Genomic DNA, 57,479 nt, shown 5'->3' on the forward strand with positions numbered 1-57,479 from the left:
GAGGCTTGTTGGTCTTTGGCGCTGGAGAGGTAATCTTGCATAGAAAAGGCGACGGTTTATAAAACCTAAATTCTAGCTGTTTTTGTTACTAAAAACAGCTAGTAATTCATAGGGGGATGGGTATTAAGACGCGTAATTTACCGAGTAACGAGTAGGCTTGTGGTTCATTGCTAATACGATGTTCAATACTGCGGTGCCCAATACCGAAACGGCAATTACCCAAGGCGATACGAAGAAGCAAGACGCAAACAGAATACAGGCATCAATGCCCATCTGAGTTTTACCTACAGAGATGCCATAGCGGTCTTGGATGAACAAGCATAATACGTTGAAGCCACCCAAGCTTGAGCGGTGACGGAATAGGATTAACATACCTAAGCCCATTAACAAGCCACCGGCAACAGCACAGTAGATCTCGTTATGAACTTCTAGTGAGATAACGAGGTATAAATGATCGGCAAACACAGAAACTAACGCACCAGCAATTGCACTGCTAATGGCAAAGCTACGGCCAAATCGTTTCCACGCTAATAAATAGAATGGACAGTTGGCCACAAAGTACAAAATACCGAAGGTTACAGGTAAGAATTGACTCAAAAGCAGAGCCAAGCCAGTAGTACCACCGGTAAGCAGGTTCGCTGACTGTAAAAAGAAGACGCCTAACGCCACTAAAAACGTGCCAGTGAGAATAGCTACCCAATCTTCTTTACGTGAGTGTTTTTCCATCGTTTTAATAATTACCTAACCAATAAAGGCGTGCATAGTAGAGAAAAACCTTAGCTTTCGGTAGCTTGAGGGGCAAAATTAAGGTAAACCTATGTAATCTGCGTTTTACAGGGTGTAAAGCGTAAAATTGACAGTAAGCGTCATCTTTGGTTGGATAAGCTTAATAACCATGATGAATCTTATATGTGATTATGAAAAAACTGCATGATAAAATTGCAATTAGCTCTTTATGACCTAGATCAAATTATGTAGAATGCGTCACATCAAAACGGTGACGGAAACGTTTGCTTTCGGTCGTTGTGTGGTTTTTTTGAAACTTTCAGTACAATCTGAGTCAGGAGATACAGATGCTTAAGCGTGACATGAACATTGCTGATTACGATGCGGACCTATTCGCAGCTATCCAAGAAGAAACTCTTCGTCAGGAAGAGCACATCGAACTTATCGCTTCAGAAAACTACACAAGCCCACGTGTAATGGAAGCTCAAGGTTCTCAACTTACAAACAAATACGCTGAAGGCTACCCTGGTAAGCGTTACTACGGTGGTTGTGAGTTCGTAGATAAAGTTGAAACTCTAGCAATCGAACGTGCATGTGAACTGTTTGGCGCTCAATACGCGAACGTACAACCTCACTCAGGTTCTCAAGCAAACAACGCTGTATACATGGCACTACTGAATGCTGGCGATACTGTTCTAGGTATGAGCCTAGCGCACGGTGGTCACCTAACTCACGGCTCTCCAGTAAACTTCTCTGGTAAGCTTTACAACATCATCCCTTACGGTATCGATGAAGCAGGTCAAATCGATTACGAAGAGATGGAAGCGCTAGCTATCGAGCACAAACCTAAGATGATCATCGGTGGTTTCTCAGCTTACTCTCAAGTTTGTGATTGGAAGCGCATGCGTGAAATCGCTGACAAAGTAGGTGCTTACTTCTTCGTAGATATGGCTCACGTTGCCGGTCTAATCGCTGCAGGCGTTTACCCGAACCCAGTTCCACACGCTCACGTTGTAACAACTACAACGCACAAAACGCTTGCTGGTCCTCGTGGTGGTCTTATTCTTTCTAACGAAGGTGAAGATCTTTACAAAAAGCTAAACTCAGCAGTATTCCCTGGCGGCCAAGGCGGTCCTCTAATGCACGTTATCGCTGGTAAAGCAGTAGCGTTCAAAGAAGCTCTAGAGCCAGAGTTCAAAGAATACCAAGCTCGCGTTGTTGCTAACGCAAAAGCAATGGTGGCTGAATTCCTAGCACGCGGTTACAACATCGTTTCAGGTTCTACAGAGAATCACCTGTTCCTAGTTGACCTAATCGACAAAGACATCACAGGTAAAGAAGCAGATGCAGCACTAGGTTCAGCTAACATCACAGTGAACAAGAACTCAGTACCAAACGATCCACGTAGCCCGTTCGTTACTTCAGGTATCCGTATCGGTTCTCCTTCTATCACTCGTCGTGGTTTCTCAGAAGCAGACGCGAAAGAACTAGCAGGTTGGATGTGTGACATCCTAGATAACATGGGTGATGAGTCTGTTATCGAAGCAACTAAAGCAAAAGTACTAGAAATCTGTAAGCGTCTACCGGTTTACGCATAATTTTTCTGGCTCAAATAGCTTAATTTCTGTGTCAAAGGTGCTCATTTACATTCGTAAACTCCGCGCCTTTTCCTTGAACTAAAGCTATTTGATTGAAAAATACGATTTGAAAGGCTCCTGTATAGGGGCCTTTTTTGTATTCGTAAGTAATAAAGTCATTGTCGAGCATGCTCACTTACATTCGTAAGCTCCGCGTGCTCTCCTAGAATTTCAAACGACTATTTTGAAAAATACGATTTGAAAGGCTCCTCGATAGGAGCCTTTTTTACGTTTGAAGATTAGCTGTCTGAGTAATAAGGAGCGGGTACTAAAAAGGGCTGATGTTTGCACATCAACCCTTTGCTGTTTGTTGGTATCGGTTTTACTTTTTGATGCTCAGTAAAGTACCTGATTTGCATCTAAACGAGTAGTAGCTGCGGCTCTCGTTGAATTTGCCTAAGCCTTCGCCATCGCAGTAGTCGATGTTGATATCACGCATTACTTCTAGTGTATCTTCGCTGTTCAAAGCGAATTTAGAACCATCAGAACAGACGATACGAATTCGCTCATCATGGCTTACTGAGTAGATATCGACTTCGGTATTACACAGCTCAAAAGAGGCTTCACGAAAGTTGTCTTGCTGTGTATTTGAAGCGCAACCTGCAGTCAGTGTTGCAGCGAAAACTGCCAAAAGTCCGAGTCTTTTCATTGTTAATCCTTCGCTATCATCAAATTGGGTGATGAGTTTTATATGCTATTTGAGGTAGCCTATACAACAATACGCTTCGGTTCAAGGAGCGTTCGTTGACTCTAAGATATAAAAGTATAGATGTAGACAGATAATTTATAACTGGTTAACTACATGTTTATCCAATACGTATCACCAATAAAAAAGACCAACACTGAGGTTGGCCTTTCAAAATCAAGTTTGTTTTAAATGACTATCGAAACTGTTTGGCTTCTGGAAGGAACTCAAAACCAGCAGACGCAAGTTTAGCGATCAATGCTGCTTTGTCGATTTCGTAGAAGTTGACCACTCGATCCAAGTCACCACCGAAGTCGTCACGTAACTTCATGTTGACGATGCTCATCAACATCACAGAGTCCATCTTTTCAAAATTAGCGAGGTTCATATTAGTCCTCGAAATCTGAGATCAATAGGTTAGCTGCGGCAAATGCAGCGCGATCTCTTGCTTCTTTAGGAAGGGATTCATCCGCAGCAAGGTCATTCAATGTTTTTACAGCGCAAGTGATCGCTTTAGGGATATAGCCTTGGTCGCCACTGCCAATTTGAGAATACAGTTCACGCACCAAATCACAACAATCGTATACTTTCATTTTTATACCTAACCAAATGATAACTGATCTCAATATACACATAGAGATAAGCAAAAACAAAGTGGATCTGATTAAGTTCAGAGTTAGTTTGTTCTTGCTCAATATCTCATTCTGTTAATGCTCAACGTATCACTTTGCTAGTCTGCTACTTAGCGTGTATTTGCGGCTTAGCATGATATTTATTGATTAGCCTAATATTGACCGCTTAACCAGATATCTGCTGTTGAAGTTGATAAGTAACTTCATCTGCAAGGTTGAGTTGCTTAGCTAACTCTTTGAGGTAGGCCTTCTCCATAAAGTTCTGCTCGTCAGCCACAATCAAAGAGGCTAAGTAGATCTCACTTGCTTGTTGAGGTGAAGTTGCGAGCTGAGCAATCTCACTTGGGTCGAGTGGTTTGTGCAGCTCTTCAGAGACCAATTTAGTCAGTTGATAGTCCGCGCCCATATTTTCGACCGCTTGCTCGATCTTTGCCATCTCCTCCTCATCGACATGACCATCGGCTTTGGACGCAGCAATCATAGATCTTAGAATCAGCACACTATGGTTTGAGTCGCTCTCATCAAATTGAGCTTGTTCGGCATTCGGTGTTTGGCCTTGTTTAGACTGGTAATCGTTATAGACCTTGTAAGCGAGTGCACCCAGTGCCGCTGCGCCACCAATACCAGCGGCTTTCTTACCCATTTTCTTGGTTTTCTTCGAGCCCATTAATGCACCTAAGAGTCCGCCGCCAACTGCGCCTGCACCGAAGGCTCCGAGCGTGCTTTTGTTGATACTCTTGCCATTGCTGCCTTGAGTTAGGCCACTTAAACTTGAAGACCCTTGTGAAAGTTTCTGAGTGCCTTGTTTAACGAGATCTGATTTAAGTGCTTGGTTCAGTAAGCTTTTGATATCCATCGATACCTCCAATGGTGAGCATGTCCAAAAAGTTGATGACACCAATATACGGATTTAAAGATGAACAGGGGATTAACTTACGTTATTTACTCTACTGATAAATAGAAGGGAGTTTGAAGAGAAATGACAGGCACAAAAAAGGCCACCTAACGGCAGCCTTTCAATGTTTATCTAGCGAGTAACCAATTATTTAGTCAATACAGACTTATTCAGTTACTTAATTACTAAGCTAGTTGAGCTTTAAGGTGCTCGATAACCGTGTCTATTGCGATAACTTCTTTATCACCAGTACGACGGTTTTTGTATTCGAAGTTACCTTCGTCCATGCTGCGATCGCCGATAACGATAGTGTGAGGAATACCCACAAGCTCGATATCTTTAAACATAACACCTGGGCGCTCTTTACGGTCATCGAATAGTACTTCGATACCCATAGCGGTTAATTCAGCGTATAGCTTCTCAGCGGCTTCTTTAACGCGCTCAGATTTGTGCATGTTCATTGGTACGATAGCAACTTGGAACGGTGCTAGTGCGTCTGGCCAAGTGATACCGAATTTATCGTGGTTTTGCTCGATAGCCGATGCAACAACACGTGAAACACCGATACCGTAACAACCCATTTCTAGGATTACGCTCTTACCATCAGGACCAAGCACGTTACAGTTCATTGCTTTAGAGTAAGTATTACCTAGTTGGAAGATGTGACCAACTTCGATACCACGCTTAAGTTGGATAGTACCTTGACCACATGGGCTTAGGTCGCCTTCAATAACGTTACGTAGGTCTTCAACTTGAGCAAGCTCAACGTCACGACCCCAGTTGATGCCGAAGTAGTGCTTACCATCTACGTTTGCGCCAGCGCCGAAGTCACTCATTACTGCTACAGAGCGGTCAACGATGAATGGTAGCTCTAGGCCAACAGGACCTAGTGAACCAGGGCCTGCACCAACAAGTGCACGGATTTCTTCTTCAGAAGCCATCTCTAGCGGAGAAGCTACTTGTGGAAGATTTTCAGCTTTCACTTCGTTCAGTTCGTGATCACCACGGATGATCAGTGCGATGATGTCTGCATCTACTTCATCAGAAGCTTTAACGAATAGAGTCTTAACGGTCTTCTCGATTGCTAGATCGTGCTGCTCTACAAGCTCTGCGATTGTTTTTGCGTTTGGCGTATCAACCAGTTCCATCTCTTGAGTAGGCGCTGCAACTTCTTCAGTAGGAGCTAGTGCTTCTGCTTTCTCGATGTTCGCTGCGTAATCAGATTCAGAAGAGAATGCGATTAGGTCTTCGCCGCTTTCAGCAAGAACGTGGAACTCTTGAGAGCCGCTGCCGCCGATTGCGCCAGAGTCTGCTAATACTGGACGGTATTCAAGGCCCATGCGGTCGAATGCTTTACAGTAAGCATCGTGCATCGCTTGGTAAGACTTTTCTAAGCCTTCTTTGTCGATATCAAAGCTGTACGCATCCATCATAGAGAATTCACGTGCACGCATTACGCCAAAACGAGGGCGGCGTTCATCACGGAATTTAGTCTGGATTTGGTACAGGTTTAGAGGTAGCTGTTTGTAAGAGCTGATCTCGTTACGTACTAGGCTCGTCACTACTTCTTCAGCTGTTGGGCTAAGAACAAACGGACGAGAGTGACGGTCTGTGAAACGAAGTAGCTCTGGGCCCATCTTTTCAGAACGGCCAGTCTCTTCCCAAAGCTCAAACGGTTGAACTACGGGCATCAAGATTTCAACGGCACCTGCATTATCGATCTCTTGGCGAACGATATTTTCGACTTTACGCAGTACACGTAGACCAGTAGGTAGCCAAGTATATAAACCTGAAGCTAGCTTACGGATCATACCTGCACGTAGCATCAGCTGGTGGCTGATAACTTCTGCGTCGTTTGGAGTCTCTTTCAGAGTAGAAAGAAGGTAGTTACTGGTACGCATTCTATGGTATCCGTTTCATCATTGATAAAAGAAAATTTGCTGCAGTGAGTGACGACAGCAAATCTGATATAGCCGCATATAATATCAGCCTATTTGGGATCTCAAAAGCGTTCAATGTCAGTTACATTGATGAAAAGCGTTTCAACCACGAATTTCACGTTAAGATCGAACAAATTTACCGCATATTCCTTGTTGTCAGGCTTACCTTTCTTATAGGCAGGGCGAGGATCTTGGCCTAGCACTTCTTTGATCACTTGAATGATATGGCGCGCTTGAGGATGGCTTGCGAGCTTACTTTGCGCTTGCTGCGAGAAGTTCACATCTAACACTTCAGGTTCATCGGCGGCAAAACCTCCTAGTGCATCGGGAATCGAATCCGAGTAGGGGATATAAGGTTTGATGTCGATGATAGGTGTGCCGTCAACGAGATCAACACTGCCTAAGTCCAACCAAGTTTGTCCCTTTTCTTGAGATACACCTTTGAGTTCAACCGCAGACATGCCAATTCCATTGGGTCTGAATGTGGCACGAGACGCGAATACACCAATACGTTCATTGCCGCCAAGGCGAGGTGGCCTCACGGTTGGTTTCCAGCCTGCTTCAAGGTTCTTATCGAACAAAAACAACAACCACACATGGCTAAATTGCTCAATATCTCGAACAGACTCAAGGCAGTTTGCTGCGTCAACCAACCTGACTCTTGAGGTGGATGTTGGCACCAATCTAGGCTGTCTGGGTACCGCGAACTTCTCTTTATAGGGAGACTCTATAAAGCCAATAGGTTCAATGGAGTACATGAGTGGACGTTCTCTAATTACGATCTATGGCGGAAAAATATCATAAAATCGCTTGTTTTTCTTTTGATAATAATTATCATTTGATATGTTATAACGTATCAATTTAAATATTTAGGGAAATACAATGAAACCGAATATCCACCCTGACTACCGCACAGTGGTGTTCCACGACACCAGTGTTGATGAGTACTTCTTGATTGGCTCAACGTTGAAAACAGAACGTACTATCGAATGGGAAGATGGCAATACTTACCCTTATTTCACGATTGAAGTGTCTGCAAAGTCGCACCCTTTCTATACGGGTAAACAGCGAGTGCTACATAAAGAGGGACGTGTTGCTAACTTTACTCGTCGCTTTGGTCAATTAGGTAAGGGAGCGAAATAGAGTGAAAGTTGTAAAATCACTTAAAAGTGCGAAAAGCCGTCATCCAGATTGCCAAATAGTAAAGCGCAGAGGCCGTCACTATGTCATCTGTAAATCCAACCCGAGATTCAAAGCGGTTCAAAAATAGTCAGTCAAATTGATGTGACACGAGTGTAAAAACGAGGGGAAAGTCAAACTTCATTCATTTGTCTGTTTTTCTTTTCCTTCGAGAGGAACCTTGCAGAATATTGCGTGTTAAATTAGCGTATGCTGTATTTTATTTTTAAATGAATCAATGAGTTATATCGCCAGTTATTTTTGTAGTGAATGTGTTTTTGTAAATTATAAATCTAGTTTTTGTATTTAATGTAGATTTATTTGCTAACTAATTGTTCTTATAGAGTTAAAAGTAGTCATTTGTTACACATTTTGTAACATTTTGAATTTCTAATTGATAATTTTGTCGCGTACTCTGCGCTGGCAATTTGAACATTTTTGTCACAATTGCACAGGAATCACTACAAGGAGGGAACTGATGAGTTCATCAGCTTCAATAAAAAACAACTCGCCAAAGAAACCAATTTTTACCCGCTTTCTCGATGGCGTTGAATATTTGGGGAACCTTTTACCCCACCCAATCACTCTTTTCGCAATCTTCTGTGTCGCAATCCTAGTCTCTTCAGGAATTGCTGGTTACTTCGAAGTATCTGTAATGGATCCTCGCCCAGAAGGTGCTAGCGGTCGTGCTGCTGATGGCATGATCCACGTTGTAAGCTTACTTAATGCTGAAGGCTTACAACTCATCGTAACTAATCTAGTTTCGAACTTTGTTGGCTTTGCGCCACTTGGTACTGTGCTTGTTGCAATGCTAGGTGTTGCGATAGCTGAACACTCAGGTCTATTATCTGCGGCAATGCGCGGCATGGTAATGGGCGCATCTCAGCGCATGGTTACTGTAACCGTGGTATTTGCCGGTATTATCTCTAACACGGCTTCAGAGCTGGGTTACGTAGTACTTATCCCTCTTGCAGCAATGCTTTTCCACTCATTGGGTCGTCACCCATTAGCAGGTCTAGCGGCAGCATTTGCTGGTGTATCTGGTGGTTATTCTGCAAACCTACTTATCGGTACGGTTGACCCACTGCTTTCTGGTATTACAGAAACAGCAGCACAAATGCTTGATCCTTCTTACTCTGTTGGTCCTGAATCAAACTGGTACTTCATGTTTGTTTCGACCTTCTTTATCTCGATTGCCGGTGCATTGGTAACAGAGAAGATTGTTGAACCTAAGTTAGGTAAATACAACGATGAAGACGCATCTGAAGATCTTTCAAATGACTCAATGGGTAAGCTTACTGCTATTGAGAAGAAAGGCCTTAAGCTAGCGGGTGTTGCTGTATTAATCGTGAGTGCTCTTTTAGCTTGGACTGTAGTTCCTGCTGACGGTGTTCTACGTTCAGAGGCAGGTACGATTTCAGGTTCTCCATTCCTGAAAAGTATCGTCGCGTTTATCTTTGTATTCTTTGCTATTCCTGGTTTTGTTTACGGCAAAGTTACTGGTTCAATGAAGAATGACCGTGATGTGATTAATGCAATGGCAACGTCTATGTCTTCAATGGGCATGTACATTGTTCTTGTATTCTTTGCTGCGCAGTTTGTTGCTTTCTTTAAGTGGACGAACTTTGGTCAAGTAGTCGCTGTAGGCGGCGCAACATTCCTTCAGGATATCGGACTAACGGGTCCAATGTTGTTCTTCGCATTCATCCTAATGTGTGGTTTCATTAACCTGATGATCGGTTCAGCTTCTGCACAGTGGGCAGTAACGGCGCCAATCTTCGTTCCAATGTTGATGCTAGTAGGTTACGCACCGGAAACGATTCAAGCGGCTTACCGTATCGGTGATTCAACAACGAACATCATTACACCAATGATGAGCTACTTCGGTCTTATCCTTGCCGTAGCAACTCGCTACATGAAGAACCTAGGTATCGGTACACTGATCGCGACCATGTTGCCTTACTCAATGGTATTCATGTTCGGTTGGAGCATCTTGTTCTACCTATGGGTATTCGTATTTGGTCTACCAGTAGGTCCAGGCGCTGCAACGTACTACACGCCTTAGTGAACTGTGATAGGCGAACATTTCGATTCGCTTATCAACTGAATAAAAGACGAGATACCAAAGAGCCTGCATTGATGTAGGCTCTTTTTGTTTGAGTCAGTAAACTTACAATCCCGCAAACCGATAGGTAACCCCAAATTCAAATGACCAGCCTAAATCTCGTTGTATCAACGCGCTGTCGCTGTCGTGATGAATCAAGTCTGCGCGTGCGATACCAATCCAAGTTGGCGTAAACTCATAAAGCCCGATTAACCCTGCTTGATAAACAAACGTCGAACCCGCATCAAACTGATTTAACCCTGAGGCAGAAGATTCGGTGTTAGAAATCCCATACAGGTGATTGGACAGTTTCTTGTCACGATAATCGACTTCTAGGTAGGGCGTAATGGTGAATTGCTGTGTCCAGGTTTCTAACGTTCTGCCTAAGTGAAGCTGAACTTCGTAGCCGTTATGTTCTGAAGTCACATCGTGTAAGTAGGTGAGGCGTGCGCCTACCGTTCCTAAGGTTATCCCCAGCTCTCCATTGCCATCTCTGTCTTGAATGCCGTTAGGTAGGTCAACGAAGGTGTCTGACACTTCAGCAAAGCGCCAATTTCCAGATAACCCTACGTAAGGCAGCAGTTGCCAATTGGCTAAGCTACCATCGATAAAGCCTTTCGGGCCTGAATAGAATAGGTTGGGTGTCGCGCCAAATTGAGGGTCACTCTTAGTGGAGAAAACACTTTCACCATAGGTGATGCTGCCTCCGATGATTCCGAATTCTTTATCGGCAACGTCTTCATTGGCAAAGACTTCATCAGCAAAGTCCTCACCGGCAAAAGAAAGTTGGGTGCTGCCAAAAACAATGGATAGCGAGAGGGCGATTCGACGAATCATAAGCAATACTCCGTTATTGTAATAAATATCAAGAACGGAGTATGTCGATTAAAATTTCATCGGGGCTATAGCGGCTAAATGACGACTTCTAAAGTTGTCGTCATTAGAAAGGCTGTGGTTAGCGTTTTGCTAACAGGCGATCGAGGTGGTTTGCGAACTCACGACGGTCGGTTTGAGAAAGGGTGCTTGGTCCGCCAGTTTGGATGCCACTTGAACGCATAGTATCCATAAAGTCTCGAATATTGAGACGCGCTTTGATGGTTTCTTTGGTGTAAAGCTCGCCGCGAGAACTTAAAGCAAGCGCACCTTTGGTGATCACTTCATCCGCCAGAGGAATGTCAGAGGTAATCACCAGATCGCCGGGTTCAGTGCGTTTTACGATTTCATCATCAGCAATATCAAATCCGCTTGGTACTTGAATTGAGTGAATGTTATTACGCTTGGGAACGGGAACCAAATGGTTCGCGACAAAGGTACATTCGACCCCTGTGCGTTCAGCTGCGCGTACGATTGTTTCACGGATAACCTTGGGACAAGCGTCCGCATCAACCCATATCTTCATAGTGTTCTATTTCTCTGTTAGCTTATTTATCGGTCAACTTATTGCTCAGTTGCCTTACTGACCAGTTAGCTTATTGGCCAGTTAACTTATTGTTCAGTTAACTTATTACTCTGTTAATTTGGCTTCAAGCGTGGCAACGCGAGCGGTAAGTTCAAGGATTTGCTTTTCAAGTTGGCTAACACGATCAAGTGTCGGCTCTTCTTGTGTCGCGACTTCCACTTTAGGGACGCGATTGGCGCTTTTCCAGCTTTTGATAGTCGTGATTAAAGCGGGCATCGGAACGGATGTGCTCATACGAGCTTTAACTAAAGCAACTGTCGGCTCTTTCCCTTGTGCTTGCAGTCCTTCAAGCACTGATTTCAACTCTTCAGACACATCTTTTGTCAGCATGTTGACCTCCATTTTTAGTCTTTGGTCATTTTACTCGCTCCGGTGAATGATAGCGAATCATAAAACCGCCCATAGCTTGTGAGAGATCTCTTACAAAGGCTGTGAGATAACACGAATACATCACTAGAGAGATTTAAGTGCATATGGTTAAGCTTTTGAATTTTAATTGTTTTATATAATTAACAACTTTATTGAATTGAAAGTGTGATGCAAATCTATTGTCCAAAATCCTAAATCGCGTAAATTAAACCTTGTCGGAAGGATTCTGACACGGAACAGGAAAGCACCAAGGATTTGGTTATCTTCAGGATGAAGATTTGGTTACTTAGGATTGAGTAGTCAAGCATGGAGCGTAAGGACATTGTAGGGATACAGCCAGTTAACAGGAAGTTAGCTGCAACGGAATGACAATGGACACCTTTAGGATTTTAGCATCAGGACGATGTAAAGGACACCGCTCACGGAACAAGTGATGTGCGCTAACTAGGATTGTTAGCTTTCAGGATGATTGGACACCGCTAGGACGGCGAAGTAAAGGAAAGAGCTGAAGGATAACAGCCACTATTATGGATGATGCATGGAGCATTTATTAGTAGCCGGACTGCTGCGAGTAAGACCCTAGCCCTGACACTTCGGTGTCGGGGCTTTTCTTTTCCTGAGGCTTTTCTCTATCTAGGAGGCTCTTTTTAATTCAGGAGCTTTTACCTAAGCGCGCGACATCTGCTTTTCTGCTAATGGTCAACACAAGGAGTGTTTTATGACGATAGCAACCTCAAGAACGCTGTTGGTACCTTATACCGAACAGCTACAACACGACTTTATCAAGTTGAATTGCTGCCCCATTAATCGTGCTGAAATGAACGGGCCGCATTCGATTGCCTCTGCAAAACACCTATTTCAAGAAATATTGAACGACAACGTTGGGTTTTGTCGTGCCATTATCCATAACCAAACCCGTGAATACCTTGGACATTTGTTTGTTTCGTCTGAGGAAGGGAAGCATGAACTGGGATTTATTCTAGACAAGGAGTTTTGGAATCAAGGTCTTGCTAGCGAAGTGCTAAAACCTTTCTTCAGTTTGGTGTGTTTTGAAGAGCACCTAACGAATGTTGTTGCGACCGTTAATGTCGGTCATAACCCATCGATTAAGTTACTCGAAAAGTTAGGCTTTGCATTTAAAGAGACCAAACAAGATCAGTTTGGCCCTTATCATGAATATCGTTATACCGAGTTTTGCGACGTTACATTCTATGAGGCTGTAGCTCAAACCGCATAGAGCGGAAGCCGACCATAGTCAGTTTTCCTTGGTACAGATCATCACCCAATGCTGAAAACTCAAATTGGTACACAGTGTGCCAGCGCCAAATGGTGGTTAGCTCATGGCGCATCTTAAATTTATGACCACTGAAGGCAACGCTTAGTAGTTGCAAGTCGAGCTCTTTACATTTTCTCGCAATGGCAGTTTTCGCAAGCTCTGATTGCCTGCGCTGCTGCCAAAAGAAAAAGCAAAAGAAGCACAGCATCAAAATAGCCAATAAGTTATCTATCATTTAATCCATACTTCCTTTTTATCTCTATTCCAATTGTCATTACAGCGTATTTCAACGAGCTATAGAGCAAACCAGTTCTTGGGTTAGTCGTCAGTCCGTTATTGAGACTTAGCCGCTTGTTGTAACTCAATCAATGCGTTGGCGAGCTCAGGTGATGGGTTCGAATTCAACAAGGGTAAAAATACCATTCTTAGTGTCGGAATCATCACTAAATCTGCAAATAACTGATTGAACAGGTTTTGATTGCCCGTTTGTGCGAGACGTAGCAAGAATTGCTCAGCTATCGCGGGGTCTTGTAGCGCATGCCAGCTGCGACCCGCTAAACCAATCAACACTTCTTGGTGGCTCAAGCGTGGGCTAGCCAGAACTTGGTTAATGATGTTATTCGCGATCCCTTGTTCTGCACCGGAAAGGGCACGAACCAAGGCTGAAAGTAAGAACAAATCAGGCTCTTTACTAGCGATCTCATTCTCTGCAAGCTCTTGTAAGCGTTGCGCGAGTTTGTCATTGATTTGTGTGTGCTCAAGCGCGCCTAACGTCGCGTATAGCGGTTCTGATGGCAGCTTATTGATGGCTTTGCGAATAGAGACACCGTTTTGTTGGCTGCCTAAACGCGCGCACATATCGGTGATGCCTTGTAGTCCAACCGTTTTCCAGTTATCCCAACCAAGCTCACCTGTGAAGTAATGCTGAGCGTGCTCGTAATATTGGCTCGTCGCAAGGTCTAAACCTGCTCTTACTTGGCTATGAAATACAGCCATTTTGTCTTCAGAAGGCTTGAAGGTATAAGGGTTGTTTGACAGCTTTTGCTGTTGCTCTTCGCTGATGTCACCGTTTAAACGCGTGCCCATCGCTTCGATAACAAACTTAAGAAAATTACCCACATCGCCTTGATGCAGTAGGCCTCTTTCGTCTAGCTTGAATTTTAGAAACCAAATCCATGGCTGTTTGTGTTCGTTCCAGTAGCTAATGGCTAAGTGAGCTTGTTTCTGAAGTGGAAACGGGTATGGCTGTTTCCCCTGCTCAACATCAGAGAATAGGGTGTTGTCGATCTTCTGGATACGGCGACCTAGGTCGTAGATATCGTATTGGCAACCGCTATTCTTTAGCAACTGAGTGAGCGTGTGAATCGTTTCCATAGTAATAAAGCTCCTAACTTTCTTTCCTAAATAGATGGTACTCTATGCCCCAATTTCAAGGTCACTAGATAAATAACTTGGTGAAAAATGACAGCAGCCACAAAGTTACCTCTTTTACTTCAACAATTAGAACAACAAATGCGCCAATGTTCCCTATGGAGCGATGTTTCACCTTCGGATGAAGCTCTGGCGAGCGTTGAGCCTTTTGCGATTGACTCACTACAGCCAGAAGAGTGGTTGCAGTGGATCTTTATCGTAAAGATCAACGCAATGATGGATGCCCAAATGAGCCTACCGAGAGGCTTTGCGATTCATCCTTATTTTGGTGAAGTATGGAAAAATGAGGCAGAAAAAGCTGAACTGCTAGTGACGATTCAGAGTATTGATGAGGTATGTGCGTAATGTTAGAGATCATTTATCAAGATGAGTACTTTGTCGCGGTGAATAAGCCAGCCGGCATGCTAGTACACCGCTCATGGCTCGATAAACACGAGACTCAATTTGTTATGCAGACACTGCGAGATCAAATTGGTCAGCATGTATTTCCATTGCATCGCTTAGACAGACCGACATCTGGTGTGTTGGTGTTTGCGTTGTCGAGCGAGGTTGCTTCACAGGTGATGCCGATGTTCGCTAACCATGAGATGCAAAAAACCTATCATGCGATTGTTCGTGGTTGGATAGAAGAGGGCGACACGCTCGATTATGCACTCAAGGTCGAGTTGGATAAGATCGCAGACAAGTTTGCAAAAGAAGATAAAGAACCACAAGAAGCTGTCACCGTTTACGAGCCGTTAGCGAAAGTCGAAGTGCCGTATTCAACAGGCCGTTTTCCTACTAGTCGTTATTGCTTAGTTGAGGTGATGCCTAAGACAGGACGTAAACATCAGCTGCGTCGTCACATGGCTCATCTAAGACATCCAATCGTTGGCGATACTTCACATGGTGATGGTAAGCACAACCGACTGTTCCGCGATGATTTAGATTCGCACCGTTTGTTGTTGCACGCTTCTGAGTTGCGTTTCATTCATCCTTTTACAAAGAAAGAATTACTAATGAAGGCCAGCCTAGATGAAACGTGGCTAAGGTTGTTTGAAACCTTTGAGTGGGATACCAGCTTGGTGAATGCTGAAGTACGGTCGTCTAAGTAAAGACCAGGCGTCTAGTAAACATAGAAAATAGAATAAAAATAAAGGGCTGATAGTGATATCAGCCCTTTTTGTGTCTATGCAATCTTAGCGGTAAAACTAATGTTAGTTAGTCGCTCATCGCGGGATCATTTCAGTTTTTCTAGATCGGCTTCGATCTCTGCGATCTTACTTGATACAACCTTCTCTAAGTGGCGTAAGTCGGTAAGGATCTTCTGCTTCACATCGACCTCAGCGGTTGGCGTAGGTTTGGTGATCTTGTTGAGTTCATCAATCACAAGAGTGAGGTTGCGGTTAATCTCTGTCACTTCTTTGTATTGATTATTGCCGCCGCTAACAAGCACACTTTTTACTTGTCGTGGGTACTTAAACTTAACACTTTTCGCGAACAGTTCACCTTTCTGCTTACGAAAGTAAATCTTCAGGATATCTTTATGAGCTTCTTGGCGAAGGGAGTAACGTTCAATCTGTTTAGGTTCGTGGATACCTAAGCCAGTGAGGTTTGGATACATAAGCGACCTCTAGGTTATGAATGTAATACTTTTATGTAATTGACTTGATCAATGTAGCAGCCTAACGACGAGCTAGATAGTTGATATCTGTGAATTGATTGTAAGTTGTGGGCAAGATCGCTCTCTATCTTTGCCCACACTTATTTGGCTATTAAAGCTGTTCCTAGAGCTAAACTTGTTTCCTAGTAATAACTTACTTCTAGCACTAAATTAGCTTTCTAAGGTGCGAGTTCTGAAACATGCTCAGTTAACCTTTCTCTTAGCGCTTGTTCCTGTTCTTCAGACAGTCTGCCTCCCGCGTCACTGGTCAGAATAAACAAATCTTCAGCTCTCTCACCTATCGTGGTGATTTTCGCACCGTGCAAGTTGATGTCTAATTCTGCAAAGGTTGCACCGACTTGAGCCAACAACCCTGGCGTATCAAGAGCTCTTAACTCCATCAAGGTGCGTTTCTTACTCTTGGTTGGTAGGAACTCAACTAAGGTTTTTACCTTGAAATGCTGCAAGTTACGTGGCGTACGACGAGTCTTAATCTTAGTTGGGCGGCCATCAGCCAGAACATGAGTTAGATGCTTAGCGACGGCTTTGTGTCTTGCTTCATCAATCGCTTCGCCGTGCTGATCCAGTACGATAAAGGTATCCAAAACGTGGCCATCTTTACTGACCATGACTTGTGCGTCGTGAACGTTAAAGTTGCGTCTGTCGAGCTCGGCAACCACGGTCGCAAAAAGTGCCGCTTGGTCTTTACAGTAAACGAATACCTCTGTGCCGCCACGTGTCGCTTTTTGGCTGATAAGCACTAAAGGTTGACTCGGATCTTCTAAGCGAAGTAAGTGTTCACAGTGCCATGCGATTTGAGTGTGTGTATGACGCAAGAAATAGTCAGCTTTGAAACGCTGCCACAACACCTCAATCTCACGAGCCGTGAAGCCTTCTTTACGCAGCAGTGCAGATGCCATTTGCTGGTTATGACGAATACGGTCTCTGACATCAACTGGGTTTTCTAAGCCGCGGCGCAGTGCGCGCTGCGTAGAGTGGAACAGTTCTGCGAGTAGGGTACGTTTCCAGCTGTTCCATAGTTCTGGGTTGGTTGCACAGATATCGGCTACCGTTAGGCACACCAGCAGTTCTAACGACTCTTCGTCGCGTACTTTCTTGGCGAACTCTGTGATTACGTCCGGATCGTAGATATCACGGCGTTGAGCGGTCACTGACATTAACAGGTGGTTTTGTACTAGCCACGCGACTTGTTTGGCTTCTGGCTTTGATAGCCCGTGCTCAATACAGAAAGAGTAAGCTTCAACAGCGCCAATTTCTGAGTGGTCTCCGCCGCGGCCTTTACCTATGTCGTGGAAGATAGCCGCCAGAATCAACAGCTCTTTCTTTTGAACTCGTGGATACACTTCACAACAGATAGGGTGCTTATCGTGGTTCTCGATTTGGCCAAAGCGGTTGATGTGTTTGAGTAGGCGAATACTGTGTTCATCTACGGTGTAAACGTGAAAAAGATCAAACTGCATTTGACCAACAATTTGGCTCCACTGTGGCAAATAGGCCGATAGCACGCCCAATTTATGCATCAAACTAAAGGCTTTGTGCAGTGCATTTGGGTGGCGAACCAAATCCATGAACTTGTCACGAGCTTCAGGAATGGTATGCAAGAAGCGATTCAATCGGCGACGTGCGGTTCGCAGTTGTCGCAATGTTGGTGGGCTTACCCCTTCGATAGAAGAGTCATTCGCGATATGGATAAACATATCGAGAATCGTTTCTGGTCTCGCTTGGAATAAGGCCGGCTTACGCGCTTCGATCAATGAACCTCGACGTTGGAAGTCGTTGTCGAGAATCTCGGCTTCTTGTGTTTGACCGCCATTGATGATCGCTTGATCGAACAACTTAAGCAGCATCTTATTGAGCTCAGCTACGCGGCGAAGTGTTCGATAGAACTCTTTCATCATCATCTCGACGCCACGGTTGCCTTCACCACTGTAACCTAGGTGTTCCGCTACCTGAGCTTGATGGGCAAACGTGAGACGGTTGTCGTAACGGCGCAGTTCAATGTGCAGTGCAAAGCGAACACGCCACAAGAAATCTTGGCACTCGACCAACTCACGATACTCAGCATCGGTTAGAAAGCCGTATTTGCTCATCTCCAATAAAGACGTTGCACCAAAATGTCGACGCGCAACCCAGCTCAGGGTGTGGATGTCTCTGAGCCCTCCCGGAGTCGATTTGATGTCCGGTTCTAAATTATAGGTGGTGTCGTGGTAGCGAGCATGACGCTCTCTCTGTTCTTGAATCTTAGCCTTGTAAAAGGTCTCACTTGGCCAAAATGAATCGGAATGAATCTTTAGCTTAAGTTCTTGAAATGTGTCTTCGCTGCCACACAGTAAGCGTGACTCTTGCAGGTTAGTGGCAACGGTTAAATCATCGGTGCCGATCTCAAGACATTCTGCAATGGTACGCACCGCGTGGCCAACTTCGAGTTTCAAATCCCAGAGTAGGGTAATGAATTGACTGACTTTTTCACCCAGTGCGGGTGGCAGTGTTTTTTGCGAGACGATGAGGATATCAATATCGGACAAAGGGTGTAGTTCACCACGGCCATAGCCTCCCACCGCAACAAGTGAAATATGAGGCAGTTTGTTGAATCCAAAATGCTCCCATAAACGATTGAGAAGCAAATCCATGTATTCGGAACGAAGCAGCACCAAATCGGTGACTGGATGATGATTCAGAAATTCATTTTTTTGATACTGCGTGAAGATTTCGAGCTGATTTTTTATTTCGCAGATTTCAATTTGTTCGTCATTGAACGTAAGGGGACATTGATAAGGCATAGTCTGCTATCCGTGCAAGCAAATGAGAATAGTAAACAATTTAACAGAAGCTGATGGAAAATCGAAATTGAGCGGATAAAAAAATATCCTCGACAGGCGAGGATATTTTTAAAAGTCTGAGGTATTCAGCTTGTTGAACTAAGCGTTCTTCATGATACGTGGGATCGTATCGTCGCTGCGTAGTGTTAGTACCTCACAACCAGTATCCGTTACAACTAGAGTGTGTTCCCATTGAGCTGAGTTCTTGCTGTCTGCTGTGTACACTGTCCAGCTATCTTCGTCATCTAGACGACAGCCAAACTTACCCGCATTGATCATTGGCTCGATTGTGAAACACATGCCTGCTTTCAGTACGGTACGGTCACTGTTTTTGTAGTGAACGACTTGTGGATCTTCGTGGAACTCAGAACCAATACCGTGGCCACAGTAATCTTTTACAATAGAGAATTTAGCGCGTGGGTTGTTCTTGTTGTTTGTTTTGATGTACTTCTCAATAGCAGTACCGATTTGGCCAAGTTGAACACCTGGTTTAACCTGACGCATGCCTTCGTAAAGTGCTTCTTGAGCAACCATACACAGACGTTTGTTTGCTGGAGAAACTTCACCCACAAGGAACATCTTAGATGTGTCACCGTGGTAGCCTTGTGGACGAACACTTAGATCAGCATTTTCGTCATCAGGAACAATCACAGTGATATCAACGTTTAGAATGTCGCCATCTTTTAGTACTGCAGGTTTGAATTGACCTGTGCTACCCGTCTCATCTTGTGATGCTGGAATACCGTGACACACGATGTGGTTGATAGAAGTACAGATTGACTTAGGGAAACCGTGGTAATCAAGTGGTGCTGAGTATGCGCCTCTTTCTAGAGCGTACTCATGACAGATTTGGTTTAGCTCTTCTGTCGTTGTACCCACTTGGATGTGAGGTTCAATCATCTCTAGAATTTCTGAAGCCAGCTTGCCGGCAACGCGCATTTTTTCAATTTCTTCAGCAGTTTTAATTTTTACAGCCATTGCATATCTCTTAAATTTGGTAGCACCTAAGTGTGCATATTGGGGCTATTCTAGCAGTGCAGTATTTTAGCGCAACATTCTGATACCCATATAATGCTGGTGGACATTACTAAGCATGATTGAATAGTGTTCAAATTTAGACAGTTTGTCTCTTGTGTTATTGATACTCTTTATAAGAGAAATACAGCGTCAAAGATCAGTATAGCAGTCGCCATTTTTAGATTTTTTTCTAGCCATAGATAGACAAAATATGGTATAAAGCGCGCCGGACATCAGGACTGTTTTCTCCATTTGGCGAAACAAGCTTTGTGTCCACTAACTTATTTCTTTAAATCACACACATTCCGACACATGTTCCGGGGTGCCTCAACAACACAGATAACGGCTGAAAAGTGGTTAGTTGTTAGGGGTCGGATTCATGGGGAGTGTGGAGGCCTAACCCCATAGAGGATTTTAAAATGGCAACTGTATCAATGCGCGATATGCTTAAAGCTGGTGTTCACTTCGGTCACCAAACTCGTTACTGGAACCCAAAAATGAAGCCATTCATCTTTGGTGCTCGTAGCAAAGTTCATATCATCAACTTAGAAAAAACTGTACCAATGTTCAACGAAGCTCTAGCTGAAATTGCTAAAGTTGGCGAGAAGAAAGGTAAAGTTCTTTTTGTTGGTACTAAGCGTGCTGCATCTGAAGCTGTTAAAGAAGCTGCTATCAACAGCAACCAGTTCTACGTTAACAACCGCTGGTTAGGCGGTATGCTAACGAACTACAAAACTGTTCGTCAGTCTATCAAGCGTCTGAAAGAACTTGAAGCGCAAGCTCAAGACGGTACTTTCGACAAGCTTACTAAGAAAGAAGCTCTAATGCGTACTCGCGAAATGGAGAAGCTAGAGAAATCTCTTGGTGGTATCAAGAACATGGGCGGCCTACCTGACGCTCTATTCGTAATCGATGCTGATCACGAACACATCGCAGTTAAAGAAGCTAACAACCTAGGTATCCCAGTTTACGCTGTAGTTGATACTAACTCTAACCCAGACGGCATTGACTTCATCATTCCTGGTAATGACGATGCAATCCGTGCAGTACAGCTTTACCTTAACGCTGCTGCTGACGCGGTTAAAGAAGGCCGTAACAAAGACGTTGTTATCGCTGCTGCTGCTGAAAAAGACGGTTTCGTAGAAGCTGAATAATAGCGGCTCTGAGCCATATTTAGTTCATATTCAGGTGTCATATTGATATTTGAAGCAAGCTAAATACAGTCAATATCAGGGGCCATTTAATGAGGCCCCTGTTTTTTATCTTTTTTAGAATTAACTGAGGAATAGAGAATGGCAACTGTAACTGCAGCTCTAGTTAAAGAACTTCGTGAACGCACAGCTGCGGGCATGATGGAATGTAAAAAAGCGCTTGTTGCTGCTGAAGGCGACATCGAGCTAGCAATTGAAAATATGCGTAAATCTGGCGCAGCGAAAGCAGCTAAAAAAGCTGGTAACGTTGCTGCAGAAGGCACAATCGTTATTAAAGAAGACGCTGGCGTTGCTGCTCTTCTTGAAGTTAACTGCCAAACTGATTTCGTAGCTAAAGATGCAGGTTTCCTTGCATTCGCTAACGAAGTTGCTGAAGCTGCTCTAGCAGAGCGTTTAGATATCGTTGCACTTCAAGCTAAGTTTGAAGACGCACGTATTGCGCTAGTAACTAAAATCGGTGAAAACATCAGCATCCGTCGCGTTGAGCTAATCGAAGGTGTTGCACTTGCTTCTTACCGTCACGGCGAGAAAATCGGTGTTGTTGTTGCTGGTGAAGGCGAAGCTGAAACGCTTAAGCACATCGCTATGCACGTTGCTGCTTCTAAGCCTGAGTACGTTAACCCATCTGACGTACCTGCTGACGTAGTAGAAAAAGAAAAAGCTGTTCAAGTTGAAATCGCTATGAACGAAGGCAAACCACAAGAGATCGCTGAGAAAATGGTTATCGGCCGTATGAAGAAATTCACGGGCGAAGTATCTCTTACTGGTCAAGCTTTCATCATGGAACCTAAGAAAACTGTTGCTGACATTCTTAAAGAGAAAGGCGCATCAGTTACTACCTTCGTTCGTTTAGAAGTTGGTGAAGGTATCGAGAAAGCGGCTGAAATGAGCTTCGCAGACGAAGTTGCAGCGGTACAACAAGGTTAATCCTTAGTGTATTGATTGAAAAAGACCGTGGCAAATGCTGCGGTCTTTTTATGAATAGTGAATTATTTTTCGGCTGTTAGCTGTTATGAATGCAAACTGAGCTCTTCAGTTTTTATCCATGACTGTTAATCATCAACTCTTTGGAAGGTAAACTCCATGACTACGAACCCTAAACCGGCGTATCAACGTATTCTGTTAAAACTTAGCGGCGAAGCACTACAAGGCGAAGAAGGTTTTGGTATTGACGCGACGGTCCTTGATCGTATGGCTCAAGAAGTAAAAGAATTGGTTGAACTAGGTGTTCAAGTAGGCGTTGTTATCGGTGGCGGTAACCTTTTCCGTGGTGCAGGCCTTGCTGAAGCAGGTATGAACCGCGTTGTTGGTGACCACATGGGTATGCTAGCAACGGTAATGAACGGCCTTGCAATGCGTGACGCCCTGCATCGTGCTTACGTAAATGCACGTGTAATGTCAGCTATCCCTCTTAAAGGTGTATGTGACGACTACAACTGGGCAGATGCAATCAGCCAACTACGTCAAGGTCGTGTTGTGATCTTCTCTGCTGGTACTGGTAACCCATTCTTCACTACAGATTCTGCTGCGTGTCTACGTGGTATCGAAATTGAAGCTGACGTAGTTCTAAAAGCGACAAAGGTAGATGGCGTATTTACTGCTGACCCAGTAGCAAACCCAGACGCAGAGCTGTATGATACGTTGTCTTACAACACTATTCTTGAAAAAGAACTTAAAGTGATGGATTTGGCTGCATTTACGCTAGCACGTGATCACAAAATGCCAATCCGTGTATTTAACATGAATAAACCAGGCGCATTACGTCGCGTGGTTATGGGTGAAACTGAAGGTACATTAATCAGCGACGCTGACTAATTTTTCGGGCTTACTGAGGTGTTATGCTTTGGTAAGCTTATCCTTATCACTCCAAATAAAAAGCTTTCTTGAAGAAAGAACATAATCAAGGTGAAATTGTGATTAACGAAATCAAAAAAGACGCTCAAGAGCGTATGGATAAAAGTGTAGATGCACTTAAAAATAGCCTGCAAAAGATTCGTACAGGCCGTGCTCACCCAAGCCTACTGTCTGGTCTTACTGTAGAGTACTACGGTGCACCAACGCCTTTGGCTCAAGTTGCTAACGTTATTGCAGAAGATGCACGTACACTAGCAATTACAGTGTTTGATAAAACACTGACTCCTTTAGTTGAAAAAGCAATCCTGACATCTGACCTAGGCCTAAATCCTATGTCTGCTGGCACGGTTATTCGTGTACCACTTCCAGCGTTAACGGAAGAGCGTCGTAAAGACCTCGTTAAAATCGTTCGTGGTGAAGCTGAAGGTGGCCGTGTTGCTATCCGTAATATCCGTCGCGACGCGAATGGCGATCTAAAAGCACTTCTGAAAGACAAAGAAATCTCTGAAGATGAAGATCGTAGAGCACAAGACGAAATTCAAAAGCTAACTGACATTGCGGTTAAGAACGTAGATGAAGTTCTAGCAACTAAAGAAAAAGAGTTGATGGAAGTTTAATTTTCCATATTCTTTTCTTTCCGGAAAAACGCTGTACTCACGGTTCAGCGTTTTTTTATGCTACTCTGTTCGACTATTAGAATTTGATTCACTCTTTTATGCATAATTCTCAAGCGTTCACAGACTCTCTTCCTAAACACATTGCTATCATTATGGATGGTAATGGCCGCTGGGCAAAAGCTCAGGGCAAGCCTCGCGTCTTTGGTCATAAAAACGGTGTTCGAGCCGTTCGTAAAACCATCTCTTCATCTGCCAGACTTGGCATTAAGGCCGTAACACTTTTTGCGTTTAGTAGCGAAAACTGGCGTCGTCCTGAAGAAGAAGTCGGTATCTTGATGGAACTGTTTATTTCAGTGCTGTCGAGTGAAGTAAAAAAACTTCATAAAAATAATCTACAATTGCGTGTTATTGGTGATAAAAGTCGTTTCAATGATCGACTCCAAAAGAAGATAGAAGAAGCAGAAGCTTTGACTAGTACCAATACGGGTATGGTTATTAATATTGCTGCTAATTATGGCGGTAAGTGGGATATCCAGCAGGCAATGACCTCAATTGCTCAACAGGTAAAGTCTGGCGATATTAATGTAGATGACATTGATGAAGCTATGATTACACAGCACCTGACTATGGCAGATATTCCTGAAGTTGACCTACTTATCCGCACCAGTGGCGAGTGCCGCATTAGTAACTTTATGCTTTGGCAATTGGCTTACGCCGAAATGTATTTCACTGAACAATTCTGGCCAGACTTTAATGAAGACAGCTTAGTAGAAGCTGTGACTTGGTTTGTAAACCGCGAGCGTCGTTTTGGATGCACTGGTGAGCAAATTAAAGCTCTGATGGACAGTTAATAAGGATTTTTTGGTTTGAAACAACGAATTATTACGGCGTTGATTTTAGCTCCCCTAGTTATTCTAGGTATTTTCGAGTTATCACTTCCCACGTTTATTCTTTCACTAGCAGTAATCTCGCTATTGGGCTTTTGGGAGTGGACTCAGTTTGTTGAAAGCAAATCGCGTTATTTAGCGCTGATTCCAACGGTTGTAGTCAGTGCTGCAAGTTTTGCTTTTATCCCTTTTGATGCATTTAGCCTTAATCATTTATCTAGCGCTCACTACACCATTCTAACGATTGGCTCTATTTGGTGGGTAATAGCGAGTGGTATGGCGGTGACTTACCCTAAGTCTATGCCCGCATGGAAAGATTCTTCTCTCCTTCGTCACGCATTTGGCGTGCTGACTCTGCTGCCATTTTTTTGGAGTGTGGTTATTCTGCGCGCTAACGGTATTGATGTTGATCCTTACCACGGTGCAAAATTGGTGATGTTTGTTTGTTTGCTCGTTTGGGCAGCTGACAGCGGTGCTTATTTTTCAGGAAAGAGTTTTGGTAAGCGTAAAATGGCACCAGCGGTAAGCCCTAATAAGACGATTGAAGGTCTTATTGGTGGCATTATTACAGCAGTGATCATAGCTTGGATTTTTGCTGACTTATTTGATATCCAATTCACAAGTCCTCTTCACATGATTGTAATTACCCTTGTGACTGTCGTTATCTCTGTTCTTGGTGACCTTGTTGAAAGCATGTTTAAGCGTGTTTCAGGGGTGAAAGACAGCAGTAATCTGATTCCTGGTCATGGTGGTATACTTGATAGAATAGATAGCTTAACGGCTGCATTCCCTGTCTTTGCTTTGCTTTATTTAGCATTCTAATAATAAAGGGCAGTGATTCTGCCCTTTATTTCATTTCTACGGTCATATGTGATGCGAAATCTAACTATCCTTGGCGCTACCGGCTCAATTGGTGCAAGTACACTAAAAGTCGTTGAACAAAACCCAGATCTCTATTCGGTCGTGGCACTGGCTGCCGGGTCGAATGTCGAAAAGATGTTGGCGTTAGTTGAAAAGTGGCAACCAAGCTATATTGCTATGGCTTGCCCTGATGCAGCATCTCAGCTGACTGAAATACTGTCCGCTAATTACCCTAACGTTACAGTACTTTCAGGCCCAGAAGGCATGTGTCAGGTTGCTTCTCTAGAGGAAGTGGACACGGTAATGGCTGCGATTGTGGGAGCGGCAGGTTTACTTCCTACGATGGCTGCGGTTAAGGCTGGTAAGCGTATTTTGCTTGCTAATAAAGAAGCCTTGGTGATGTCAGGGCAGTTGTTTATAGACGCCGTGGAAAAGTACGGTGCTGAACTACTTCCTGTAGACAGTGAGCATAATGCTATCTTCCAATGCCTACCGCAAAATGTACAAACCCATCTAGGTCGTTGTAATCTGGAAGAGAACGGTATCAACCATATTCTCTTGACGGGTTCTGGCGGTCCTTTCCGCTATACGGATGTTGCTGAGTTAGATTCGGTAACACCGGCTCGCGCTATTGCACACCCTAACTGGTCTATGGGCCCTAAGATCTCTGTTGACTCTGCGACCATGATGAATAAAGGTCTTGAGTATATTGAAGCTAAGTGGCTATTTAATGCTTCTCAAGAACAGTTAAAAGTCATTATTCATCCTCAGTCTGTGATTCATTCAATGGTCCAGTACAAGGATGGCTCGGTACTTGCTCAAATGGGTGAACCCGATATGGCGACGCCAATCGCTTTGACGATGTCTTATCCTGAGCGTACAGAAGCTGGCGTTAAGCCTCTGGATTTCACCAAAGTGGGCGAGCTTACTTTTCTAGAACCCGATTTTAGCCGTTACCCATGTTTAAGGTTAGCAATTGAAGCGTGCTACCTAGGGCAGCATGCAACAACAGCAATTAATGCTGCCAATGAAATTGCAGTCGATGCCTTTTTGAACAATCGGGTTAAGTTTACCGATATTGCTGTCATTAATGAGCATGTTATGAGCAAAGTATGTGAACAATATAGCTCTGAGGGTTTAGATAGCTTGGAAAGCCTTCTTGAGCTAGATAATATGTCTCGTCAAATAGCCATTCAATTTATTAAAGAGCAGCTAGCATGAGTGGAATTCTGTGGAACTTCGCATCTTTTATTGTAGCGCTTGGTATCCTGGTTGCTGTTCATGAGTTTGGACACTTCTGGGTTGCTCGTCGTTGTGGTGTGAAAGTAGAAAAATTCTCGATTGGTTTTGGTAAATCAATCTGGAGCAAGATCGGCCGTGATGGTACTGAATACAGCTTGTCAGTGATTCCGCTGGGCGGCTACGTTAAGATGCTCGATGGGCGTGTTGACGACCTTTCTGAAGAAGAGCAGCAATACGCTTTTGACAAGAAGCCATTGTGGAAACGCACGGCGATAGTCGGTGCAGGCCCAGCATTTAACTTTATCTTTGCGGTGTTTGCGTATTGGCTGGTATTTTTGATTGGCGTGCCTGCGGTTAAACCGGTGATCGGTGAGGTCACCCCGCAATCTATTGTTGCACAAGCCGGAATTGAAACTGGAATGGAACTTAAATCTATTTCAGGAATCAAAACCGCAGATTGGGAATCAGTCAATATGGGTTTGATATCACATATTGGTGACCAATCCATGACAGTAACGGTTTCTTCTCAAGACGATATCGGCTTTGAGCAACAGGTGACATTGGATATTTCAGACTGGTCGTTCAACCCAGAAACTGAGTCTGCAATGACAACGCTTGGTTTTAGACCGTACTCTCCAGAGATATCAACAGTGCTTGCTCAAGTTATTGATGATGGCGCTGCATACTCTGCGGGGCTAGAAGCTGGTGACAAAATTGTTGAAATTAATGGGCAGCCAATTGAACAGTGGCAGTCGGTTGTTGAGTTAATTCGCTCGAACCCGATGAAATCCATGAACCTTATTGTACTGCGTAATGGTTTTGAACAGTCGTTGTCTATGACGCCAAAAAGTCGAGAGCTTTCTGATGGTTCAATAATCGGCTATGCGGGTATTGCTCCAGAAGTCGCAGAATGGCCAGAAGATTATCGCTTTGAGTTACAATTTGGTGTAATTGAGTCTGTAGGAAAAGCATTTGATAAAACAGGTCAAATCATTAGTTTGACGCTGACAATGCTCAAGAAGCTCATCGTTGGCGATGTCGGCTTAAACAACTTGAGTGGCCCGATTTCAATTGCTAAAGGCGCAGGTACAACCGCCGATTACGGTTTGGTTTACTTCTTAGGCTTTTTGGCTCTGATTAGTGTCAATTTGGGTATTATTAATTTGGTTCCGCTGCCTATGCTTGATGGCGGACATTTGCTCTTTTTCGCTATTGAGGCCATTACTCGTAAACCTGTCCCTGAAAAAATTCAGGAAATGGGATACAGAGTGGGAGGTGCAATCCTCTTCTCTTTGATGGCTCTGGCAATATTTAATGATTTTACTCGTCTGTGAATGGTTTCTCACAGGCATTGGTAGTAGCAAGGAATAATTAGAATAAGTATGGCGATTAAGCAAATTCTGTTCGCAAGTCTATTGGCCACTAGTGTGGCTGCGAACGGAGCACAAAACTTTGTAGTTCAAGATATCAAGATCGAAGGTTTACAGCGTGTTGCACTTGGTGCAGCTCTACTGAAAATGCCAGTGCGTATTGGCGATGAAGTGGATGAAGGCGATGTATCTGAGATCATTCGTGCACTGTATGCTTCAGGTAACTTTGAGGATGTTAAGGTCCTTCGCGATGAAGGTGTTTTAGTTGTTCAAGTAAAAGAACGACCGACCATCGCAAGCATTTCATTTTCAGGGAACAAAGCGATCAAAGAAGAGCAACTTCAGCAGAACCTAGATGCATCTGGTGTTCGTGAAGGTGAAGCCCTTGACCGCACAACGCTGAGTAACATCGAGAAAGGCCTTGAAGATTTTTACTACAGTGTTGGTAAGTACAACGCGACAGTAAAAGCGGTTGTGACACCTTTGCCACGTAACCGTTCTGACCTTAAGTTTGTATTTACTGAAGGCGTATCCGCTAAGATTCAGCAAATCAACTTTATTGGTAATGAAGTCTTCTCTGATGCTGAGCTACTGAGCCGTTTCAACTTGAATGTTGATGTTGCATGGTGGAATTTCCTTGCGGATGAAAAATACCAGAAGCAAGTATTAGCGGGTGATATCGAAGCGTTGAAATCGTACTACCTTGACCGTGGTTACCTTAAATTTAAGGTGGATTCTACACAAGTAGCGATCTCTCCAGATAAGAAAGGCGTTTACATCACGCTTGGTATTGATGAAGGCGAAGCCTACACCGTTAAAGATGTCGCGTTTCGCGGTGAGCTGATTGGCCGTGAGGCTGATTTTGAAGCATTAGTTCCATTTGAAGACGGCGATACGTATAACGGCTCTTCTGTGACATCACTAGAAGAGGGCGTAAAACGTATTCTTGGTGAGTCTGGTTATGCGTACCCACAAGTACGTACTATTCCTGAATTTGACGATGAGACCAAAGAAGTATCATTGGTGATTAATGTAGAAGCGGGCAGCCGTATCTACGTTCGTGATATTCGATTTACGGGTAATAACTCGACCAAAGATGAAGTACTACGTCGTGAAATGCGTCAAATGGAAGGCAGCTGGCTTAACTCTAAGTCAATTGACACCGGTAAGAGCCGCCTTAACCGTTTAGGTTTCTTTGAAACGGTTGATGTACAAACAGTGCGTGTTCCTGGCAGTGAAGACCAAGTTGACTTGGTTTACAACGTTAAGGAAGCGAACTCAGGCAGCATCAACTTTGGTGTTGGTTACGGTACCGAATCAGGTGTCAGCTTCCAAGTTGGTTTGCAACAAGATAACTTTGCGGGTTCAGGTAACCGTGTTGGCGTAAGTGCCATGATGAACGATTACCAAAAGAACGTGAGCTTAGACTACCGTGACCCATACTGGAACCTTGATGGTGTGAGCTTAGGCGGTAAGATCTTCTACAACGAATTCGAAGCCTCTGAAGCGGGTATTGTCGACTATACCAACCAAAGTTACGGCACCAGCCTGACATGGGGCTTCCCTATGGATGAGCTGAACCGTATCGAATTTGGTGTTGGCTATACGCACAACAAGATCGGTAACGTTCCGACTTATATCCAAGTGGAACAGTTCGCGAGAAGTATTAACCAATATGGTGACGAAAACATCTTAACCGATGACTTCGATATCAATATCTCTTGGACTCGTAACAACCTTAACCGTGGTTTCTTCCCAACCGAGGGTAACCACCAACGTGCTTTCGCTAAAATGACTGTACCAGGCTCTGACGCTAAGTACTTCAAAGCTCAGTACGATGTAAAACATTACATCCCGCTGACCAAAAAGCATGAGTTCACACTTTTGATGCGTGGCCGATTAGGCTATGGTAATGGTTACGGTCAAACGGATGGTAATGATAACTTGTTCCCATTCTACGAGAACTACTACGCAGGTGGCTTTACAACGTTGCGTGGCTTTGGCTCTAACTCAGCGGGTCCAAAAGCCGTTTACGGGAGCAGTACGGGTAACAACCCAACGTACAGCTCTGCAACCGATGATTCGGTTGGTGGTAATGCGGTTGCCTTGGCAAGTTTAGAGTTAATTGTACCTACGCCGTTTGCTTCTGATGAAGCACGTAGCCAGATTCGAACCAGTGTCTTCTTTGACATGGCAAGTGTATGGGATACCGAGTTCGTAGACCGTGGTGCACCTAACAGTGGCAGCCAGTATTACTACGATTACTCTGATCCAACAAATTACCGTTCATCTTATGGTGCAGCCCTTCAATGGATGTCGCCGATGGGCCCATTGGTTTTCTCTCTAGCGAAACCCGTTAAAATTTACGAAGGTGATGATGAAGAATTCTTCACATTTACCATTGGTAGAACTTTCTAATATTTAAAGGACAATATTTTGAAAAATATGATTAAAGCAGCAGGTTTAGGCCTTGTAGTTCTTAGCTCTTCTTTCTTTGCAACAGCTGCTGAAGCTGCGCAAAAAGTGGGTTATGTAAACACTGCACAAGTATTCCAGGCTCTACCTCAGCGCGAAGTTGTTCTTCAAAAAATGCAGGAAGAGTTCAAAGATAAAGCTGCTGAGCTGCAGAGCATTCAAGCAGAAGCAAAAACTAAGATTGAAAAGCTTAAGCGTGATGGTGAACTACTAGGTCCTGACGAAGTTGAGAAGCTTCGTATCGAAGTCGGTCAACTAGACAGTAAGTACAAAATCAAAGCTCAAGCACTAGAAAAAGCAAGCCAACGTCGTGAAGCACAAGAGAAGCAGAAGCTATTCAAAGTGATTCAAGATGCTGTAACTAAAGTTGCAGAGAAAGAAGGCTACGACATGATTGTTGATATTCAAGCTCTGCAGTACGGCAAGCCGGAATACAACATCTCTGAGCAAGTAATTAAATCACTGAAATAAGTTTATGAAGAACCTGACTTTAGCCGAATTGGCAACGATTACCGGGGGAGAGCTACACGGAGACGGTATGGTTACCGTTTCAGCAGTTGCTCCTATGGATAAAGCGCAAGAAGGAAACATTACGTTCCTTTCGAACGTGAAGTACAGCAAGCACCTTGGTGACTGTAAAGCATCCGCTATTATGGTTAAAGAGAGTGAGCGCGAACTGTGTAAGACCAACGTGATTGTGGTCAGCGACCCTTACGTTGCTTTTGCTAAAGTTGCTCAAGCGCTTGATACTACTCCTGCACCCGCAGCGGCTATCGCTGATTCTGCTTCAATTTCAAGCGATGCAACCATTGGACAAAATGTGTCTATCGGTGCGAACGCTGTGATTGAGTCTGGTGTGGTACTTGGTGATGATGTGATCATCGGAGCGGGTTGTTTTATTGGTAAAAATGCAAATATTGGCACAGGCACTAAGCTATGGGCTAATGTAAGTGTTTACCATGAAGTCGTGATTGGTGACGCGTGTTTGATTCAATCAAGCACTGTCATTGGCTCTGATGGCTTTGGTTATGCGAACGAGAAAGGTGAGTGGGTTAAGATTCCACAAGTCGGTTCAGTTCGCATTGGTAACCGTGTAGAAATTGGCGCGTGTACAACCATCGACCGTGGCGCATTAGATGACACAATCATTGAAGATAACGTTATCTTAGATAACCAGCTTCAAATTGCTCACAATGTTCACATCGGATATGGTTCTGCTATTGCAGGTGGTACTATTATCGCAGGCAGCACGACGATAGGTAAGTACTGTATTATTGGTGGCGGTTGTGTGATTAATGGTCATATTGAAATCGTTGGCGGCGTTACAATCACCGGTATGGGGATGGTAATGCGCAGTATCACTGAGAAAGGCATGTACTCTTCGGGTATTCCTTTACAGCCAAACAAAGATTGGCGTAAAACAGCAACGCGTGTACATCGTATTGATGAAATGAACAAGCGTTTGAAAACCGTTGAAAAACTTATCGAGAAGAGCGCGGAATCATAATTCCAGCATTTCTAATAAAAGGCTCGCGTACAGCGAGTCTTTTTCGTTTATAATCCTTCTAATTAAATAAAGAATATACATAGGAATACGACTTTGACTACTGAACAGACAACGATGAACATTACTGAAATTCAGGAACTATTACCTCATCGCTACCCATTCTTAATGGTTGATCGTGTGACTAGCTTTGAAAAAGAAAAAACACTGACTGCGATTAAGAATGTCTCTGTTAACGAACCTCAGTTCACAGGCCACTTCCCTCAACTTCCTGTATTCCCAGGCGTGTTGATCTTAGAAGCAATGGCGCAAGCAACTGGTCTTCTAGCATTTAAATCATTTGGTGCCCCTTCTGGTAACGAGCTTTACTACTTTGCAAGTGTAGATAAAGCTAAATTCCGCAAGCCAGTAGTGCCAGGTGACCAACTGATTATCGAAGTTGAATTCTTAAAAGAGCGTCGTGGTATTGCATCGTTTAACGGCGTTGCTAAAGTTGACGGCGTAGTTGTATGTTCAGCTGAACTTAAATGTGCTCGTAGAGAGTTTTAATATGATTCATGAAACAGCGAAAATTCACCCGGCAGCAGTAATCGAAGGTGATGTAACTATCGGTGCTAACGTGACGGTTGGGCCTTTCACTTACATTGCTGGTAACGTGACAATTGGTGACGACACTGAAGTGATGTCGCATGTGGTGATCAAAGGTCACACAACCATTGGTAAAGAAAACCGCATCTTCCCACACGCTGTTATCGGTGAAGAGAACCAAGATAAGAAGTACGGTGGCGAAGAGACAACAGTTGTGATCGGTGATCGCAACGTGATTCGTGAGGCGGTTCAAATTCACCGTGGTACAACTCAAGACAAAGCAACCACAGTGATCGGTGATGACAACTTACTTTGTGTTAATGCTCACGTAGCACACGATGTTATTGTTGGTAACCACACTCACATTGGTAACAACGCTATTCTTGGCGGTCACGTAACAGTGGGTGACTACGCTGGTGTAATGGCGCTATCTGCGATTCACCCGTTCTGTTCAATAGGTGCTTACGCCTACATTGGCGGTTGTTCTGCTGTTGTACAAGATGTACTGCCGTACGTGCTTGCACAGGGTAACCATGCAGCTCCATTTGGTCTTAACCTAGTGGGCCTGAAGCGTAACGGATTTGAGAAACCAGAAATTCGTGCACTACAGAAAGCGTACAAAGAGTTATACCGTTCAGGTAAAACACTTGAAGAAGCGAAAGTGGCTTTAGTTGAAATGGCGAAAGAGTTTACTTCGGTTACTCCTATGCTAGAAATGCTAGAGAACTCTGAGCGCGGTATTATTCGTTAATACTTGATATGATTGTTTACCAATCATATCAAGTACGACAATAATGACTTAATCAGATTGGTATAACAAAAAGATCGCTACTCATTGGGCGGTCTTTTTTGTTTTAGGCAAGAAGGGAATTGGAAAACTATGGCACAGCAAGAAGCAGCAACCAATAGCTCGGACTTTGTTTCGAATGAACCTCTACGCGTAGGTATCGTCGTCGGAGAACTCTCGGGTGACACGCTTGGCGAGGGTTTTATTAAAGCGGTCAAATCACAATATCCGAATGCTGAATTCGTGGGTATTGGCGGACCAAAAATGAAAGCGCTTGGTTGTGAGTCTCTTTTCGAAATGGAAGAGCTTGCCGTGATGGGGCTTGTAGAAGTGCTTGGTCGTTTACCTCGTTTGTTAAAAGTGAAAGCGGAACTGGTGAAGTATTTCACTCAAAACCCGCCAGATGTCTTCGTTGGTATTGATGCGCCAGATTTCAACCTAAGACTTGAATTGGATCTTAAGAACGCGGGCATTAAGACCGTTCATTATGTCAGCCCTTCAGTATGGGCATGGCGTCCAAAGCGTATCTTTAAAATCGACAAAGCAACCGACTTGGTACTGGCTTTCTTGCCGTTTGAAAAGGCATTCTACGATAAATATAATGTTGCTTGTGAATTTGTTGGTCATACATTGGCAGACACCATTCCACTAAAACCGAATAAAAAAGAAGCTCGCGAGCTTTTAGGTTTAGATCAAGATAAGCCTTGGTTAGCCGTATTACCGGGTAGTCGCGGTGGTGAGATGAGTTTGATTGCTCAACCCTTTATTGAGACTTGCCAGCGTATTAAGCAAAAATACCCTGATATCAACTTTGTTGTTGCGCTCGTTAATGAGCAGCGTAAAAAGCAGTTCACTGAAATTTGGCAATCGACGGCACCTGAACTTGAATTTACATTGGTAGAAGATACCGCCACCAACGTGATTACCGCTGCTGATTCTGTTCTGTTAGCTTCGGGTACTGTTGCTCTCGAATGCATGTTGTTGAAACGCCCAATGGTCGTTGGCTACAAAGTAAATAAACTGACGGGTTATATTGTTAAGAAATTATCGATTACTGAGTTCGTATCGTTACCGAACATTTTGGCTGGCGAAGAGATTGTGAAAGAGCATATTCTTGAAGAGTGTCACCCAGACTTCTTGTTTCCGTCTGTCGATAAGATGCTATCCGCTGATAACAGCGCATTAATCGAACGCTTTACCGAGATGCATCATTGGATTCGTAAAGACGCGGATAAACAAGCGGCTAACGCGGTATTGAAATTGATAGATCGACCATGTGTTGAGTCATAAAGTGCTCGTTTACAGAACATTAAGAGAAGAATTATGGCAGTAAAAGAGAAAAAAGAGCTTCCTCCTTTTGAGTATCCTCAAGGCTACCAATTATTTGCTGGTGTTGATGAAGTAGGGCGCGGGCCGTTAGTTGGCGATGTTGTTACTGCTGCGGTTATCCTCGATCCTAATAATCCAATCGAAGGTTTGAACGACTCAAAGAAACTGTCTGAGAAGAAGCGTCTGGCTCTGTTTCCTGAAATCAAAGAGAAAGCCTTGGCTTGGTCTGTTGGCCGTTGTTCCCCGCAAGAAATTGATGAGTGGAATATTCTGCAAGCGACCATGATTGCTATGCAGCGAGCGATCGCAGGGCTAAGCGTTCAACCTGATATGGCACTAATCGATGGAAACCGCGTTCCTGAACTGCCGATGGATGGTCTTGCTATTGTAAAAGGGGACTTGCGAGTTGCTGAAATCAGTGCGGCATCTATCATCGCTAAAGTTGTTCGTGACCAAGAGATGGAAGAACTTGATAAACTTCATCCAGAGTTTGGTTTTGCTCAACATAAAGGTTATCCGACCAAAGCGCATTTCGAAGCGATTGAAAAACACGGTGTAACCGAGCATTACCGCAAAAGCTTTAAGCCAGTAAAGCGCATTTTAGGTCTCGATTAAAGCTCGTCGACTAAGGCTGTATATTGATTAGGGCTTAGTATTGGTTAGAGCTTTATAATGATTAGAGCTTTATATTGCTTAGACTCATGTTGACCGGAGCAAGGCATCGAATAAAGTTGCTTATTTGCGGTAGAAAAAAATAGAATACACACAGTTGTAATCCTAGGCCTAAACCTAGAACTCAGGAAAAATAATGTCAGATCCAAAATTTGTTCACCTACGCGTACACAGTGATTTTTCGATGGTGGATGGCCTATCTAAGGTGCCACCATTAGTTAAGAAAGTCGCTGAAATGGGTATGCCCGCTCTAGCATTGACCGACTTTACTAACCTATGTGGCTTGGTGAAATTTTACGGTACTGCTCATGGGTGTGGGGTTAAGCCAATTATTGGTGCTGACTTCTTGATGCAGTCTCAGGATTTTGGCGATGAATTGACCAAACTCACTGTTATTGCAACGAATAATAAAGGTTACAACAACCTAACATTATTGATTTCAAAAGCTTACCTTCGTGGTCATGTACAACATCAGCCTGTTATTGATAAAGAGTGGCTGATTGAACATGCCGAAGGCCTGATTCTTCTATCGGGAGCAAAAGAGGGTGAGATTGGTAAGGCGTTGCTGAAAGGCAATCGAGAGTTGGTTGCAAGCAGCGTTGAGTTTTACAAAACACATTTCGCAGACCGTTTTTATCTGGAGCTCATTCGTACTGGGCGCCCGGATGAAGAGTCTTATCTGCACTTTGCGCTAGAGCTTGCTGAACAAGAAGACCTGCCTGTTGTCGCGACCAACGAAGTGGTTTTCATTTCTGAAGACTTGTTTGATGCCCATGAAATTCGTGTGGCGATTCACGACGGTTTTACAATGGTTGATCCACGTCGACCGAAAAACTACAGCTCACAACAATACTTGCGTAGTGAAGAAGAGATGTGTGAGTTGTTCTCAGACATCCCTGAAGCACTGGAAAACAGTGTCGAAATTGCTAAGCGTTGTAACGTAACAGTTCGACTGGGCGAATACTTCTTACCTAACTTCCCAACGGAAGGTTTGGCGATTGAAGACTTCTTGATTAAAAAATCAGAAGAAGGCCTTGAGCGTCGTTTAGCGTTTCTATTCCCTGATGAGAAAATTCGAGCTGAACGCAGACCTGAATACGATGAGCGACTTAAGATTGAACTTGAAGTTGTCAACAATATGGGGTTCCCGGGTTACTTCTTGATCGTAATGGAGTTCATCCAGTGGTCAAAAGATAACGACGTACCAGTAGGTCCGGGTCGTGGTTCTGGTGCCGGTTCTTTGGTGGCTTACGCATTGGATATCACCGATCTTGATCCACTTGAATATGACTTGCTGTTCGAACGTTTCTTGAACCCAGAACGTGTATCTATGCCCGATTTCGATATCGACTTCTGCATGGATAAACGCGACCAAGTTATTGATCACGTAGCCGAGATGTACGGTCGTGATGCCGTTTCTCAGATCATCACCTTTGGTACTATGGCGGCAAAAGCGGTAATTCGTGACGTTGGCCGAGTCTTGGGCCACCCGTTTGGTTTCGTTGACCGTATTTCTAAGCTAGTTCCACCTGATCCGGGCATGACGCTAGAGAAGGCCTTCCTTGCTGAGCCAGCATTGCCAGAACTCTACGACGGTGATGAAGAAGTACGCGAACTGATTGATAAGTGTCGTATTCTTGAGGGTTGTACGCGAAATGCCGGTAAGCACGCGGGTGGTGTTGTTATCTCACCCACCACGATTACCGACTTTGCACCTATTTATGCCGATGCGGAAGGCAACTTCCCGGTAACGCAATTCGATAAGAATGACGTTGAAACCGCCGGTTTGGTTAAATTCGACTTCTTGGGTCTACGTACCCTGACCATCATCGATTGGGCGTTAGGCCTCGTAAACCCACGCTTGAAGAAAGAGGGTAAAGAGCCGGTTCGTATTGAATCGATTCCTCTAGATGACCAAGCGTCATTTAACCTATTACAAAATTCTGAAACGACGGCGGTATTCCAACTGGAATCACGCGGTATGAAAGATCTGATCAAGCGTCTACAACCCGACTCTTTTGAAGATATCATCGCATTGGTAGCTTTGTTCCGTCCGGGCCCTCTGCAATCAGGCATGGTAGATAACTTTATCGACCGTAAACACGGCCGAGAAGCTGTATCTTATCCTGATGAAACGTGGCAACACGAATCGTTAAAAGAAACACTAGAACCGACTTACGGCATCATCCTGTATCAAGAACAGGTAATGCAAATCGCTCAGATCCTTGCGGGTTATACGCTTGGTGGAGCCGATATGTTGCGTCGTGCGATGGGTAAGAAAAAGCCTGAAGAGATGGCAAAACAGCGCGGTACCTTTAAAGAAGGTGCTGAAGCCAATGGTGTTGATGGCGAACTGTCCATGAAGATCTTTGACTTGGTAGAGAAGTTTGCGGGCTACGGCTTTAACAAATCTCACTCGGCTGCATACGCACTGGTTTCTTATCAAACGCTGTGGCTGAAAACCCATTACCCAGCGGAGTTTATGGCAGCGGTAATGACCGCAGATATGGATAACACCGAAAAGGTTATTGGCCTTGTCGATGAGTGTTTCCGTATGAAGCTCAAGCTTCTTCCACCCGATATTAATTCCGGTTTATACCGTTTTAATGTGGATGAAGATGGTGCGATTGTTTATGGCATCGGTGCGATTAAAGGGGTGGGTGAAGGCCCAATTGAAGCCATTATTGAAGCGCGTAACAAAGGCGGTTACTTTAAAGACTTGTTCGACTTCTGTGCACGACTTGATCTGAAAAAAGTGAACAAGCGTGTTATCGAAAAGTTGATTCTGTCGGGCGCCTTAGATAGATTAGGTCCTCACCGAGCAGCGATGATGGCCTCATTGAAAGATGCGGTTAAGGCGGCAAGCCAACATCACCACGCTGAGTCTTTTGGTCAATCGGATATGTTTGGCGTGTTGACTGACGCTCCGGAAGAGGTGGAACACAAGTATACCCAAGTACCGAAGTGGCCTGAAAAGGTTTGGCTTGAAGGTGAGCGTGAGACGTTAGGTTTGTATTTAACGGGTCACCCAGTTAACGCTTACATTAAAGAACTCGCGAAATACACCAGCTGTCGCTTGAAAGATGCGACGCCGACGCGTCGTGATCAGTCTTTAACGATTGCAGGTTTGGTCATTGCTGCTAGGGTAATGACCACGAAGCGCGGAACTCGAATTGGTTTGATGACCCTCGACGACCGATCGGGGCGAATGGAAGTGATGTTGTTCTCGGATGCGCTCGATCGCTACGCTGAATTGCTCGAAAAAGATAAAATAGTGGTCGTTTCTGGACAGGTCAGCTTTGATGATTTCAATGGTGGGCTTAAAATGTCCGCGCGTGAGGTCATGGACTTAGGAAGCGCCCGTGAGAAATATGCTCGTGGGGTGTCGATATCTATCGACCAATCCCAAATTAATGGTCAATTTTTTGAACGCTTTAGTCAAATCTTAGAACCTTATAGAGCCGGAACGGTCCCAGTCAATGTATACTACCAGCGTGCCGACGCTAGAGCGCGGTTAACATTGGGCACAGAATGGCGTGTGACGCCAAGTGATACATTACTAGACGAATTAAAACAGCTGCTTGGAAATAGCCAAGTAGAACTCGAATTTAACTAAAATTTAGCTCCATGATTGTGGAGCTGAATCAACAAGGATTCATAGATGAGCCTGAACTTTCTAGAATTTGAAAAGCCTATCGCTGAACTTGAAGCAAAAATCGAAGCGCTACGTGACGTTTCACGTCACGGTGGTGACACAGCGGTAGATCTAGACAAAGAAATTGAACAACTAGAGAAAAAAAGCTTAGAGCTTAAACAGAAAATCTTTAGTGACCTAGGTGCATGGCAAGTAGCTCAACTTGCTCGTCACCCGCAACGTCCGTACACCAAAGATTACCTGGAGCATGCCTTCACAGAATTTGAAGAGATGGCGGGCGATCGCGCTTTCGCTGACGACAAAGCAATTGTGGGTGGTATGGCTCGTCTAAATGGTCGTCCTGTTATGGTTATTGGTCACCAGAAAGGTCGTGAGACTAAAGAAAAAGTGATTCGTAACTTTGGTATGCCAAAGCCAGAAGGTTACCGTAAGGCACTTCGCCTAATGGAAACGGCTGAGCGTTTCAACATGCCAATCATTACTTTCATCGATACAGCGGGTGCATACCCAGGTGTTGGTGCTGAAGAACGTGGTCAATCTGAAGCTATCGCAAAGAACCTTAAAGTTATGGCTGGCCTATCTGTGCCAGTTATCTGTAACGTTGTTGGTGAAGGCGGTTCAGGTGGTGCACTAGCGATTGGTGTTGGCGACTACGTGAACATGCTTCAGTACTCTACGTACTCAGTAATATCTCCAGAAGGTTGTGCTTCAATCTTGTGGCGTGATTCAGATAAAGCACCACAAGCTGCTGAAGCGATGGGCCTAGTTGCTCCTCGTCTGAAAGATCTTGAGCTTATCGACGAAATCATTCCTGAGCCTCTAGGTGGCGCGCACCGCGATCCAGTACAAACGGCTCAGAACATGAAAGACATGCTAGTTAAACAGCTAGAAGAGCTAGAGCAGTTTGATAACGAAGCACTACTTGAGCGTCGTTACCAACGCCTAATGAGCTACGGTTACTGCTGATAAGCGTGCCTTGAAATGAGGCAGCTTCAAGTAACAAGATGATGAAAGGGTTGGACTCAGTGCCAACCCTTTTTTATTATTAAAATATTCTCCCTTCAAACCTACTCTCATGGTTCACTCGCTCATGACTCACTTAATCGAAACCTTCACATTTGTACTTCATCAAAGCGCACTCAAGCCTAGTCGATTGATCGTGGCTTTCAGTGGCGGTGTTGATTCTCGAGTCTTATTGGAGTTAGCAGCACAGTACGCACAAACTTATGACATTGAGTGCTGCGCGGTGCACGTTCACCACGGTTTAAGCCAGAATGCTGATCACTGGGCAGAGCAGTGCCAAACATGGTGTGATGCTTTGTCGGTTTCGTTAGCTATAGAACGAGTCTCGCTGGATATCGACAGTGGTGAGAGCGTAGAAAAGCTGGCTCGAGATGCTCGCTACAATGCGTTTCAGAAGTACCTGAGTTTTGGTGATGTTCTCATTACAGGTCAACACATCGATGATCAACTTGAGACTTTCTTGTTAGCGTTGAAGCGAGGAAGTGGCCCGAAAGGACTCTCTTCTATGGCGAAAGTGATGTCGTTTGGCGAAGCGTTTATTGTGAGGCCTTTGCTGTCAGTGACTCGAGCGGATATTGAAGAATCTGCGCACGACATGGGTTTAACTTGGGTCGAAGATGAGAGTAATCAAGACGTTCGCTTTGACCGCAATTTTATTCGTCATCAAGTCACTCCGGCACTGACCGAGCGTTGGCCTAGTTTCCGAGAGTCAGTCAGTCGTAGTGCTCAGCTATGTGCAGAGCAAGAGTTACTGTTGGATGAGTTGCTTGAATCACACTTTCAGCAAGCTTTAGGGAATAGCCAAAACTTAAGCATTGAGGCGTTATCTCAACACTCAGACTTGTTACGAGCACGCCTGCTAAGAATGTGGTTGAGTCATTGCAATCAACCGATGCCGAGTCAAAAGCAGCTCAAGCTTATTTGGGATGAAGTCGCATGCGCTCAGGCGGACGCCAACCCTAAGCTGGTGTTGAATGATGCCGAAGTTCGACGCTTTAATCATCAGCTCTATTTGGTGAGAGAGACTAAAGACCTATCCGACTGGCAAAGCCATCTTTCAATGGGAGAGAGTTTGACGCTACCCGATGGCTTAGGGGAGCTACGCTTAAATTCAGCACTGAGTGATGGCGCATCGAACAACCGTGATGTGCAAAGCTTTAGTTTGTCGGATACAAACGCAACACTAAGAGTGATCTTTAACCCTGAAGGACTTTCGGCTCACCCTGTTGGGCGCGGGCGTAGTAGAAAACTCAAGAAGCTGTTTCAAGAGTACCAAGTACCCAGTTGGTTAAGACGCAGAACGCCGATATTAATGGATGGCGATCGAGTGATCGCTGTTTTAGGCTTATTCGTAGATAAAAACTACGAAGGTCAAGATTGTGAAGCGCTTTGGAGCAAGTAGAAAAAGTTTGTGTCACAATTCACCGTCACTTTAATAAAAATAATTAATGGAATATGCAATGAAGAAAATTACACTAGGATTAGTTCTCGGACTTGGACTATTGAGTGGTAACGCTCTGGCGGGTGATGTTGCTGCGGGCCAAGCTAAAGCAGCAATCTGTGCGGCTTGTCATGGCGCCGATGGTATCGCTATGATCCCAGGTTACCCAAACCTGAAAGGACAAAACGAGCAGTACATCGTTTCATCGATCAACGCTTACAAAACAAAACAGCGTAATGGTGGCTTGGCCGCTGTGATGCAGGCTCAAGCTTCTATGCTGAGTGATGAAGATATCGCGAATCTAGCCGCTTACTACGCAAGCCTTAAGTAAAACCTTCTCAAAGCGCTGATTAAACAAGATGATAAATTTCGAGCCAGAGCTTTAAAGCTCTGGCTTTTTTCATTGAATGTTTACTATAGCTAACCGATAATGAGCTATTCGCACAGTTTAAGGGATGAACATGAAAAAGATTGAAGCCATTATCAAGCCATTCAAACTTGATGATGTACGTGAAGCACTTGCAGAAGTGGGTATTACGGGTATGACAGTATCTGAAGTTAAAGGCTTTGGACGCCAGAAAGGTCATACTGAGCTATATCGCGGCGCAGAGTACATGGTCGACTTTTTACCTAAAGTGAAATTGGAAATCGTTGTGACCGACGAAGTGGCTGACCAGTGTGTTGATACCATTATCGAAACGGCTCAAACCGGTAAAATCGGCGACGGTAAGATCTTCATTACTGACGTTGAACGTGTGGTACGTATTCGTACTGGCGAGGAAGACGAAGACGCCGTATAAAAAAACTATTACCCTAAAAGGAGCGTTTATCGCTCCTTTTTCATTTCTGGTAGGGTGCTGTATGTTTAAGAAAACCATCATTGTTATCGCCGTATTGATAACGCTTGCTGTCGTTAGTTTTCATTTTATCTTCGTGATCCCGAATAAACCCAACCTGATCACTTCCTCTCAAAGTACCAGTAACGACATCTACAGTTGCTACCAAAACTCCGCACCGAAAGCGATTGATGTGTCTGATGGACTAAGCATTACCGTGTGGAATATCTACAAGCAAAATCGCAGTAATTGGCAGAGTGAACTGAACAAATTGACGGCAGGAAGCGATCTTGTATTGCTGCAAGAAGCGAGTATGACAGAAGAGCTTCGCCAATGGGTGACAAGCGGCCAGTGGGGAAGCACTCGTGTGAATGCGTTTAAAGCCTTTGAACAAAGTGCTGGCGTACTTAACTTAGCGACGCATTTACCGATCGAAGCTTGTGCTTATACTCATGAAGAACCTTGGCTTCAATTGCCTAAATCGGCGCTTTGGTCGCGTTACCAACTAAGCAATGGCGAAGAGTTGGCTGTGATTAATATCCATGCCGTGAACTTTACCTTTGGTACGGAAGATTACGAGGCTCAGCTGAATAGCTTAACTGACAATCTGCAACAGTATCGTGGGCCTGTTATTTTTGCTGGGGATTTTAATAGCTGGAGTGAAGCTCGCTTTGCGGTATTGAAAGGCGCGTTGGAACAGGTCGGTTTGACGGAGGTTGCCTTTGAACCGGATAACCGAACTCAGTTTATGACAGGATTGGTGCTCGACCATGTGTTCTATCGAGGGCTAGAGGTAGAAAATGCAAAAGCGCCCATTACGGACGCTTCTGATCATAACCCTATGCGAGTGACCTTTAAGGCTAAATAGCTATTAGTCATTGGAGCTTAACCATTCGCACGGTAGTTACGTTGGGTAATCTAACGGAGCAAATAGGCTAGAGAGTTTTCGCTAGCCTTACCTCTTCAACTTAAAAGATTAAAATGTAGAGCGCCCAGATTAGGTAGTAGCCAACCCATGGTAAGCCTGAAATCACAAGCGCTTGCCCACGTTCAAACTCAGTCCACGTTAATACTGCAGCATAACCCAACACGATATACCATGGTAATAACAGTGGTAAAGAGCTGGCAAACTGCGACCAATCATTGGTTAGTGGTAACTTGATTAAGCCGTTTAAGCTGTTCAAGTCAGCAGCGTAGCTCATCACTTGTCCATGCTTGAGTATCAGGCTTGCGTAGCTTGCTACGTCACCTAAAACAGCCGGGAATATCACAACCGATGCCGCTGCAAACCATCGCCAAAAGCTATGTTGATGCTGGCTTGGTTTGGTTGCTAGATTAAACCAGAATGCCAACAGAATGATGGTTAATGTTCGGCCAAACACATCGCTGATGATTTCACTCGCGAGTAGGGTATTACTGTCAAGTAACGCCAATTGGTCAGGGTTCGTTTGAGCCAGTTGTTGTGACAATTCTGCACTTAACCATGCAAAATCTACATTCGAAAAATAAGCACCCCAGAATAAAAATGGGCTGAGCATTAATACGACGTAGGGTTGCCATCCCCAAGCACTTCGCTGATAAAGCGCTAAGAAACAAGCTGTTGGTGAACGGAATATATCCAACAGCATGACGAGTGGGTTACTTGACGGGTTCATACACTTACCTTAGTTACATCAACATACAGCTTCAGTTTTTGTCCTGGCTGTAGGTATTTCTTGTTCTGCAAAGCGTTCCATTTTACAACATCTGCGCTTTTTACTTTGAACTTTGATGCAATACCGCTGACTGTGTCACCTGATCTTACGTTATAAAAGACAGTTCGAATGATGGCACCGTCGGAACTATTCTTCCAAATGACCAGTTCTTGACCAATTCGAAGCGTGTCGCGTGGCCCCATACCATTCCACTTAGCCAGTGATTGATGAGATACCTTATTTGCGCGTGCAATCGTCCATAGGCTGTCACCACTTTTTACGGTATGACTAAGCTTATATTGACCTCGACTCTTCGACTGTGTGCTTGCTAGGCGATTTGAAGCGCTTAGTGCGTATGTCTTGTCGTCTTTGGTGGATGTTGGGATAAGTAAGTGCTGTCCAATACGAATATTGTTGTTGCTTAAACCGTTTGCAGAGCGGATCACTTTGCTGGTGGTGTTATATTTACTTGCTAGTACGCTAATGCTGTCACCAGACTGAACCTTGTAACGCACCAATTTCATGCCTTTGCCTTTATTGGCCGCCACTTCTTTGTTGAACTTTTCAACAGAGCCTAGAGGAAGCAATAATTGCTGATGCTTTTCAGGTGCCGTCGCCCATTGGTTATAAGCGGGGTTGTAGCCTTGCAGCTCTTTGACTGGAATACCTGCGTAGCTTGCAGCAATCGCTAAATCAAGCTGTTCGTTTGGGTTAACCAGGGCCAGTACTGGCTTATTTGGAATCGCAGGGATATCGATGCCATACTTTTCTTGGTTGGCAATCACATCAGCTAGAGCAAGCAGTTTAGGTACGTAGCTGCTGGTCTCTCTTGGTAAGTCCAAAGAGAAGAAGTCGATTGGCTTACCCAGCTTCTTGTTCTTGCGGATAGCACTGTTTACACGACCGCCACCACTATTATAGGCAGCAATGGCATGGTTCCAATCGCCATCGAAACGTCGGTTAAGGTCTGAGAGGAAATCCAATGCGGCGTCAGTAGAGGCAGCCACATCACGACGACCGTCGTACCAGAAGTTCTGTTCAAGCCCGTAGTCTTTGCCTGTGCCAGAAATGAATTGCCATAGACCTGCTGCGCTGCCATGAGAGTAGGCAAACGCATCGAAAGAACTTTCTACAACGGGTAATAGTGCCAATTCTAGTGGTAAGCCTTTTTCTTCAATCTTAGTTGTGATCAGATAAAGGAAAGGTTCAGCACGTTGTGAGACGGTTTTTAGATGACTAGGGTGCTTTAAATACCAAGTTCGGTAGTAATCAACCTTCTTTTGGTCGGGTACTTCCATTTCAAGTTGCATCGCAATACGTTTCCAAACATCTTCTTGTGTTTGTGGAGTAACGACAGGTGCTTCAACTTTTTGATCTTCTTTGGCTGTTGCTTCTGATGAAGCGTTCGCTTGAGAAACTTCTTTAGTAGGAGATGTGTTGGTTTGCTCGGAAGCTTGGTCTGGATTCTCTGACTGAGTTAATTGGCAACCAGAAAGTAGTAATACCAAAGCCCAGCTGTACTTAACTCGCATGTTACAGCCTTTTTAATTAACGGCCGGTGATAATACTTGCCACCCCCTATGAGTGACAAGTCTGTATTTGTTAAAATTCGTTCTTCCACGCACGTAAAGCGGTAAATACCGATAAAGGATCGGTCTGCTCAGTACGATTAGATACTGATTTCACTACACTTGGCTCGGTATAGCGCAAGAAAGGGTTCACAAACTTCTCTTGTCTCAAATTTGTGGGGATGGTCGACTTATTCTGAGCTCGGAGTCGGTTCACTTGGTCGCGATATTGCTGCAAATGTTGGTTGTCAGGCTCAACCGCTAATGCGAAAGCGATGTTCGCGGCGGTGTATTCATGAGCACAGTAAACCTCGGTTTCTTGAGGAAGTGCTGTGATCTTGTTCAGTGCATCAAACATTTGCTGTGGCGTGCCTTCCATGATTCGACCACAGCCTGCTGAAAACAGCACATCGCCACAAAATAGTTTGGCATCGCCCACATAACCAATGTGACCAGCGGTGTGGCCACTGAGCCCGAGTACTAAAAAGACTTCACCAAACAATTCTAATTGGTCACCATCATCAACGGGGTGAGTTAAGGTCGGGATCGGTTCATTCCTTGGACCCACTACATCTATGCTTGGAAACTGTCTGACTAGTTCTGGAACGCCACCAATGTGATCATGGTGGTGGTGTGTAATCAAGATTGCATCTAAAGTTAGCTCATGATGTGCTAAGTACTCTAATACTGGAGCCGCATCACCAGGGTCGACGACAGCACAACGACGATCGCTATTTTGAATCAGCCAGATGTAATTGTCGTTAAATGCAGGTATGCTTTTGATATGTAACATTATTGATTCTCCAGTCACTTTTAGTGAGACAGAATAAGTGAGACAGGTTATTGATGAAGCCAGCACGTAGCAGAAAGAAGTTTGAGCGTCCTTACACTTGGGCACAATTGCACAATGGGGACTGGTTGAGAGAATCTATTCAAACTCGACTCGATGAGTGGTGCCCAAAGCTATTTGGTTACCATATGCTCAAGCTTGGCGGTCTCAGTAGTGAGATTTCTAGCTGCACATGCAACATTCAACATCAAGTAAACCTAGATATCCAGAACCCATTACATAATGTGATAGCGGATGTCTATAATTTACCCTTTTTGGAGAAAAGCTTTGATGTTGTGGTGCTGAGTCATCAGTTAGATTATAGCAATGACCCGCATCGATTATTGAGAGAAGTCGACCGAGTGATGATGGACGATGGTTATATCATCATTACTGGCTTCAATCCGTTTAGTATTACCGGACTCGCAAGTTTACTGCCTTGGCGAAAGAACAGCTTGCCTTGGAGTGGACGTATGTACACGCCAAACCGAATTAAAGACTGGTTAGGTGTATTGAACTACGAAGTGATTCATTGCGATACCTATGCACTATTTCCGATGAGTAAGTATCAGGCGATGTGGACGTGGTTGGAGAATAGTTTAGGCGGCTGTGCTTCCTTTGCTGGCAGCCAATACTTTATTGTTGCTCGTAAACGAACTTACCCACTTAAGCCTATCAAGCCACATTGGCACCTTAAGCGACGTTTCTCTCCGGTTGGAGCAAGCTTTAGAACCAATACGCGTCGTACCATGGATTCAGCTAAAGCTTCATATCCGTTGAAAACAGAAAAAGCCGACTAGTAGTCGGCTTTTGATCTATTAATTAGGTTAATCAATTATCAACTAGTTTGAGAAGCTATCAATCAGGTTAGGAAACTATCAATCAGGTTTGGAAAGTATGAATCTGTTTCTGAAATCTGCATCTCATTTAAAAGACGGTTAGCTTGGTTGATAGCCCGTATCTTCTTGAGTCGGATTCTCCGCTGCATTTCGCGCTAAGTCATCACACATTTCATTTTCTCGGTGCCCAGCGTGTCCTTTAACCCAGCGCCAATCAACACTATGACGAGCAGTTTCTTTATCGAGCCTTTGCCACAGGTCTGCGTTTTTAACCGGTTTCTTGTCGGCGGTTTTCCAGTCACGCTTTTTCCAGTTGTGGATCCACTGTGTGATGCCTTGGCGAACGTATTGGCTATCCGTGGTCAGAATCACGGAGCAAGGTTCCTTGAGTGCTTGGAGAGCGATGACAGCTGCGAGCATTTCCATACGGTTGTTGGTCGTTAGTGTAAAGCCTTCGGCTAGTGTCTTTTCTACTTTTTTATAGCGAAGTACGATGCCATAGCCACCAGGACCTGGGTTGCCTAAACAAGAACCGTCAGTGAAAATTTCAACTTGTTTCGTCATGATTTGATACTATTACCTCAAGCACATTATCGGCATAGTCTGACACAGTTATCCTTATGAATACCAGTAGCACTCCAGAACAAAACACGAACGAAAAAAACAGTTCGGACGAAAATAAGCGCATCATTGTACTCGATACCGAAACCACCGGTATGAATACAGAAGGTGGCCCTCACTATATGGGGCATCGCATCGTTGAGATTGGTGCGGTAGAGATCATCAACCGTAGGCTGACCGGGCGTCACTTCCACGTCTATATAAAGCCCGATCGTGCGATTCAAGAAGAGGCGATTGGCGTTCACGGTATTACCGATGAATTCTTGATTGATAAGCCAGAATACCAAGACATACATAAAGAGTTTCTCGACTTTATCAAAGGTGCTGAGCTGGTAGCTCATAACGCGCCCTTCGATACGGGCTTTATGGATTATGAGTTTGAGAAGCTCAACCCAGCGATAGGTAAAACGGATGACTACTGTAAAGTTACCGATACCTTGGCCATGGCGAAGAAGATCTTTCCAGGCAAAAGAAACAACCTAGATATCTTATGTGATCGTTACGGTATTGATAACTCGCACCGTACTCTCCACGGCGCATTGCTCGATGCGGAGATCCTAGCCGACGTCTATTTATTGATGACGGGTGGGCAAACTTCGCTGCAATTTAACGCCGGGCAAAAGGAAGGTGAAGGTGAAAGTATACGAAGAGCAGAAAGTGGTCGAAAATCCCTAAAGGTTTTACGAGCTACGGCCGATGAAGTAGAAGCGCATCAAAGTCGTTTAGATCTCGTCGAGAAAAGCGGAAGCTGCCTCTGGCGTCAGTAGGGAGAAAGTATGTTAAGGGTATTGGCTACCGGTTGCTTATTGTTGTTAAGCTTTAGCTTACATGCGGCAACAGAATCCGTAATGAGTTTATTGGACAACCGTTTTCGCGTTGATCCCAGTATTGAACAAGTCACCTTTGTGATTTATCGAGCCGATAACTCTAAACCTGTCGTTTTGGTTCGTCCGGATGGCAAGAAATATTACTCTTGGCGCAATGCTGATAATGTCCGTTGGTACGAAGAATCATCCATGGACATCATATCTATCGACAAACCGATGCCAGGACCTTGGCAAGCGGTAGGTAAAGTCTCACCTAAGAACAACATCAAGCTATTGTCTCACCTTGTTTTGGATGCCAATGACTTCCCAGACAAACTGTATCAAACCGAACACATTAAATTTACGGCTCGTTTGACCTCTGACGGCAAGCCTCTTGTGCTGCGTGATTTTTTAGATCGCGTGAAACTTAAGGTCACTTTTACTAAGTTCGTTGAAAATGAAGAGTCTTTAGTGAGAGAGGCGCGCCCAATTCCGGTTGTGATGGGCGAGTTTGCCGACGATGGCAGTGGTCTTGATGAACAAGCCGGAGATGGCGTTTTCACTGTGTCGTTGCCGATTGATATTGAGCCCGGTAAATACCGCGCGCGTATTACTTCTGGCAATGGTGTGTTCCTGCGAGCGCAAGAGCAAGAAGTTTTGGTGTACCCAACACCGATCACTACAACCTTCATTCAGTCTCGAAAAGAGGGGCAGCCTCATACGATTGTCGTTTCAGGGGAGCCGGGCATGATTGCGCCTAGTTCGTTAGCGGTTCATGTTGAACACAAGGCTCCGGATGAATACGAAATGTATAAGCAGGGCCAAGCTGAGGTCGATGCAATGAAAGTCGCTTTAGAGCTGCCTTATAATGGCGATTTGGGGATTTATAACTGGTCGGGGATGGTTTACGCTACTGATGCCTCAAGCCAACGTCCACTGATCTTTCCCATTACCGAGCACTCGTACAGCGTTGTTGAAGATATCGACTTAGCGGAGTCACGACGTCTGCAAGAAGAAGCGCTTGCTGAGCAAAAGCGTATCGCAGCAGAGTTGATGATACTTCAGAAGCGAGAAGATGACAGACAGCGCAGTATGATCATTATTGCGGTGGGTAATGTGGTCGCGATTCTATTAGGTTTATTGATTTGGTTTGTGGTTCGTCGGGTAAAGGCGAAGAAAAAAGCTCAACCAGAGATGCAGCTTAAGGCTCCTAAGTAACTCGCTTATATCATTAGAGTTGTCCTGAGAGAGCAAACGTCGGGACAACAAACCTCGAGAGACTAAACTTAGATAGTGTAAGCTTCGAGAATGTCAGCATTAAAATTTGTGACAACGATGTCATGAACAAAAAAAACGGGACTCATAGGAGTCCCGTTTTTGTTTCTTTTTCTAACCTTAAGCGACGTTATCAATCGATTGGTCTGGGTACTGAGACTTTGCTGCAAGCTCTTCTGGAGAGAAGTCGTCAACGTTAATCGTGTACAGTCTATGTTCCTCTGCGCTAATCAGCAAATTTGCCTCTTCTTGCGTTAAGATGCCTTTCTCTAACCCTAATTGAGCCACAAGGTCTAGTCGTAAGAAAGCGCTCTTTTGGTGCGTCTCTTTGCAGACTTTGTTGAATAGAGGTTCTGCTTGAAGAATCACTTCTAACGCTTTTTCAATCTTACCTACTGGGTTGTATTCAGTCGCTTCCAAGTATTGGCCACGGCCGATACGAGAACGTGTTTCGCTTGGCGTTTGTAGAATGTGCGCGACTTGGCTATCCAGTTTGTCGTTTGGTGCACGACGAATGCGACCGAATGGCATCAACACAACACGAAGTAAACGGCCAATCACAGGATTAGGGAAGTTCGCTAGGAACTCATCAATCGCAACTTCAGTCTGACGTAAACTATCTTGCATACCCCAATGTACTAACGGTAAGTCTTCAGCGTGGCTGCCTTCACTTTCGAAGCGCTTAAGTGTTGCTGAACCTAGGTACAGTTGGCTTAGGATATCGCCTAATCTTGCTGATAGGCGCTCTCTGCGTTTCAGTGAACCACCCAAAACGGCCATTGAAATGTCAGAAAGTAGCGCTAAGTTGGCACTGTAGCGGTTCAATTTTTGGTAGTAGCGTTGAGTTTGTTTGTCCGCTTTATTAGATGGTGTTGGCGTGTCTGAGCCTCGACCATCAGTTAAACCAAACCACACACTGCGGACTAGGTTGCTCATCGTAAAGCTAACGTGTCCTGCTAACGCTGAATCAAACTTATCCAGTGCATCGCTGCTTTCAGAATAAGCGGCTTCCATTTCATTCAGTACGTAAGGATGACAACGAATTGCACCTTGACCATAGATGATCATCGAACGAGTTAGGATGTTGGCACCTTCCACGGTAATCGCGATTGGCGCGCCTTGGTAGCTACGAGCTAAGAAGTTTGATGGACCTAAGCAAATACCTTTACCACCGACGATATCCATCGCATCGATGATGCTGCGTTGGCCACGGTGAGTACAGTGGTACTTCACGATTGCTGAGATAACCGAAGGCTTTTCGCCAAGATCGATACCTGCAACCGTTAGGTTACTCGCTGCATCCATTACGTAGGCATTACCTGCTAAGCGTGCAAGCGGCTCTTCAACCCCTTCCATACGACCAATAGGTTGTTTGAACTGGCGACGAATGCGAGCGTAAGCACCGGTTGCCAGCGCAGCCGATTTAATGCCGCCCGTTGAGTTTGAAGGCAGTGTGATACCACGACCAACAGATAGACACTCAACTAGCATACGCCAGCCTTGGCCGGCCATTTTCTGGCCACCAATGATGAAATCGATAGGAACGAAGAGATCATCACCTTGGGTTGGGCCATTTTGGAACGGTACGTTAAGTGGGGAGTGACGATTACCAATCTTCACGCCTTTTAAATCTGTAGGGATAAGCGCGCAAGTGATACCGAGCTCTTGCTTGTCACCAAGTAGGCCGTCTGGATCTCGTAATTTAAACGCAAGTCCCAATACTGTTGCGACAGGTGCAAGGGTAATGTAGCGCTTGTTCCAAGTGAGTCGCATACCTAGAACTTCTTCGCCTTGCCATTGACCTTTGCATACGATGCCGTAATCGGGGATTGAACCTGCATCTGAGCCTGCTTCTGGGCTAGTTAGGGCAAAACAAGGGATCTCTTTACCTTCCGCTAAGCGGGGTAGGTAGTGGTTTCTTTGTTCTTCTGTACCGTAGTGCTGCAATAGCTCACCGGGGCCTAGCGAGTTAGGTACGCCAACGGTTGATGACAATACGCTAGAAACGCCCGTTAGCTTTTGTAGCACTAAAGATTGAGCGTAAGCTGAGAATTCTAAACCGCCATACTTTTTCTTGATGATCATTGCGAAGAATTTATGGTCTTTCAGGTATTGCCATACTTCTGGTGGCAAATCAGCCAGCTCATGCGTTACTTGGTAATCATTGACCATTTCACACACTGTATTTACTGGACCATCTAAAAATGCTTGCTCAGCTTCAGACAGCTTAGGGTCAGCGATGTTTTGAAGTTTCTTCCATTCAGGCTTGCCTTTGAACAGCTCTGCTTCCCACCACACAGTACCAGCTTCTAATGCTTCCTTTTCTGTCTGAGACATTGCAGGCAGTACTTTTTTAAACAAAGAAAGTGCTTTTTGACTGATGATAGTCTGACGAATTGCCGGTACAGCAAAAATCGCAATGGCTGAGAGATAGCAAAGCCAGCCAGTGACAGCAACGCCGCCAAACAGTGTTAATGCTACCATTGTGCCGGTTAATACGATTAATGCGCGTACTAGGCTAACTCTATGGTAAAGACAGACGCTTAAGACGGCTGTCATGCCGAGTAGGGAGAGCAATATGTTCATGATCGATTTCCTTTTCAGAGATCACTTATTGTTATTAAGTTTAGGTAAGAGGTCTAACCAGTCAAGTGTAAACAAAATATTAAATATTTGTAAAACTCCAAGGTGGGTAAAAAGTGATCTCAATAGAGTTAAAGTTCTAATTGTGAGAGGTTGGTGGCGAATATTTGGGCGGTTCGGCAGTGAGACTCTAATTAAGGTGGCAATCTTTGGGCTTAAGTGTCGACACTATTTCATGTTTGTGGGTAAACTCAGTAATAAAGAGGGGGAAACCCCCAGTTCTCATTTCGCGCACTTTAAGTTGCGTCAAAAAAATAAGAGATAAGCCTTATGTACCATGACCTAATCAAAAGTGAATTGAACGAAGCTGCTGACGTTCTTAATAAGTTCTTGAGTGATGACCATAACATTGCCCAAATTGAAGCTGCCGCAAAACTGATTGCAGATTCATTTAAGCAAGAGGGTAAAGTACTTTCTTGTGGTAACGGTGGCTCACACTGTGATGCGATGCACTTCGCGGAAGAGCTTACTGGCCGATACCGTGAAAATCGTCCAGGTTACGCTGGTATTGCGATTTCAGATCCTAGCCATTTATCTTGTGTAAGTAACGACTTTGGCTACGACCACGTATTTTCTCGTTATGTAGAAGCGGTAGGTCGTAAGGGGGACGTGTTGTTTGGTTTATCGACTTCAGGTAACTCTGCCAACATTTTGAAAGCGATTGAAGCTGCTCAAGCTAAAGGCATGAAAACCATTGCGCTAACCGGTAAAGATGGCGGTAAAATGGCAGGTTGTGCCGATATCGAAATTCGAGTTCCACATTTTGGTTACGCTGACCGCATCCAAGAGATTCACATTAAGATCATCCATATTGTGATTCAGCTTGTTGAAAAAGAAATGGAATAATAGTTTTAAAGACATTTGGGGCCCAACTTAGGCTCCATTGGTTTTGATAGGGAGTAGATTAAACCATGTGTGAATTGCTCGGTATGAGCGCGAATGTGCCAACTGATATTTGTTTTAGCTTTACTGGTCTTATGCAGCGTGGAGGCAATACCGGCCCGCACCGCGATGGCTGGGGTATTACTTTCTATGAAGGAAAGGGTTTCCGTACGTTTAAAGATCCTAACCCTAGTTGTGAATCCAAGATCGCTGAGTTGGTTCAAAACTACCCAATTAAAAGTCAAGCTGTTGTCAGTCATATCCGTCAAGCTAATCGTGGTGGCGTTAATCTAGAAAATACTCACCCATTTACCCGTGAGCTTTGGGGACGATACTGGACCTTCGCCCATAATGGCCAATTAACGGATTACGATGATCTGGTTAGTGGTCGTTTCAGACCGGTCGGTGAGACGGACAGTGAACTGTCTTTCTGTTGGTTAGTGAAACAACTAGAAGATCGTTTTCCTGAGCCACCTCAAGACATGGAAGGTATGTTTCGCTTTGTCGCTGAGTGTTGTGACCAGCTAAGAGAGAAAGGCGTCTTCAACATGTTACTCAGTGATGGCGAGTATGTGATGACCTACTGTACGAATCATTTGTACTGGATAACAAGACGCGCGCCTTTTGGTAATGCGAGCCTGATTGATGAAGATGTTGAGATAAACTTCCAAGAAGAGACCACGCCGAATGATGTGGTCACGGTGGTAGCAACTCAGCCTCTAACATGCAATGAAGAGTGGTTTAGAATGAAGCCGGGCGAATACGCGTTGTTTCATTTTGGTGAGCTGATCGGCAATAACCACAAAGCATTGGAAGATGTTGCTTATGCACCTAAAAAGGTTGCAAGCCAAGCACCAACTGAGCCATTGAGCTAAACGTTCCGAATAGTATCATTTTTGATCCGAACAAAAGAAAGGCCGCTTACTGAACTAATAAGTCAGTAAGCGGCCTTTTTGTTTTCTGATTTTTAAGGGCTGCTCTTCAGTGATTTACTTTTTATTCCGTGATTTACTATTGCGAGAATAGCTATACGAATTACTCTTCTGCGTAACCGTGATTGCCTAATACTTTACCGTCTAAGACAGCTTGCCCGTTTACCATCGATAAACGATCTTCGGCAAACCATTTACAGACCATAGGGTAAATGCAGTGTTCTTGAGTCAGCACTCGACTTGCTAACATGTCGGCATCATCATCTTCAAATACTGGCACCTTAGCCTGTAAGATCACAGGGCCACCATCGAGTTCTTCGGTAACAAAGTGAACGCTGGTGCCGTGTTCTTTGTCTTGCGCATCAATGGCACGCTGGTGGGTGTGTAGGCCTGGGTACTTAGGTAACAGAGAAGGGTGGATATTGATCATTTTCCCCGCGTAATGGCGAACAAACTCTGAACTCAGAATACGCATATAGCCAGCGAGTACGATTAGATCGGGTTGGTACGCATCGATCTGAACCATCAATTCATGATCAAACTCTTCACGGGAGTTAAATTCTTTTGGATTCACCGAGTGAGCGTCAACACCTGCTGATTTTGCACGCTCTAGACCAAAAGCATCCGCTTTATTTGAGAAAACGGCCTTAACAGAGGCGTCAATCGTGTGGCTGTCACAGGCATCCAAAATGGCTTGCAAGTTACTTCCGCTTCCTGAGACTAAAACGACGATGTTTTTCTTAGAGTGACTGTTATTCATAGAATGGCTGTTCTTCATAGAGTGGGTCATGCGATTGGTTAACTGAAGTATTTACAATGTACCTACATAAACTAAGGTTTTCTGCGGGCTAAATAGCAAAATGAGGACCATAAGGTCCTCATTGATTAACTAAGTAAGTGAGCGTATCACTTATTTGATTTCTACTTGCTCTTCGCCAGCTTCAGAGTTTGCGATCTCACCGATAACCCAAGCGTTTTCGCCTTCAGTTTTCAGTAGTTCAACAGCAGCGTCTGCTTGCTCTTTAGGTAGAGCAACAACTAGGCCTACACCACAGTTGAAAGTGCGGTACATTTCAAATGTTTCCACGTTCCCTTTCTCTTGTAGCCAGTTGAAGATAGCAGGCCATTCCCAGCTTTTTCCGTCAATCACTGCTTTAGTGCCTTCAGGAAGTACGCGTGGGATGTTTTCCCAGAAACCGCCACCTGTGATGTGCGAGATAGCATGAATGTCATGCTCAGCAATCATCTTAAGTGCCGATTTGATGTAAATCTTAGTCGGTTCTAGTAGGTGCTCACCAATAGTACGACCTTCTAGCTCTTCACTTTTATCAGCACCAGAAACTTCTAGAACTTTACGAATTAAAGAGTAACCGTTTGAGTGTGGACCACTTGAACCAACAGCGATAAGTGCGTCACCTGCAGCTACTTTAGTGCCATCGATGATGTCAGCTTTTTCTACGACACCAACACAGAAGCCAGCAACATCGTAGTCATCGCCTTCGTACATGCCAGGCATTTCAGCCGTTTCACCACCGATTAGTGCACAGCCAGCTTGAACACAACCTTCAGCGATACCAGAAACAACGTCTGCAGCTGTATCTACATCTAGCTTACCTGTTGCGTAGTAGTCTAGGAAGAATAACGGCTCACCACCTTGAACGATTAAGTCGTTCACACACATTGCCACTAGATCGATACCAATGGTGTCGTGTTTTTTCAGATCCAAAGCAAGGCGAAGTTTAGTACCAACACCATCAGTACCTGAAACAAGTACTGGCTCTTTGTATTTCGTTGGAAGTTCACATAGGGCGCCAAAGCCACCAATACCGCCCATTACTTCAGGGCGACGAGTGCGTTTAACAGCACCTTTGATACGGTCTACTAGTGCATTACCTGCGTCGATATCAACACCAGCGTCTTTGTAGCTTAGAGAAGAAGTATTACCACTCACGGGATAGTCCTCGAACTTAAGTTGGATGTGAAAACGGCGCTATTCTAACAGGGCTTGATTACCAAGAGCAAACGTTTGCGCGGTTTTTTTTATTAGAATAAAGATTCTGAAATAACCCCACAGTTCGTGTATAATCTACAGGTTTGTTTAAATATTGCCGGAGTTGGAAATGAAAGTTGTTGAAGTGAAACACCCGCTAGTAAAACATAAAATTGGCCTGATGCGTGAAGGTGACATTAGCACTAAGCGTTTTCGTGAGCTAGCGACAGAAGTGGGTAGCCTTCTAACATACGAAGCGACATCAGATTTTGAAACTGAGCGTGTGACGATTAACGGTTGGAACGGTCCAGTAGAAGTTGACCAAATTAAAGGTAAAAAAGTAACTGTAGTGCCAATCCTACGTGCTGGTCTAGGCATGATGGACGGCGTTCTTGAGCACATCCCAAGTGCACGTATCAGCGTTGTTGGTATCTACCGTGATGAAGAAACGCTTGAGCCAGTACCATACTTCAACAAGCTTGCATCTAACATCGACGAGCGTATTGCTCTAGTGGTAGATCCAATGCTTGCGACAGGTGGTTCTATGATCGCGACTATCGACCTTATGAAAGAGAAAGGTTGTAAGCACTTTAAAATTCTTGTGCTTGTTGCTGCTCCTGAAGGTATCGCTGCTCTAGAAAAAGCGCACCCTGATGTTGAGCTGTACACGGCTGCAATCGATGAGAAGCTAAACGACAAGGGCTACATTGTTCCTGGTCTTGGCGATGCTGGTGATAAGATCTTCGGTACTAAGTAATTCAGTTTCGGTGTAAGTTAATTTAAAAAGTTTTTAAACTTAACTGAACCTGCTTAATTAGCCGTATAAATAAAAGGGAGAGCATTCGATGCTCTCCCTTTTTTGATCTTGTTAGGTTGTGATTCTTTTGAATCTAGCCTTACCGATAAATTAATCGATTTGAGCTTTGTCTACTACGGTGTTGTCGCCTAATTCTTCTGGAAGGACTAGGTTAAGTAGGATTGCCACGATACCGCATAAGCTTACGCCCTGTAGGCTAAAGTCGCCGATGCCAAATGCCATGCCGCCAATACCGAAGACTAACGTAATACCCACAATCACAAGGTTGCGTGATTTGTGTAGGTCTACTTTATTCTGAATTAGAGTATTCAAGCCTACCGTCGCGATAGAACCGAACAGTAGAATCATGATGCCGCCCATCACAGGAATTGGGATCGTTTGCAGAAGAGCGCCTAGCTT

58 protein-coding genes (2 of these 58 cut by a window edge) are annotated in these 57,479 nt (G+C 44.4%); 34 read left to right on the forward strand and 24 right to left on the reverse strand.

Going from position 1 to position 57,479, the window contains the following annotated elements:
* Positions 1-41, reverse strand: the beginning of a protein-coding gene (locus AACT19_RS07855) for a winged helix-turn-helix domain-containing protein (protein WP_076645946.1). 1,525 nt of this gene lie to the left of the window's left edge; the window shows 41 of its 1,566 coding nt (coding positions 1-41); it begins with the start codon at positions 39-41; its stop codon lies off the left edge, out of view.
* An 82-nt stretch (positions 42-123) separates the two neighbouring features.
* Complete coding sequence (locus tag AACT19_RS07860; RefSeq protein ID WP_016784986.1) at positions 124-726, reverse strand: YitT family protein; 603 nt, start codon at positions 724-726, stop codon at positions 124-126.
* 347 nt (positions 727-1,073) lie between these two features.
* Here AACT19_RS07860 and glyA point away from each other — a divergent pair, with 347 nt between their 5' ends.
* Entirely contained in the window at positions 1,074-2,324 is a 1,251-nt protein-coding gene (glyA, locus tag AACT19_RS07865; RefSeq protein ID WP_017072688.1) for a serine hydroxymethyltransferase, read from the forward strand.
* 361 nt (positions 2,325-2,685) lie between these two features.
* Here glyA and AACT19_RS07870 read toward each other — a convergent pair whose 3' ends face one another.
* The 6 genes from AACT19_RS07870 to tsaA form a co-directional block, all read right to left on the reverse strand.
* Entirely contained in the window at positions 2,686-3,012 is a 327-nt protein-coding gene (locus AACT19_RS07870) for a hypothetical protein (protein WP_004736794.1), read from the reverse strand.
* Between the two features lie 232 nt (positions 3,013-3,244).
* On the reverse strand, positions 3,245-3,436 hold the full coding sequence (locus AACT19_RS07875) for a DUF4250 domain-containing protein (RefSeq protein ID WP_004736793.1): 192 nt from the start codon (positions 3,434-3,436) through the stop codon (positions 3,245-3,247).
* Position 3,437: 1 nt separating this feature from the next.
* A complete protein-coding gene (locus tag AACT19_RS07880; protein WP_009847436.1) occupies positions 3,438-3,641 on the reverse strand; it encodes a YaeP family protein in 204 nt (67 codons plus the stop codon).
* Positions 3,642-3,846: 205 nt separating this feature from the next.
* Complete coding sequence (locus tag AACT19_RS07885; RefSeq protein ID WP_076645947.1) at positions 3,847-4,536, reverse strand: tellurite resistance TerB family protein; 690 nt, start codon at positions 4,534-4,536, stop codon at positions 3,847-3,849.
* A gap of 224 nt (positions 4,537-4,760) precedes the next feature.
* A complete protein-coding gene (locus AACT19_RS07890; RefSeq protein ID WP_061022359.1) occupies positions 4,761-6,476 on the reverse strand; it encodes a proline--tRNA ligase in 1,716 nt (571 codons plus the stop codon).
* Between the two features lie 101 nt (positions 6,477-6,577).
* Complete coding sequence (gene tsaA / locus AACT19_RS07895) at positions 6,578-7,273, reverse strand: tRNA (N6-threonylcarbamoyladenosine(37)-N6)-methyltransferase TrmO (protein WP_076645948.1); 696 nt, start codon at positions 7,271-7,273, stop codon at positions 6,578-6,580.
* A gap of 124 nt (positions 7,274-7,397) precedes the next feature.
* Here tsaA and AACT19_RS07900 point away from each other — a divergent pair, with 124 nt between their 5' ends.
* The 3 genes from AACT19_RS07900 to AACT19_RS07910 all read left to right on the forward strand — a co-directional run bounded on the left by AACT19_RS07900 (position 7,398) and on the right by AACT19_RS07910 (position 9,759).
* Positions 7,398-7,658, forward strand: coding sequence for a type B 50S ribosomal protein L31 (locus AACT19_RS07900; protein WP_004734366.1), 261 nt, complete (start codon positions 7,398-7,400; stop codon positions 7,656-7,658).
* A 1-nt stretch (position 7,659) separates the two neighbouring features.
* The gene (gene ykgO / locus AACT19_RS07905) at positions 7,660-7,785 is read left to right on the forward strand and encodes a type B 50S ribosomal protein L36 (protein ID WP_010436457.1); all 126 of its coding nucleotides are present in this window, start codon (positions 7,660-7,662) and stop codon (positions 7,783-7,785) included.
* A gap of 387 nt (positions 7,786-8,172) precedes the next feature.
* Positions 8,173-9,759 carry an AbgT family transporter gene (locus AACT19_RS07910; RefSeq protein WP_004734363.1) on the forward strand — a complete coding sequence of 529 codons (1,587 nt, stop codon included), beginning with the start codon at positions 8,173-8,175 and terminating at the stop codon, positions 9,757-9,759.
* A gap of 105 nt (positions 9,760-9,864) precedes the next feature.
* Here the strand turns inward: AACT19_RS07910 and AACT19_RS07915 are convergent, their stop codons facing one another.
* The 3 genes from AACT19_RS07915 to AACT19_RS07925 all read right to left on the reverse strand — a co-directional run bounded on the left by AACT19_RS07915 (position 9,865) and on the right by AACT19_RS07925 (position 11,587).
* Positions 9,865-10,635 carry a MipA/OmpV family protein gene (locus AACT19_RS07915; protein WP_076645949.1) on the reverse strand — a complete coding sequence of 257 codons (771 nt, stop codon included), beginning with the start codon at positions 10,633-10,635 and terminating at the stop codon, positions 9,865-9,867.
* A gap of 118 nt (positions 10,636-10,753) precedes the next feature.
* Positions 10,754-11,197 (reverse strand): YaiI/YqxD family protein, encoded by a 444-nt coding sequence (locus AACT19_RS07920; RefSeq protein WP_004734361.1) that lies wholly within the window; start codon positions 11,195-11,197, stop codon positions 10,754-10,756.
* Positions 11,198-11,302: 105 nt separating this feature from the next.
* Positions 11,303-11,587, reverse strand: coding sequence for a hypothetical protein (locus AACT19_RS07925; RefSeq protein WP_017079397.1), 285 nt, complete (start codon positions 11,585-11,587; stop codon positions 11,303-11,305).
* A 757-nt stretch (positions 11,588-12,344) separates the two neighbouring features.
* Here AACT19_RS07925 and AACT19_RS07930 point away from each other — a divergent pair.
* Complete coding sequence (locus tag AACT19_RS07930) at positions 12,345-12,863, forward strand: GNAT family N-acetyltransferase (protein WP_004734359.1); 519 nt, start codon at positions 12,345-12,347, stop codon at positions 12,861-12,863.
* On the opposite strand, the gene AACT19_RS07935 is transcribed toward AACT19_RS07930, so the two are convergent.
* A complete protein-coding gene (locus tag AACT19_RS07935; RefSeq protein ID WP_004734358.1) occupies positions 12,829-13,137 on the reverse strand; it encodes a DUF3301 domain-containing protein in 309 nt (102 codons plus the stop codon). The two genes, AACT19_RS07930 and AACT19_RS07935, sit on opposite strands and share 35 nt — an antisense overlap.
* Before the next feature lie 98 nt (positions 13,138-13,235).
* A complete protein-coding gene (locus AACT19_RS07940) occupies positions 13,236-14,276 on the reverse strand; it encodes a DUF3549 family protein (protein ID WP_017079398.1) in 1,041 nt (346 codons plus the stop codon).
* Between the two features lie 87 nt (positions 14,277-14,363).
* On the opposite strand from AACT19_RS07940, the gene AACT19_RS07945 reads away from it, so the two are divergent.
* A complete protein-coding gene (locus AACT19_RS07945; RefSeq protein ID WP_004734356.1) occupies positions 14,364-14,678 on the forward strand; it encodes a YqcC family protein in 315 nt (104 codons plus the stop codon).
* Positions 14,678-15,427: a tRNA pseudouridine(65) synthase TruC gene (gene truC / locus AACT19_RS07950; RefSeq protein ID WP_076645950.1), complete on the forward strand. Its 750-nt coding sequence runs from the start codon at positions 14,678-14,680 to the stop codon at positions 15,425-15,427. The genes AACT19_RS07945 and truC overlap by 1 nt, the downstream gene beginning before the upstream one ends.
* Positions 15,428-15,552: 125 nt before the next feature.
* Here truC and AACT19_RS07955 read toward each other — a convergent pair whose 3' ends face one another.
* The 3 genes from AACT19_RS07955 to map form a co-directional block, all read right to left on the reverse strand.
* Positions 15,553-15,936 (reverse strand): DUF3461 family protein, encoded by a 384-nt coding sequence (locus tag AACT19_RS07955; RefSeq protein WP_004734354.1) that lies wholly within the window; start codon positions 15,934-15,936, stop codon positions 15,553-15,555.
* A 218-nt stretch (positions 15,937-16,154) separates the two neighbouring features.
* On the reverse strand, positions 16,155-18,776 hold the full coding sequence (gene glnD / locus AACT19_RS07960; RefSeq protein WP_017084157.1) for a bifunctional uridylyltransferase/uridylyl-removing protein GlnD: 2,622 nt from the start codon (positions 18,774-18,776) through the stop codon (positions 16,155-16,157).
* A gap of 138 nt (positions 18,777-18,914) precedes the next feature.
* On the reverse strand, positions 18,915-19,793 hold the full coding sequence (gene map / locus AACT19_RS07965; protein WP_004734352.1) for a type I methionyl aminopeptidase: 879 nt from the start codon (positions 19,791-19,793) through the stop codon (positions 18,915-18,917).
* Positions 19,794-20,251: 458 nt separating this feature from the next.
* On the opposite strand from map, the gene rpsB reads away from it, so the two are divergent.
* The 21 genes from rpsB (at position 20,252) to AACT19_RS08070 (ending at position 43,052) form a co-directional block, all read left to right on the forward strand.
* Positions 20,252-20,986, forward strand: a complete 735-nt coding sequence (gene rpsB / locus AACT19_RS07970) for a 30S ribosomal protein S2 (protein WP_004734351.1) — start codon at positions 20,252-20,254, stop codon at positions 20,984-20,986.
* Positions 20,987-21,124: 138 nt separating this feature from the next.
* Positions 21,125-21,970, forward strand: coding sequence for a translation elongation factor Ts (gene tsf, locus AACT19_RS07975; RefSeq protein WP_017072670.1), 846 nt, complete (start codon positions 21,125-21,127; stop codon positions 21,968-21,970).
* A 156-nt stretch (positions 21,971-22,126) separates the two neighbouring features.
* The gene (gene pyrH / locus AACT19_RS07980) at positions 22,127-22,858 is read left to right on the forward strand and encodes a UMP kinase (RefSeq protein ID WP_017072669.1); all 732 of its coding nucleotides are present in this window, start codon (positions 22,127-22,129) and stop codon (positions 22,856-22,858) included.
* Between the two features lie 98 nt (positions 22,859-22,956).
* On the forward strand, positions 22,957-23,514 hold the full coding sequence (gene frr, locus AACT19_RS07985) for a ribosome recycling factor (protein WP_004734349.1): 558 nt from the start codon (positions 22,957-22,959) through the stop codon (positions 23,512-23,514).
* Between the two features lie 98 nt (positions 23,515-23,612).
* Positions 23,613-24,365, forward strand: coding sequence for an isoprenyl transferase (locus AACT19_RS07990; RefSeq protein ID WP_004734348.1), 753 nt, complete (start codon positions 23,613-23,615; stop codon positions 24,363-24,365).
* 15 nt (positions 24,366-24,380) lie between these two features.
* A complete protein-coding gene (locus tag AACT19_RS07995; RefSeq protein ID WP_017084153.1) occupies positions 24,381-25,223 on the forward strand; it encodes a phosphatidate cytidylyltransferase in 843 nt (280 codons plus the stop codon).
* Between the two features lie 51 nt (positions 25,224-25,274).
* Positions 25,275-26,483 carry a 1-deoxy-D-xylulose-5-phosphate reductoisomerase gene (gene ispC, locus AACT19_RS08000; protein ID WP_017086231.1) on the forward strand — a complete coding sequence of 403 codons (1,209 nt, stop codon included), beginning with the start codon at positions 25,275-25,277 and terminating at the stop codon, positions 26,481-26,483.
* The gene (gene rseP, locus AACT19_RS08005; protein WP_017084151.1) at positions 26,480-27,838 is read left to right on the forward strand and encodes a sigma E protease regulator RseP; all 1,359 of its coding nucleotides are present in this window, start codon (positions 26,480-26,482) and stop codon (positions 27,836-27,838) included. Before ispC ends, rseP begins: the two co-directional genes overlap by 4 nt.
* Before the next feature lie 48 nt (positions 27,839-27,886).
* Positions 27,887-30,292 (forward strand): outer membrane protein assembly factor BamA, encoded by a 2,406-nt coding sequence (gene bamA / locus AACT19_RS08010; RefSeq protein WP_017084150.1) that lies wholly within the window; start codon positions 27,887-27,889, stop codon positions 30,290-30,292.
* A gap of 27 nt (positions 30,293-30,319) precedes the next feature.
* Positions 30,320-30,820: an OmpH family outer membrane protein gene (locus AACT19_RS08015; RefSeq protein WP_004734343.1), complete on the forward strand. Its 501-nt coding sequence runs from the start codon at positions 30,320-30,322 to the stop codon at positions 30,818-30,820.
* 4 nt (positions 30,821-30,824) lie between these two features.
* A complete protein-coding gene (gene lpxD / locus AACT19_RS08020; RefSeq protein WP_076645951.1) occupies positions 30,825-31,856 on the forward strand; it encodes a UDP-3-O-(3-hydroxymyristoyl)glucosamine N-acyltransferase in 1,032 nt (343 codons plus the stop codon).
* Between the two features lie 93 nt (positions 31,857-31,949).
* Entirely contained in the window at positions 31,950-32,402 is a 453-nt protein-coding gene (fabZ, locus tag AACT19_RS08025; protein WP_004734341.1) for a 3-hydroxyacyl-ACP dehydratase FabZ, read from the forward strand.
* 1 nt (position 32,403) lies between these two features.
* On the forward strand, positions 32,404-33,192 hold the full coding sequence (gene lpxA, locus AACT19_RS08030; protein WP_017084148.1) for an acyl-ACP--UDP-N-acetylglucosamine O-acyltransferase: 789 nt from the start codon (positions 32,404-32,406) through the stop codon (positions 33,190-33,192).
* 129 nt (positions 33,193-33,321) lie between these two features.
* Positions 33,322-34,518, forward strand: coding sequence for a lipid-A-disaccharide synthase (gene lpxB / locus AACT19_RS08035; RefSeq protein WP_076645952.1), 1,197 nt, complete (start codon positions 33,322-33,324; stop codon positions 34,516-34,518).
* A 33-nt stretch (positions 34,519-34,551) separates the two neighbouring features.
* Complete coding sequence (gene rnhB / locus AACT19_RS08040) at positions 34,552-35,172, forward strand: ribonuclease HII (protein ID WP_017086234.1); 621 nt, start codon at positions 34,552-34,554, stop codon at positions 35,170-35,172.
* 193 nt (positions 35,173-35,365) lie between these two features.
* Complete coding sequence (gene dnaE, locus AACT19_RS08045; protein WP_017084146.1) at positions 35,366-38,845, forward strand: DNA polymerase III subunit alpha; 3,480 nt, start codon at positions 35,366-35,368, stop codon at positions 38,843-38,845.
* Between the two features lie 45 nt (positions 38,846-38,890).
* Positions 38,891-39,850 (forward strand): acetyl-CoA carboxylase carboxyl transferase subunit alpha, encoded by a 960-nt coding sequence (gene accA / locus AACT19_RS08050; RefSeq protein ID WP_004734336.1) that lies wholly within the window; start codon positions 38,891-38,893, stop codon positions 39,848-39,850.
* 124 nt (positions 39,851-39,974) lie between these two features.
* Complete coding sequence (tilS, locus tag AACT19_RS08055) at positions 39,975-41,309, forward strand: tRNA lysidine(34) synthetase TilS (protein WP_076645953.1); 1,335 nt, start codon at positions 39,975-39,977, stop codon at positions 41,307-41,309.
* Between the two features lie 58 nt (positions 41,310-41,367).
* Positions 41,368-41,679 (forward strand): c-type cytochrome, encoded by a 312-nt coding sequence (locus AACT19_RS08060; RefSeq protein ID WP_029222103.1) that lies wholly within the window; start codon positions 41,368-41,370, stop codon positions 41,677-41,679.
* Between the two features lie 130 nt (positions 41,680-41,809).
* Complete coding sequence (gene glnB / locus AACT19_RS08065; protein WP_004738609.1) at positions 41,810-42,148, forward strand: nitrogen regulatory protein P-II; 339 nt, start codon at positions 41,810-41,812, stop codon at positions 42,146-42,148.
* A 61-nt stretch (positions 42,149-42,209) separates the two neighbouring features.
* The gene (locus AACT19_RS08070) at positions 42,210-43,052 is read left to right on the forward strand and encodes an endonuclease/exonuclease/phosphatase family protein (RefSeq protein WP_076645954.1); all 843 of its coding nucleotides are present in this window, start codon (positions 42,210-42,212) and stop codon (positions 43,050-43,052) included.
* 100 nt (positions 43,053-43,152) lie between these two features.
* On the opposite strand, the gene AACT19_RS08075 is transcribed toward AACT19_RS08070, so the two are convergent.
* From AACT19_RS08075 to gloB, 3 genes are all read right to left on the reverse strand, one after another.
* Positions 43,153-43,839 carry a YIP1 family protein gene (locus tag AACT19_RS08075; protein WP_004734331.1) on the reverse strand — a complete coding sequence of 229 codons (687 nt, stop codon included), beginning with the start codon at positions 43,837-43,839 and terminating at the stop codon, positions 43,153-43,155.
* Positions 43,836-45,410: a LysM peptidoglycan-binding domain-containing protein gene (locus tag AACT19_RS08080; protein WP_065681347.1), complete on the reverse strand. Its 1,575-nt coding sequence runs from the start codon at positions 45,408-45,410 to the stop codon at positions 43,836-43,838. The genes AACT19_RS08075 and AACT19_RS08080 overlap by 4 nt, the downstream gene beginning before the upstream one ends.
* A 70-nt stretch (positions 45,411-45,480) precedes the next feature.
* Entirely contained in the window at positions 45,481-46,239 is a 759-nt protein-coding gene (gloB, locus tag AACT19_RS08085; RefSeq protein WP_004734329.1) for a hydroxyacylglutathione hydrolase, read from the reverse strand.
* 53 nt (positions 46,240-46,292) lie between these two features.
* Here gloB and AACT19_RS08090 point away from each other — a divergent pair, with 53 nt between their 5' ends.
* Positions 46,293-47,075 (forward strand): class I SAM-dependent methyltransferase, encoded by a 783-nt coding sequence (locus AACT19_RS08090; protein WP_004734328.1) that lies wholly within the window; start codon positions 46,293-46,295, stop codon positions 47,073-47,075.
* Between the two features lie 138 nt (positions 47,076-47,213).
* Here the strand turns inward: AACT19_RS08090 and rnhA are convergent, their stop codons facing one another.
* Positions 47,214-47,678 (reverse strand): ribonuclease HI, encoded by a 465-nt coding sequence (gene rnhA / locus AACT19_RS08095; protein ID WP_004734327.1) that lies wholly within the window; start codon positions 47,676-47,678, stop codon positions 47,214-47,216.
* 56 nt (positions 47,679-47,734) lie between these two features.
* Between rnhA and dnaQ the strand changes: the two genes are divergently transcribed.
* A complete protein-coding gene (gene dnaQ / locus AACT19_RS08100) occupies positions 47,735-48,502 on the forward strand; it encodes a DNA polymerase III subunit epsilon (RefSeq protein WP_017084141.1) in 768 nt (255 codons plus the stop codon).
* Between the two features lie 9 nt (positions 48,503-48,511).
* A complete protein-coding gene (locus AACT19_RS08105) occupies positions 48,512-49,759 on the forward strand; it encodes a TIGR03503 family protein (RefSeq protein ID WP_076645955.1) in 1,248 nt (415 codons plus the stop codon).
* A 177-nt stretch (positions 49,760-49,936) separates the two neighbouring features.
* Here the strand turns inward: AACT19_RS08105 and fadE are convergent, their stop codons facing one another.
* Positions 49,937-52,402 (reverse strand): acyl-CoA dehydrogenase FadE, encoded by a 2,466-nt coding sequence (fadE, locus tag AACT19_RS08110; protein ID WP_076645956.1) that lies wholly within the window; start codon positions 52,400-52,402, stop codon positions 49,937-49,939.
* A 327-nt stretch (positions 52,403-52,729) separates the two neighbouring features.
* Here fadE and lpcA point away from each other — a divergent pair, with 327 nt between their 5' ends.
* The gene (gene lpcA / locus AACT19_RS08115; protein WP_004734322.1) at positions 52,730-53,305 is read left to right on the forward strand and encodes a D-sedoheptulose 7-phosphate isomerase; all 576 of its coding nucleotides are present in this window, start codon (positions 52,730-52,732) and stop codon (positions 53,303-53,305) included.
* A gap of 65 nt (positions 53,306-53,370) precedes the next feature.
* Positions 53,371-54,216, forward strand: a complete 846-nt coding sequence (locus tag AACT19_RS08120; protein WP_017079424.1) for a class II glutamine amidotransferase — start codon at positions 53,371-53,373, stop codon at positions 54,214-54,216.
* A 160-nt stretch (positions 54,217-54,376) separates the two neighbouring features.
* Here AACT19_RS08120 and purN read toward each other — a convergent pair whose 3' ends face one another.
* Positions 54,377-55,063 carry a phosphoribosylglycinamide formyltransferase gene (gene purN / locus AACT19_RS08125; RefSeq protein ID WP_099426121.1) on the reverse strand — a complete coding sequence of 229 codons (687 nt, stop codon included), beginning with the start codon at positions 55,061-55,063 and terminating at the stop codon, positions 54,377-54,379.
* Between the two features lie 120 nt (positions 55,064-55,183).
* On the reverse strand, positions 55,184-56,224 hold the full coding sequence (gene purM / locus AACT19_RS08130) for a phosphoribosylformylglycinamidine cyclo-ligase (RefSeq protein ID WP_076645957.1): 1,041 nt from the start codon (positions 56,222-56,224) through the stop codon (positions 55,184-55,186).
* A gap of 169 nt (positions 56,225-56,393) precedes the next feature.
* Here purM and upp point away from each other — a divergent pair, with 169 nt between their 5' ends.
* On the forward strand, positions 56,394-57,020 hold the full coding sequence (gene upp, locus AACT19_RS08135) for a uracil phosphoribosyltransferase (protein WP_004734318.1): 627 nt from the start codon (positions 56,394-56,396) through the stop codon (positions 57,018-57,020).
* A gap of 150 nt (positions 57,021-57,170) precedes the next feature.
* Here upp and AACT19_RS08140 read toward each other — a convergent pair whose 3' ends face one another.
* Positions 57,171-57,479 carry the 3' portion of a uracil-xanthine permease family protein gene (locus tag AACT19_RS08140; RefSeq protein WP_017079426.1) on the reverse strand. It continues 930 nt past the right edge of the window, so the window shows 309 of its 1,239 coding nt (coding positions 931-1,239); its start codon lies off the right edge, out of view — the gene reads right to left on this strand; its stop codon occupies positions 57,171-57,173.

This window comes from Vibrio sp. 10N.222.47.A9 (assembly GCF_963872585.1).
In the GTDB taxonomy this organism is placed as follows: Bacteria; Pseudomonadota; Gammaproteobacteria; order Enterobacterales; family Vibrionaceae; genus Vibrio; species Vibrio splendidus.

Coding starts and splice junctions, on each gene's coding strand:
- ispC (WP_017086231.1), top strand. CDS start 25,275: ATGCGAAATCTAACTATCCTTGGCGCTACCGGCTCAATTGGTGCAAGT.
- AACT19_RS08090 (WP_004734328.1), top strand. CDS start 46,293: ATGAAGCCAGCACGTAGCAGAAAGAAGTTTGAGCGTCCTTACACTTGG.
- tsf (WP_017072670.1), top strand. CDS start 21,125: ATGGCAACTGTAACTGCAGCTCTAGTTAAAGAACTTCGTGAACGCACA.
- dnaE (WP_017084146.1), top strand. CDS start 35,366: ATGTCAGATCCAAAATTTGTTCACCTACGCGTACACAGTGATTTTTCG.
- pyrH (WP_017072669.1), top strand. CDS start 22,127: ATGACTACGAACCCTAAACCGGCGTATCAACGTATTCTGTTAAAACTT.
- AACT19_RS07875 (WP_004736793.1), bottom strand. CDS start 3,436: ATGAACCTCGCTAATTTTGAAAAGATGGACTCTGTGATGTTGATGAGC.
- upp (WP_004734318.1), top strand. CDS start 56,394: ATGAAAGTTGTTGAAGTGAAACACCCGCTAGTAAAACATAAAATTGGC.
- rseP (WP_017084151.1), top strand. CDS start 26,480: ATGAGTGGAATTCTGTGGAACTTCGCATCTTTTATTGTAGCGCTTGGT.
- truC (WP_076645950.1), top strand. CDS start 14,678: ATGTTAGAGATCATTTATCAAGATGAGTACTTTGTCGCGGTGAATAAG.
- AACT19_RS07935 (WP_004734358.1), bottom strand. CDS start 13,137: ATGATAGATAACTTATTGGCTATTTTGATGCTGTGCTTCTTTTGCTTT.
- AACT19_RS07860 (WP_016784986.1), bottom strand. CDS start 726: ATGGAAAAACACTCACGTAAAGAAGATTGGGTAGCTATTCTCACTGGC.
- AACT19_RS08060 (WP_029222103.1), top strand. CDS start 41,368: ATGAAGAAAATTACACTAGGATTAGTTCTCGGACTTGGACTATTGAGT.
- AACT19_RS07890 (WP_061022359.1), bottom strand. CDS start 6,476: ATGCGTACCAGTAACTACCTTCTTTCTACTCTGAAAGAGACTCCAAAC.
- AACT19_RS07915 (WP_076645949.1), bottom strand. CDS start 10,635: ATGATTCGTCGAATCGCCCTCTCGCTATCCATTGTTTTTGGCAGCACC.
- gloB (WP_004734329.1), bottom strand. CDS start 46,239: ATGTTACATATCAAAAGCATACCTGCATTTAACGACAATTACATCTGG.
- AACT19_RS07885 (WP_076645947.1), bottom strand. CDS start 4,536: ATGGATATCAAAAGCTTACTGAACCAAGCACTTAAATCAGATCTCGTT.
- AACT19_RS07990 (WP_004734348.1), top strand. CDS start 23,613: ATGCATAATTCTCAAGCGTTCACAGACTCTCTTCCTAAACACATTGCT.
- AACT19_RS08075 (WP_004734331.1), bottom strand. CDS start 43,839: ATGAACCCGTCAAGTAACCCACTCGTCATGCTGTTGGATATATTCCGT.
- glnB (WP_004738609.1), top strand. CDS start 41,810: ATGAAAAAGATTGAAGCCATTATCAAGCCATTCAAACTTGATGATGTA.
- rpsB (WP_004734351.1), top strand. CDS start 20,252: ATGGCAACTGTATCAATGCGCGATATGCTTAAAGCTGGTGTTCACTTC.
- lpxD (WP_076645951.1), top strand. CDS start 30,825: ATGAAGAACCTGACTTTAGCCGAATTGGCAACGATTACCGGGGGAGAG.
- lpxA (WP_017084148.1), top strand. CDS start 32,404: ATGATTCATGAAACAGCGAAAATTCACCCGGCAGCAGTAATCGAAGGT.
- lpcA (WP_004734322.1), top strand. CDS start 52,730: ATGTACCATGACCTAATCAAAAGTGAATTGAACGAAGCTGCTGACGTT.
- dnaQ (WP_017084141.1), top strand. CDS start 47,735: ATGAATACCAGTAGCACTCCAGAACAAAACACGAACGAAAAAAACAGT.
- AACT19_RS07945 (WP_004734356.1), top strand. CDS start 14,364: ATGACAGCAGCCACAAAGTTACCTCTTTTACTTCAACAATTAGAACAA.
- AACT19_RS07955 (WP_004734354.1), bottom strand. CDS start 15,936: ATGTATCCAAACCTCACTGGCTTAGGTATCCACGAACCTAAACAGATT.
- AACT19_RS07940 (WP_017079398.1), bottom strand. CDS start 14,276: ATGGAAACGATTCACACGCTCACTCAGTTGCTAAAGAATAGCGGTTGC.
- bamA (WP_017084150.1), top strand. CDS start 27,887: ATGGCGATTAAGCAAATTCTGTTCGCAAGTCTATTGGCCACTAGTGTG.
- AACT19_RS07920 (WP_004734361.1), bottom strand. CDS start 11,197: ATGAAGATATGGGTTGATGCGGACGCTTGTCCCAAGGTTATCCGTGAA.
- AACT19_RS08080 (WP_065681347.1), bottom strand. CDS start 45,410: ATGCGAGTTAAGTACAGCTGGGCTTTGGTATTACTACTTTCTGGTTGC.
- AACT19_RS07930 (WP_004734359.1), top strand. CDS start 12,345: ATGACGATAGCAACCTCAAGAACGCTGTTGGTACCTTATACCGAACAG.
- AACT19_RS07925 (WP_017079397.1), bottom strand. CDS start 11,587: ATGCTGACAAAAGATGTGTCTGAAGAGTTGAAATCAGTGCTTGAAGGA.
- tsaA (WP_076645948.1), bottom strand. CDS start 7,273: ATGTACTCCATTGAACCTATTGGCTTTATAGAGTCTCCCTATAAAGAG.
- glnD (WP_017084157.1), bottom strand. CDS start 18,776: ATGCCTTATCAATGTCCCCTTACGTTCAATGACGAACAAATTGAAATC.
- map (WP_004734352.1), bottom strand. CDS start 19,793: ATGGCTGTAAAAATTAAAACTGCTGAAGAAATTGAAAAAATGCGCGTT.
- AACT19_RS08070 (WP_076645954.1), top strand. CDS start 42,210: ATGTTTAAGAAAACCATCATTGTTATCGCCGTATTGATAACGCTTGCT.
- rnhA (WP_004734327.1), bottom strand. CDS start 47,678: ATGACGAAACAAGTTGAAATTTTCACTGACGGTTCTTGTTTAGGCAAC.
- AACT19_RS08105 (WP_076645955.1), top strand. CDS start 48,512: ATGTTAAGGGTATTGGCTACCGGTTGCTTATTGTTGTTAAGCTTTAGC.
- AACT19_RS08120 (WP_017079424.1), top strand. CDS start 53,371: ATGTGTGAATTGCTCGGTATGAGCGCGAATGTGCCAACTGATATTTGT.
- glyA (WP_017072688.1), top strand. CDS start 1,074: ATGCTTAAGCGTGACATGAACATTGCTGATTACGATGCGGACCTATTC.
- lpxB (WP_076645952.1), top strand. CDS start 33,322: ATGGCACAGCAAGAAGCAGCAACCAATAGCTCGGACTTTGTTTCGAAT.
- accA (WP_004734336.1), top strand. CDS start 38,891: ATGAGCCTGAACTTTCTAGAATTTGAAAAGCCTATCGCTGAACTTGAA.
- AACT19_RS07870 (WP_004736794.1), bottom strand. CDS start 3,012: ATGAAAAGACTCGGACTTTTGGCAGTTTTCGCTGCAACACTGACTGCA.
- AACT19_RS07910 (WP_004734363.1), top strand. CDS start 8,173: ATGAGTTCATCAGCTTCAATAAAAAACAACTCGCCAAAGAAACCAATT.
- AACT19_RS07900 (WP_004734366.1), top strand. CDS start 7,398: ATGAAACCGAATATCCACCCTGACTACCGCACAGTGGTGTTCCACGAC.
- purN (WP_099426121.1), bottom strand. CDS start 55,063: ATGACCCACTCTATGAAGAACAGCCATTCTATGAATAACAGTCACTCT.
- rnhB (WP_017086234.1), top strand. CDS start 34,552: ATGGCAGTAAAAGAGAAAAAAGAGCTTCCTCCTTTTGAGTATCCTCAA.
- tilS (WP_076645953.1), top strand. CDS start 39,975: ATGACTCACTTAATCGAAACCTTCACATTTGTACTTCATCAAAGCGCA.
- AACT19_RS08015 (WP_004734343.1), top strand. CDS start 30,320: ATGATTAAAGCAGCAGGTTTAGGCCTTGTAGTTCTTAGCTCTTCTTTC.
- AACT19_RS07880 (WP_009847436.1), bottom strand. CDS start 3,641: ATGAAAGTATACGATTGTTGTGATTTGGTGCGTGAACTGTATTCTCAA.
- fadE (WP_076645956.1), bottom strand. CDS start 52,402: ATGAACATATTGCTCTCCCTACTCGGCATGACAGCCGTCTTAAGCGTC.